49 protein-coding genes and 8 pseudogenes are annotated in these 57,481 nt (G+C 59.4%); 12 read left to right on the forward strand and 45 right to left on the reverse strand.

Features of this window, described 5'->3' with window-relative positions; all coding sequences use genetic code 11:
• From DTW90_RS37890 to DTW90_RS33160, 6 genes and pseudogenes are all read right to left on the reverse strand, one after another.
• Positions 1–339 (reverse strand): annotated as a pseudogene (locus tag DTW90_RS37890) (transposase); the annotation flags it as partial.
• Positions 242–1,933, reverse strand: a complete 1,692-nt coding sequence (locus DTW90_RS33140; RefSeq protein ID WP_149344019.1) for a ShlB/FhaC/HecB family hemolysin secretion/activation protein — start codon at positions 1,931–1,933, stop codon at positions 242–244. The pseudogene DTW90_RS37890 and the gene DTW90_RS33140, both read right to left, overlap by 98 nt.
• A gap of 21 nt (positions 1,934–1,954) precedes the next feature.
• Entirely contained in the window at positions 1,955–2,620 is a 666-nt protein-coding gene (locus DTW90_RS33145; protein ID WP_246665148.1) for an invasion associated locus B family protein, read from the reverse strand.
• 598 nt (positions 2,621–3,218) lie between these two features.
• Positions 3,219–3,518: a type II toxin-antitoxin system RelE/ParE family toxin gene (locus DTW90_RS33150; protein ID WP_348642679.1), complete on the reverse strand. Its 300-nt coding sequence runs from the start codon at positions 3,516–3,518 to the stop codon at positions 3,219–3,221.
• A complete protein-coding gene (locus DTW90_RS33155; RefSeq protein ID WP_149344021.1) occupies positions 3,515–3,793 on the reverse strand; it encodes a type II toxin-antitoxin system ParD family antitoxin in 279 nt (92 codons plus the stop codon). Before DTW90_RS33155 ends, DTW90_RS33150 begins: the two co-directional genes overlap by 4 nt.
• 332 nt (positions 3,794–4,125) lie before the next feature.
• Positions 4,126–4,497 carry a LysR substrate-binding domain-containing protein gene (locus DTW90_RS33160; protein WP_348642680.1) on the reverse strand — a complete coding sequence of 124 codons (372 nt, stop codon included), beginning with the start codon at positions 4,495–4,497 and terminating at the stop codon, positions 4,126–4,128.
• Positions 4,498–4,965: 468 nt separating this feature from the next.
• Here DTW90_RS33160 and ligD point away from each other — a divergent pair.
• Both ligD and DTW90_RS33170 read left to right on the forward strand, forming a co-directional pair.
• A pseudogene (ligD, locus tag DTW90_RS33165) lies at positions 4,966–5,853 on the forward strand (non-homologous end-joining DNA ligase); the annotation flags it as partial.
• A gap of 62 nt (positions 5,854–5,915) precedes the next feature.
• A pseudogene (locus DTW90_RS33170) lies at positions 5,916–6,684 on the forward strand (SOS response-associated peptidase).
• Positions 6,685–7,046: 362 nt separating this feature from the next.
• On the opposite strand, the pseudogene DTW90_RS38185 reads toward DTW90_RS33170, so the two are convergent.
• Both DTW90_RS38185 and DTW90_RS33180 read right to left on the reverse strand, forming a co-directional pair.
• Positions 7,047–7,457, reverse strand: a pseudogene (locus DTW90_RS38185) (biotin carboxylase N-terminal domain-containing protein); the annotation flags it as partial.
• Positions 7,458–8,684 (reverse strand): annotated as a pseudogene (locus DTW90_RS33180) (urea carboxylase); the annotation flags it as partial.
• On the opposite strand from DTW90_RS33180, the pseudogene DTW90_RS33185 reads away from it, so the two are divergent.
• Both DTW90_RS33185 and DTW90_RS33190 read left to right on the forward strand, forming a co-directional pair.
• A pseudogene (locus tag DTW90_RS33185) lies at positions 8,682–9,107 on the forward strand (isochorismatase family cysteine hydrolase); the annotation flags it as partial. The pseudogenes DTW90_RS33180 and DTW90_RS33185 overlap by 3 nt on opposite strands.
• A 56-nt stretch (positions 9,108–9,163) precedes the next feature.
• Entirely contained in the window at positions 9,164–9,514 is a 351-nt protein-coding gene (locus DTW90_RS33190) for a cupin domain-containing protein (protein ID WP_149344025.1), read from the forward strand.
• Between the two features lie 40 nt (positions 9,515–9,554).
• Here DTW90_RS33190 and DTW90_RS33195 read toward each other — a convergent pair whose 3' ends face one another.
• The 4 genes from DTW90_RS33195 to DTW90_RS33210 form a co-directional block, all read right to left on the reverse strand.
• Positions 9,555–10,748 (reverse strand): DUF3095 domain-containing protein, encoded by a 1,194-nt coding sequence (locus DTW90_RS33195; protein ID WP_149344027.1) that lies wholly within the window; start codon positions 10,746–10,748, stop codon positions 9,555–9,557.
• Between the two features lie 163 nt (positions 10,749–10,911).
• Positions 10,912–11,682, reverse strand: coding sequence for an alpha/beta hydrolase (locus DTW90_RS33200; protein ID WP_149344028.1), 771 nt, complete (start codon positions 11,680–11,682; stop codon positions 10,912–10,914).
• 218 nt (positions 11,683–11,900) lie between these two features.
• The gene (locus tag DTW90_RS33205; RefSeq protein WP_188080138.1) at positions 11,901–12,836 is read right to left on the reverse strand and encodes an SMP-30/gluconolactonase/LRE family protein; all 936 of its coding nucleotides are present in this window, start codon (positions 12,834–12,836) and stop codon (positions 11,901–11,903) included.
• 113 nt (positions 12,837–12,949) lie between these two features.
• Positions 12,950–13,738 carry an alpha/beta fold hydrolase gene (locus DTW90_RS33210; protein ID WP_149344032.1) on the reverse strand — a complete coding sequence of 263 codons (789 nt, stop codon included), beginning with the start codon at positions 13,736–13,738 and terminating at the stop codon, positions 12,950–12,952.
• 649 nt (positions 13,739–14,387) lie between these two features.
• Here DTW90_RS33210 and DTW90_RS33215 point away from each other — a divergent pair.
• Positions 14,388–15,089 (forward strand): hypothetical protein, encoded by a 702-nt coding sequence (locus tag DTW90_RS33215; RefSeq protein WP_149344034.1) that lies wholly within the window; start codon positions 14,388–14,390, stop codon positions 15,087–15,089.
• A 57-nt stretch (positions 15,090–15,146) separates the two neighbouring features.
• Here DTW90_RS33215 and DTW90_RS33220 read toward each other — a convergent pair whose 3' ends face one another.
• The 4 genes from DTW90_RS33220 to DTW90_RS33235 form a co-directional block, all read right to left on the reverse strand.
• Positions 15,147–15,857, reverse strand: coding sequence for a response regulator (locus tag DTW90_RS33220; protein WP_149344036.1), 711 nt, complete (start codon positions 15,855–15,857; stop codon positions 15,147–15,149).
• A gap of 324 nt (positions 15,858–16,181) precedes the next feature.
• Positions 16,182–16,622 carry a DUF302 domain-containing protein gene (locus DTW90_RS38190; RefSeq protein ID WP_149344038.1) on the reverse strand — a complete coding sequence of 147 codons (441 nt, stop codon included), beginning with the start codon at positions 16,620–16,622 and terminating at the stop codon, positions 16,182–16,184.
• Between the two features lie 82 nt (positions 16,623–16,704).
• Positions 16,705–17,229: a hypothetical protein gene (locus DTW90_RS33230; protein ID WP_149344093.1), complete on the reverse strand. Its 525-nt coding sequence runs from the start codon at positions 17,227–17,229 to the stop codon at positions 16,705–16,707.
• 81 nt (positions 17,230–17,310) lie between these two features.
• A complete protein-coding gene (locus DTW90_RS33235; RefSeq protein ID WP_149344039.1) occupies positions 17,311–18,099 on the reverse strand; it encodes an alpha/beta fold hydrolase in 789 nt (262 codons plus the stop codon).
• A gap of 403 nt (positions 18,100–18,502) precedes the next feature.
• Here DTW90_RS33235 and DTW90_RS33240 point away from each other — a divergent pair, with 403 nt between their 5' ends.
• Complete coding sequence (locus DTW90_RS33240) at positions 18,503–19,393, forward strand: AraC family transcriptional regulator (RefSeq protein ID WP_188080140.1); 891 nt, start codon at positions 18,503–18,505, stop codon at positions 19,391–19,393.
• 31 nt (positions 19,394–19,424) lie between these two features.
• On the opposite strand, the gene DTW90_RS33245 is transcribed toward DTW90_RS33240, so the two are convergent.
• The 3 genes from DTW90_RS33245 to DTW90_RS33255 all read right to left on the reverse strand — a co-directional run bounded on the left by DTW90_RS33245 (position 19,425) and on the right by DTW90_RS33255 (position 23,783).
• Positions 19,425–20,381: an ornithine cyclodeaminase family protein gene (locus DTW90_RS33245; protein ID WP_149344042.1), complete on the reverse strand. Its 957-nt coding sequence runs from the start codon at positions 20,379–20,381 to the stop codon at positions 19,425–19,427.
• Between the two features lie 60 nt (positions 20,382–20,441).
• Positions 20,442–20,855: a hypothetical protein gene (locus tag DTW90_RS33250; RefSeq protein WP_149344044.1), complete on the reverse strand. Its 414-nt coding sequence runs from the start codon at positions 20,853–20,855 to the stop codon at positions 20,442–20,444.
• Between the two features lie 66 nt (positions 20,856–20,921).
• Positions 20,922–23,783, reverse strand: coding sequence for a winged helix-turn-helix domain-containing protein (locus DTW90_RS33255; RefSeq protein WP_149344046.1), 2,862 nt, complete (start codon positions 23,781–23,783; stop codon positions 20,922–20,924).
• A 590-nt stretch (positions 23,784–24,373) separates the two neighbouring features.
• On the opposite strand from DTW90_RS33255, the gene DTW90_RS33260 reads away from it, so the two are divergent.
• On the forward strand, positions 24,374–24,952 hold the full coding sequence (locus tag DTW90_RS33260) for a TetR/AcrR family transcriptional regulator (RefSeq protein ID WP_149344047.1): 579 nt from the start codon (positions 24,374–24,376) through the stop codon (positions 24,950–24,952).
• Positions 24,953–25,345: 393 nt separating this feature from the next.
• On the opposite strand, the gene DTW90_RS33265 is transcribed toward DTW90_RS33260, so the two are convergent.
• On the reverse strand, positions 25,346–26,125 hold the full coding sequence (locus tag DTW90_RS33265; protein ID WP_149344049.1) for an alpha/beta fold hydrolase: 780 nt from the start codon (positions 26,123–26,125) through the stop codon (positions 25,346–25,348).
• A gap of 117 nt (positions 26,126–26,242) precedes the next feature.
• On the opposite strand from DTW90_RS33265, the gene DTW90_RS33270 reads away from it, so the two are divergent.
• Complete coding sequence (locus DTW90_RS33270; protein ID WP_210251449.1) at positions 26,243–27,184, forward strand: AraC family transcriptional regulator; 942 nt, start codon at positions 26,243–26,245, stop codon at positions 27,182–27,184.
• A gap of 229 nt (positions 27,185–27,413) precedes the next feature.
• On the opposite strand, the gene DTW90_RS33275 is transcribed toward DTW90_RS33270, so the two are convergent.
• The 7 genes from DTW90_RS33275 to DTW90_RS33305 all read right to left on the reverse strand — a co-directional run bounded on the left by DTW90_RS33275 (position 27,414) and on the right by DTW90_RS33305 (position 33,811).
• Complete coding sequence (locus DTW90_RS33275; RefSeq protein WP_149344051.1) at positions 27,414–28,736, reverse strand: Mur ligase family protein; 1,323 nt, start codon at positions 28,734–28,736, stop codon at positions 27,414–27,416.
• Positions 28,737–28,924: 188 nt separating this feature from the next.
• Positions 28,925–29,749, reverse strand: a complete 825-nt coding sequence (locus DTW90_RS33280) for an SDR family NAD(P)-dependent oxidoreductase (RefSeq protein WP_348642681.1) — start codon at positions 29,747–29,749, stop codon at positions 28,925–28,927.
• A 10-nt stretch (positions 29,750–29,759) separates the two neighbouring features.
• Complete coding sequence (locus tag DTW90_RS33285) at positions 29,760–30,050, reverse strand: hypothetical protein (protein WP_149344053.1); 291 nt, start codon at positions 30,048–30,050, stop codon at positions 29,760–29,762.
• A gap of 114 nt (positions 30,051–30,164) precedes the next feature.
• Complete coding sequence (locus tag DTW90_RS33290) at positions 30,165–31,280, reverse strand: FAD-dependent monooxygenase (protein WP_149344055.1); 1,116 nt, start codon at positions 31,278–31,280, stop codon at positions 30,165–30,167.
• Positions 31,281–31,684: 404 nt separating this feature from the next.
• Complete coding sequence (locus DTW90_RS33295; RefSeq protein ID WP_210251451.1) at positions 31,685–32,038, reverse strand: alpha/beta hydrolase; 354 nt, start codon at positions 32,036–32,038, stop codon at positions 31,685–31,687.
• 68 nt (positions 32,039–32,106) lie between these two features.
• Positions 32,107–32,970, reverse strand: a complete 864-nt coding sequence (locus tag DTW90_RS33300) for a dioxygenase (RefSeq protein WP_149344056.1) — start codon at positions 32,968–32,970, stop codon at positions 32,107–32,109.
• Positions 32,971–33,241: 271 nt separating this feature from the next.
• The gene (locus tag DTW90_RS33305; protein WP_188080141.1) at positions 33,242–33,811 is read right to left on the reverse strand and encodes a TetR/AcrR family transcriptional regulator; all 570 of its coding nucleotides are present in this window, start codon (positions 33,809–33,811) and stop codon (positions 33,242–33,244) included.
• Positions 33,812–33,941: 130 nt separating this feature from the next.
• Between DTW90_RS33305 and DTW90_RS33310 the strand changes: the two genes are divergently transcribed.
• Entirely contained in the window at positions 33,942–34,769 is an 828-nt protein-coding gene (locus DTW90_RS33310) for an alpha/beta hydrolase (protein ID WP_149344060.1), read from the forward strand.
• Between the two features lie 587 nt (positions 34,770–35,356).
• On the opposite strand, the gene DTW90_RS37895 is transcribed toward DTW90_RS33310, so the two are convergent.
• From DTW90_RS37895 to DTW90_RS33340, 6 genes and pseudogenes are all read right to left on the reverse strand, one after another.
• The gene (locus tag DTW90_RS37895; protein WP_348642682.1) at positions 35,357–35,980 is read right to left on the reverse strand and encodes a hypothetical protein; all 624 of its coding nucleotides are present in this window, start codon (positions 35,978–35,980) and stop codon (positions 35,357–35,359) included.
• Positions 35,977–36,384, reverse strand: a complete 408-nt coding sequence (locus tag DTW90_RS37900) for a hypothetical protein (RefSeq protein ID WP_246665149.1) — start codon at positions 36,382–36,384, stop codon at positions 35,977–35,979. The genes DTW90_RS37895 and DTW90_RS37900 overlap by 4 nt, the downstream gene beginning before the upstream one ends.
• Before the next feature lies 1 nt (position 36,385).
• Positions 36,386–37,860 (reverse strand): annotated as a pseudogene (locus DTW90_RS33325) (NAD-dependent succinate-semialdehyde dehydrogenase).
• A gap of 18 nt (positions 37,861–37,878) precedes the next feature.
• Positions 37,879–38,961: an ABC transporter ATP-binding protein gene (locus DTW90_RS33330; RefSeq protein WP_149344064.1), complete on the reverse strand. Its 1,083-nt coding sequence runs from the start codon at positions 38,959–38,961 to the stop codon at positions 37,879–37,881.
• A 23-nt stretch (positions 38,962–38,984) separates the two neighbouring features.
• Positions 38,985–40,421, reverse strand: a complete 1,437-nt coding sequence (locus DTW90_RS33335; RefSeq protein WP_149344065.1) for an amidase — start codon at positions 40,419–40,421, stop codon at positions 38,985–38,987.
• 8 nt (positions 40,422–40,429) lie between these two features.
• On the reverse strand, positions 40,430–41,794 hold the full coding sequence (locus DTW90_RS33340) for an aminotransferase (RefSeq protein WP_149344067.1): 1,365 nt from the start codon (positions 41,792–41,794) through the stop codon (positions 40,430–40,432).
• 187 nt (positions 41,795–41,981) lie between these two features.
• On the opposite strand from DTW90_RS33340, the gene DTW90_RS33345 reads away from it, so the two are divergent.
• Positions 41,982–42,659 carry a GntR family transcriptional regulator gene (locus tag DTW90_RS33345; RefSeq protein ID WP_149344069.1) on the forward strand — a complete coding sequence of 226 codons (678 nt, stop codon included), beginning with the start codon at positions 41,982–41,984 and terminating at the stop codon, positions 42,657–42,659.
• Positions 42,660–42,677: 18 nt separating this feature from the next.
• On the opposite strand, the gene DTW90_RS33350 is transcribed toward DTW90_RS33345, so the two are convergent.
• From DTW90_RS33350 to DTW90_RS33385, 8 genes are read right to left on the reverse strand one after another with little or no spacing between them, the layout of a single operon-like run.
• Complete coding sequence (locus DTW90_RS33350; RefSeq protein ID WP_149344071.1) at positions 42,678–43,430, reverse strand: SDR family oxidoreductase; 753 nt, start codon at positions 43,428–43,430, stop codon at positions 42,678–42,680.
• 14 nt (positions 43,431–43,444) lie between these two features.
• Complete coding sequence (locus tag DTW90_RS33355; RefSeq protein ID WP_116494690.1) at positions 43,445–44,245, reverse strand: ABC transporter permease; 801 nt, start codon at positions 44,243–44,245, stop codon at positions 43,445–43,447.
• A gap of 3 nt (positions 44,246–44,248) precedes the next feature.
• A complete protein-coding gene (locus tag DTW90_RS33360; RefSeq protein WP_246665151.1) occupies positions 44,249–45,523 on the reverse strand; it encodes an ABC transporter permease in 1,275 nt (424 codons plus the stop codon).
• Positions 45,520–46,566 (reverse strand): ABC transporter substrate-binding protein, encoded by a 1,047-nt coding sequence (locus tag DTW90_RS33365; protein ID WP_149344075.1) that lies wholly within the window; start codon positions 46,564–46,566, stop codon positions 45,520–45,522. Before DTW90_RS33365 ends, DTW90_RS33360 begins: the two co-directional genes overlap by 4 nt.
• A gap of 25 nt (positions 46,567–46,591) precedes the next feature.
• Positions 46,592–47,623, reverse strand: coding sequence for an ABC transporter substrate-binding protein (locus DTW90_RS33370; RefSeq protein ID WP_149344077.1), 1,032 nt, complete (start codon positions 47,621–47,623; stop codon positions 46,592–46,594).
• 35 nt (positions 47,624–47,658) lie between these two features.
• Positions 47,659–48,960: an aspartate aminotransferase family protein gene (locus DTW90_RS33375; RefSeq protein ID WP_149344079.1), complete on the reverse strand. Its 1,302-nt coding sequence runs from the start codon at positions 48,958–48,960 to the stop codon at positions 47,659–47,661.
• 11 nt (positions 48,961–48,971) lie between these two features.
• Complete coding sequence (locus DTW90_RS33380) at positions 48,972–49,946, reverse strand: transketolase C-terminal domain-containing protein (RefSeq protein ID WP_149344081.1); 975 nt, start codon at positions 49,944–49,946, stop codon at positions 48,972–48,974.
• Positions 49,943–50,806: a transketolase gene (locus DTW90_RS33385; RefSeq protein WP_149344097.1), complete on the reverse strand. Its 864-nt coding sequence runs from the start codon at positions 50,804–50,806 to the stop codon at positions 49,943–49,945. Before DTW90_RS33385 ends, DTW90_RS33380 begins: the two co-directional genes overlap by 4 nt.
• 853 nt (positions 50,807–51,659) lie before the next feature.
• Between DTW90_RS33385 and DTW90_RS33390 the strand changes: the two genes are divergently transcribed.
• Entirely contained in the window at positions 51,660–52,214 is a 555-nt protein-coding gene (locus DTW90_RS33390) for a sigma-70 family RNA polymerase sigma factor (protein ID WP_149344083.1), read from the forward strand.
• A 279-nt stretch (positions 52,215–52,493) separates the two neighbouring features.
• On the opposite strand, the gene DTW90_RS33395 is transcribed toward DTW90_RS33390, so the two are convergent.
• Together DTW90_RS33395 and DTW90_RS37905 are read right to left on the reverse strand one after the other, a co-directional pair.
• On the reverse strand, positions 52,494–53,012 hold the full coding sequence (locus DTW90_RS33395) for a DoxX family protein (protein WP_149344085.1): 519 nt from the start codon (positions 53,010–53,012) through the stop codon (positions 52,494–52,496).
• Entirely contained in the window at positions 53,012–53,620 is a 609-nt protein-coding gene (locus tag DTW90_RS37905) for a hypothetical protein (protein WP_246665152.1), read from the reverse strand. Before DTW90_RS37905 ends, DTW90_RS33395 begins: the two co-directional genes overlap by 1 nt.
• Positions 53,621–53,978: 358 nt before the next feature.
• Here DTW90_RS37905 and DTW90_RS33410 point away from each other — a divergent pair, with 358 nt between their 5' ends.
• On the forward strand, positions 53,979–55,028 hold the full coding sequence (locus tag DTW90_RS33410) for an IS110 family transposase (protein WP_149344087.1): 1,050 nt from the start codon (positions 53,979–53,981) through the stop codon (positions 55,026–55,028).
• 673 nt (positions 55,029–55,701) lie between these two features.
• On the opposite strand, the gene DTW90_RS33420 is transcribed toward DTW90_RS33410, so the two are convergent.
• Positions 55,702–56,826, reverse strand: a complete 1,125-nt coding sequence (locus DTW90_RS33420; RefSeq protein ID WP_149344089.1) for an IS5 family transposase — start codon at positions 56,824–56,826, stop codon at positions 55,702–55,704.
• A 347-nt stretch (positions 56,827–57,173) separates the two neighbouring features.
• Positions 57,174–57,293: pseudogene (locus DTW90_RS37910) on the reverse strand (IS110 family transposase); the annotation flags it as partial.
• Positions 57,294–57,481 lie beyond the last annotated feature (188 nt).

The following is a 57,481-nucleotide window of genomic DNA, read 5'->3' on the forward strand; positions in this document are numbered from 1 at the left end:
GGCCCGCACCGTAGATCTGCAACCCTGTGCTATCGACAAGGACGTGGACGGCTCCTTTCTCCGGGATGCGATCGCGATCATCTTGCCGCTTGTTCGGCAATCGTCGCTTGCTTGCCGGCGGCTTAGCATCGTGTGATCGGGAACAGCGAGATCCAGGCTCATCAGCTCCAGCACCGATACCAGAAGACCCTCCGTTTGCCGAAGCCCCAAGCCGAATACGAGGCCCAGCGTCAGCGCAGTCTCAATCGCAAGATCGGAGTAGCGCGGCTGGCCGCCACGCGTCGTCCGCTTCGGCGCCTGCCAGGACGACAGTGCCTCCGGCGTCATCCAAAGCGTCAAACTTCCGCGCCGACNCGCCCTCGAGATTGAAGCTCGGCTGCGAGGGAACCCAGCCATAGTCGAGCCCGACATAGGGCCGCAGCTCGCCGAAGGCCTTGACCAGCGTCGCGTTCTGCGCCCACGGCTGCGTGCGCCAGATGAAATCGTTGCGCGAGAAGAAGCCGTCATTGCCGAAGAGCATGGCTTCGCGGGTTCCGCGCACATTCGAATAGCTGCCGATGGAGATCTGTTCGGAGCCGAAGACATTGTCCGGTGAATACTGCCCGGTCATGACCGAGCTGAGTTCGAAGTGACGGCCATCGATCTCGATCGGCTGCGTTACGCTGAGCGTTGCGGTGAATTTGGAGAAGCGCGGATCGGCGTCGCCCGCGCCGATATCGCCGGCACTGACCGCATCAAACAGGTTCAGCCCCTGGTCGTAGGACAGATCGAAGACCCAGACGCCGCCCAGCATGTGGCGCGAATGGGTAATCGAAAGGCTGCCGACCGTGTATCTGCGGCTGCCAACCTCGATCTTGCTGCCGAGCAGGAAGTTGTTCGTTTCCTTGTATGTCAGCCCGCCGCTCACCGTGGTGATGGAATCCTTGTCGCGCAGGATGACGCGATCGACCGAGATGCCTGCCTGCCGTGAATTGCCGGAGGTTTCAAGCGGACCGAAACTGCCCGGCACGCTGCTGTCGTAGTCATAAAGCGAGCCGTTGGCGGACAGGGTCCAATAGCCATAGTGAATGCTGACATTAGCGGAATAGCTGTTGCTCCTGCCGTCGCCGTCGCCGCGCCAGGGATAGTCCGGTCCGGTGCGGCCATAGGAAAAGTCGATCTCGTCATTGTGGCCGAGCAAACCGTCGTAGCCGAGCGACAGCGTGGAGCTGGAATAGCCGGTCTCCTCCTGGCCGAGATTGTTGTTGGCGAAGGATGCGTGCCAAGCGTGTTCGGGAACATTCTGGATGTTAAGAATGGGTGTGCCTTCGTCCTTTCCAGGCAACATCGCCGTCTTCGCCTTGTTCGATTGCAGCCGATTGATCTGATCCAGGCCCTGCTCGATGTCGCGCAGATTGGCGATATGGTCCTTCATGCCGGGAAAGGCCGTCTCCAGCATGGCGGAATCCAGGGCCGGCTTGCCGTTGATGTAGATGTCGGAAAGCTTCCCCTCGACCGCGACGAGTTTCAGCACCTTGCTGCCCGCGATATCCTGTGCCGGCACGAAGATGCGCGAGGTTACGTAGCCCTTGTCTAGATAAAGAGTGGTGATATCCCGCATCAGGATATTGATCTGGGCGACGCCGATGCACTTGTTGCGATAGGCGGAAATGATCCTGTCGGTTGCGGACGTTGGAAGCCGTGTCACGCCGGCGAGCTCGACGTGCGAGATCGCAAAACAGGCGCCTGGGGCAGGCTGCTGTGCCGGTTCGCCACCTCTCGCCGCCGGTTGCTGCTGCGGCGTGATCTTCTTCAGATCGTCGAGCCGCTGCTGGTCGTTCCGTTCGGCCTGGCGACGCGCGAAATCGTCGGCAGGCGACTGCCTTGCGGCGGCTGGATTGCCCGAGGCTGCGGTCAGAAGCAGAAAAATGAGAGCGGAAGTCCGGGGAGGCATGGGGGAAATGGGATCGCGAGCTTACTTCGCGGCCGGTTTGTTCATGGCATCGAGAGCGGGCCACAGTCCCTTCAGGGAAAACTTGATGTTGACCTTTCGGCCGTCCATCAGCTGCAGATGTCCGACGCCGTCCGCACTCTTCTGTAAGGTGGCCAAGGTCTTGGTGGTCATTTCCTGCTGGGCCCAGCAGCCGGTCTGATTGCAGTTCCGATAGGCCAACTGCACCACCTGCTTGTCGCCGGCGTCGATCGAAAGTCCGGCGGGCAGATATACATTGAGCGGAACAAGCGTTGTCAGTAGCGGTCCGGGTGCGGCGGGCTTTACGCCCTTCTGTCCGGTGTCCACGGCCTTGGCGAAGGCCAGAGTCAGAACGTTGACCGTCTGGTCTCCTTGCTTGACCGTGGCGATCTGTGCCACCTCGCAGCTTGACTTCACCGCGCTGTCGGCCGCCTTGCCATCGACGCAGCGATAGTACCAGTCGTCGAATTTGGTGACATTGGCTTGCTGCTGTGAGCCCGCGGCCTGACCGTCTTGCGGAGGCATCATAGGGGCGGCCTGTTTCGGGCTGCTGCCGGTTTGAGCGGCTACAGGCGCCTTTGCGGCATCCTCGGCAAATCCGGCCGGAGCGAATGCCATGCACGACAGCAGCGCCATTGCCGATATGCCCGCTTTCAGGTGGGTGCGCATCATAGGTTCAAGCGTCACGGCTATTCCTCCAATGGCGGGCAAACCCCGATCTGGCCGGAGAACTGGCGCCTGATGGTTGCAATTTGTCGCGCTCGCGGATCCGCGATGCTGCGGAGGTCGCGATTGACCTTCGCTCGGATCGGCGCAGAGACGACATCGATGTCCGGGATGCGAGAATGCGCGTTGTCGGGAGGATCAGTCCGAAGGAAGCGAGCAATTATCCATTATAAAATCGCAAAAACAGCTTTAGTACAATGGGTCAGCTCATCTGACTGCAATTCGAAGCGGAGACTCCCGACTTCGATCGTCGCGTATCCCAATCGCGGGTAATTGTTCATCCTCTTCGATTCGAGACACGCAAAACGTTTAATCCTCGTCGCAGTTTACTAAAATTCGAACCAAGGCCGTTCTCGTTGAAGCCGCATTTGAAATGCTTTCTTGCGAATTTCTAGATCACTGTGCTGCGGGGTTAAAGTTCGGCCGGCGATTTGGTGACCGAGTTGACTGGCCTGACGCGCTGAATGCGAGTTTGCCGGATGTTTGTAAATCGGACGTAAGACCACGATTTCGGCTGTAGAGTTGTGGATTGACGAGGCCGTTAGTTGATCTCGTCTTGATCAACTTTTCGACGCCCATGAACGACACGAACGATTTCTACACTATGGTCGTTGAGCCGATAGAGTGTCAGGTACTGTCCCGCGATCAGATGGCGGATACCCGGCATAATGTCGTCGCGAGCGACACCGGAGTAGGGGTGCTGGGCAAGCTGTTGCCAGCGCGCTTCGATTGCATCGAGAACGCGATCGGCCGCCGTCGGATTTTCTGCGGCGATGTATGTCCAGATTTCGATGAGGTCTTCGTCGGCGCGATTGCTCCGAACAATCGTGATCAACGTCACTCCGAACGACTTGAGGCTTCAAGACGGCGGCGCGCTTCGGCTTTGACGTCCGCCATCGTTTCAAGAGGGCTTGGGCCGCTGTCGATGCCTTCCTGCACCAGAACGCGCAGGTCTTCGACAGTGTAACCCAGCAGATCGCGGCGTTCCTTCCATTCACGCACAGCGTCACGAATAACTTCGCTGGTCGAAGCGTATTCGCCGGCTTCAACAGCATTTCGTACAAAGCCAGCCATTTCGGATGTCAGCGCAATCGTTATTTTCTCGACGGTCGCCATATGAAACCTCCATTGCTCACTATATGGTATGCGATTAGCATACCGATGGCAAGGCTGACGATGCGAGTTGCCACGTTCACAGTCGGGCACTGGCGGTTCGAATCCCTTCACATCAACAGATCTGACCTCGTAGAATGTCGTCTGCAGTTGGAAAGAAATATCGAAGCGAAGCCTGGGTGGTAACTGCTTTGCCCTCATACCCGTCATAAACGCCATTGTGGCATGCACCGCGCAACAGACATTGCTTGCGTCGTCACACTGCCTCTGTGCCATAGGGCGGCGGTCGCCATTGCGCACGGCTTGAACACATCTCAAGCTGTGTCCACGCTATGTCAGCCCCATGTGTCGGTCATCGTCTCGACGAGATGATCTATCAAGGCGCGGACCCTTGTCGCCACCTGTTGCTGCGATGGGTAGACGATCTGAACTGGCAGACTTCCCGCGTCGCGCCCATCGAAGATCTGGATCAAGCTTCCGTCAGATAGCGCCTGGCGCGCATAAAGTGCCGGGGTCTGGGCAATGCCGATTCCGGCTATGGCGGCGTCAATCATGGCCTCGCCATTGGTGAACGTGGCCACAGCGTTGCGGGTGTCCAGTTTGATCTCACGTCGTCCCGAACTATACGCGATAGGGCGCGTGCGACCATTACCGGTCACGAAGGCCAGAAGACGATGATCCTTCAGATCTTCGATTTGAGTAGGCATACCGGTGAATGGACAAATGCGAACGCAAGAATGGGTTTTGGCAAAGTAGGGCGCGCATCGGCAAGGTGTGGGTGCGCATAACACGACGACTGTCGCATCTCTAACTGGCCTATGTGTCGCATCTCTAAAATGCCATTACACACAAAGATCGCATAAGGTGTATTATGGAACCAGGGGGTCATTTTCCAACTGTTGCTTTTTGCTCTGTAATGACCTTTTAGGCAACGATGTGGAAACAGTGTAAAAGGTCATTACGACCGTTGCTTTTTTTCTTGCTGCGTTTGAGTCTGCCGCTTCCGTACGCCAGCGAGAAGTCATGCCCGTCAACCTGAATTCTTCATTCCTTCCCCCATCGATGCGTGGCCTTGCTGCCGTCGGCTCTTATGGAGCGCCACGGTTCTGGGCAACGATCTGGATCGACGTGTGCAAGACCAAGCTGGAGCCGTCTACACGCCGTAACCAACTGTCAGCTGGGAGCTGAAATGGGATGGCTATCGCCTTGCCGTTCATATCGAGCCGCAAGGGATCCGGATCCTCACCCGTGGCGGCCATGACTGGACGCATCGGTTTCCAGCCATAGAGGAGGCTGCCCGAGCACTCGGACCGGCGACGATGATCATCGATGGCGAGGCCGTAGTGCTCGACGAAGAGGGTCGGCCGGATTTCGGGTTGCTGCAGCAATCGCTGGGCGCATCCGGCAAACAAGCTGGCAACCGGGCCTCCGACGCGATCCTCTACGCGTTCGATCTTATCTACCTTGATGGCCACGATTTGCGCGGCGTCGAATACCGTTCGCGACGACACCTTCTCGAGGACACGTTAAACGGCCTAAAGAATGATCAAGTCGGCGCCATCAGGCTATCGGAAACACTCGATGGCGAACCAACTGTCCTGCTTGAGCATGTCTGCCGCCTCGGCCTGGAGGGCATCGTCGGCAAGCGCCTCGATCAGCCATATCGTTCTGGCCGGACCGGGGATTGGGTGAAAGTCAAATGCGTCCACAGCGAGGCCTTCTTCATCGTCGGCTATGAGAGGTCGACGGCATCCCCTGCCGGCTTCGGCTCGTTGGTGCTTGCCGCCTACCGCAATGGCGATCTCGTCGATGTCGGAAGCGTCGGCACCGGATTCAAGGAAGCCGAGGCGATCCGATTGCGGAAGATGCTGGACACGCTGCGGTGGAAGCGAAAGCAGCCGCCCCTGCCCTATTCCGGACGTGCCGACATTGTCTGGGTCGAGCCGACACTGATCGCCGAGATCGAGTTTCGCGCCTGGACGACAGACGGTAAACTCCGCCATCCGTCCTACAAAGGCTTGCGAGAACGCCAGGATAATGCCGAGGTCTTCCGGCTCGACTAGCGAAACCAGCGCCATCCGCTAGATTGGTCACCATTCGAGCTCAGCGGAGTGGATGGCCTGCAATGTGCAATCTTTATCGCATGGAAGACAAGGACTGGGTCGCGAAGTGGGCGCAGGACGCTGAAAGCCTGAACAACCTGATGCCGGCCTACCAGATGAACCCCGATCAGATGGGGCCGATCGTCCGCAACACCGCCGACGGAAAGAAGCAACTGGTCCATGCGCGCTGGGGAATGCCCTCGCCGCGCCCTTGAGAAGGCAGCCAACGCCAAGGCCGAGAAACTTGCGGCCAAGGGCAAGCCATTCGATCTTGAAGAACTGATCCGCATGGAGGCCGACCGCGGCACGACGAACGTGCGCAAGCTCAATTTTCCGCACTGGAAGCGGTGGTTCGGGGTCGAAAACAGATGCCTCGTCCCGGTCACCAGTTTCGCGGAACCGGATCCAGCTAGCCAAGTGGTTGGCGGAAACGTGCCGAATGTCTGGTTCGCTCGCGATGAGCAGAAGTCGCTAATCTTCTTTGCCGGTCTTCATGTGCCGCAATGGCAGGGTGTCCGAAAGGTCAGGGACGGCGTGACCACCGATGATCTCTACGGGTTTTTGACCACGGATCCTAACGACCTAGTGAAGCCGATCCATGAGAAGGCCATGCCGGTCCTGTTGCTGACGAAGGAAGAGACGGACTCTTGGATGCGGGCGCCCTGGGATGAGGCCAAGGATCTGGCCCGTCCACTACCCAACGACGCGCTGATCATCTCGTCCCGTGAACCGTACGGATCGACGATCGTGTCGAAATCCGGCGAGCCTGTCGAACAAGGCAGCCTGCTTTGACGCCTGAACTCAGAGCTTGAATGTATTGAAAACGAAAAAGCCTGCCGCGGGAGGAGGTGCGGCAGGCTTTTTTTAAAGAATTGAACAACGGCTGGGAGGAGGATTGCCGCTGTTCCGTCAGGCTCGCCTTGGGAGGAGGAGCGGGTCGCCTGAAACACGAAGCTCTGCGGGAGGAGGTGCATTGCTTCGTTGTCCAGAAGATATCAGAGGTTGCCTCGACCGCCAGTGCTCAGATCGCAGTGCAGTCATGCATTTGTTGCAATGCAATATTTTCCCTGTGCTCATTTTTCCGCCATTAACGTCGAGACGTGGCTTTCGCTCTACTGGGCACGAAACCGCGAACGAATTCGATCACCCTAGCGCTCGATATAGACGCGGGCGTCGCCGAAGCTTGCCCGCGCCGTGCGCTGCACGCTTTCGAAAGACGCCTTGAGAATATCCGCATCGGCGCAAAGCTGCATGCCGATGCCGCCGCCACCGGCCGTACTTTTCAGCATCACTGGATAGCCGATATCGTCAGCCGCCGAGAGCGCTTCGTCGCTGTTCGACAAAAGACCGGTACCCGGAAGCAGCGGCACGCCGCTCGCCTTGGCAAGTTCGCGCGCCGTGTGTTTCAGCCCGAAGGCTGCGAGATGTTGCGGCCGCGGGCCGATGAAGGCGATGCCTTCGGCAGCGAGGCGCTCGGCGAAGGCGATGTTTTCCGAGAGGAAGCCATAGCCGGGGTGAACCGCTTCGGCGCCAGTCGCCTTGCAGGCGGCAATAACGGCATCGACGATATCGTCGTCCTGAAAAAAGTCAGGCGCGCCATGCGGACCGTAGAGAACGCCAACCTGCCATTCGCGCGTGAGTTCTGCGGGCTCGGTTGCCGGTTTCGGCGATTCTACGGCGTGGCGAGCAAGATGCAACACATGTCCGGTCTTCAAGGTGCCGGTAGCATTGCCGCCGAACTGGCCGAGACCGAAGGTGGCCCGTGAGCCAAGCACGACGGGAGCCGCAAAGCCGCCGGCCACGGCAAGATAGGCGCGCTGACCAGCCCCGTCGATGCTGCCGATCGACAGCGTCTGGCCGGCGCGGATCGTCACCGCTTCATCATGCGGCAGCTTCGTGCCGTCGATGCTCATCGGCATGTTTGCACCGGCAAGAGCGACCACCGTGTCGGTATGGAATTTCAGTATCGGTTCGGAGACCGTCAACTCCAGAGCCGCGATGAGGTCGCCGTTGCCGACGAGACGGTTGGCATGGCGGAAGGAGCGTTCATCCATCGGGCCGCTCGGCGGCACGCCGACATGCCAGAGCCCGAGACGGCCCGGCAGCTCCTGAATGCTGGATTGTGCGCCCGGTGTGATCACTTCGATCACGTCGGGGACGAAAGCGAAGTCCCGCAGCGCCGTCGTCGCAACCTTGCCGTTGGAAAGCAGCTCGGAATCGGCGATCGCACGCAGATAGTCGAGGTTGGTTTCGATCCCCGATATCGATGTCTTCGACAGCGCGGCCTTCAGCTCTTCGATCGCGGCGGGACGGTCGTCGGCGGAGACGATGACCTTGGCAAGCATCGGATCGTAGAAGGGCGTAACTTCCGTCCCGGTCTTGATCCAGCCATCGACACGAACATTCCCTGGAAAGACAACTTCCGTCAGCAGCCCAGCACTCGGCCGGAAATCCGCATGCGGCATCTCGGCATAGACACGGACCTCGATAGCCGCGCCCTTGGGCTGCAACGTATCAGCACCCGAGAGCACCTCTTCACCGGCAGCCTGACGGATCATCCATTCTACAAGGTCGATGCCGAACACGGCTTCGGTGACAGGATGCTCGACCTGCAGGCGCGTATTGACCTCGAGGAAATAGAACTCTTCCCGGACAGGATCATAGATGAACTCGACCGTACCGGCGGATTCGTAGGAGACGGCCGTACCGAGATCGACGGCGGCCTTGTGCAGGCGGGCGCGAGTGGCGGCTGAAAGGCCAGGTGCGGGGGTCTCCTCGACCACCTTCTGGTTCCCGCCAACAAGCGCTGGCGTTCGCGCCGGATCCATGCAGGCATCGGCGATACCGGTCCCTGCGGCCGGATGCTAATTCGCGGCGAGCCGGGCTGGGACATCATCGACGATCTCTATCCGATCGATGGCGAAGTGATCATCGACAAGCCGGGCAAGGGCTCGTTCTGTGCCACGGACCTGGAGCTGATCCTGCATCAGAAGCGCATCGAGAACCTCATCCTGACAGGCATCACCACCGATGTCTGCGTCTCCACCACAATGCGCGAGGCCAACGACCGAGGCTTCGAGTGCTTGCTGCTGGAAGACTGCTGCGGCGCCACCGATCTGGGCAACCACCTTGCCGCTATCAACATGGTGAAGATGCAGGGTGGCGTTTTCTGGTCCGTATCCAATTCGAAGACATTTATCCAAGCCCTTCCCTGAGGCCGTCAAGGCGGGATCGGCCGCCGGCGGAAACCATACTTTGGAGATGACAGGCAATGCCGGAAGCAATACGCGAAGGTCTGACCTTTGATGGCTGGGAGCAGCTGCCATTCGGACCATTCCGAGAGAATGTCACAATCCACTGGATCCGGCCGTTCGAAGATGATCAGCCTGGCGTTGCCCTGCTGAAATACGAAGCCGGTGCCAGCGTGCCGCGTCATCGGCATGAGGGTCTCGAGACCATACTCGTGCTTGATGGCATCCAGTCGGACGAGCTCGGCAATTACGCCAAGGGAAGCTACGTCGTCAACGTGGCCGGAACCGAGCACTCAGTCTGGACCAGAACCGGCTGTGTTGTCCTCATCCAATGGGACCGGCCTGTGACAATCCTCGACGCCCACGACTAGCGTCCAGCGCATTGAACCTGTCGATCGCGGCCTCCGAGTTTCATTGGCGGTTCACGTCGGCAAGGGCACAGCGCGTGCCGACAGCCTGCTTGCCTGCGATCTGGCTTGCGGCGACTGCATAGCCCCCGGCCGCGCCGTCGATGAAGTGAATATGATCGCGAGATAGCGGAGACGGCACGAAGCAGGTCATCAGCGCCGAGGATTGCCTGTGCAGGCCGTAGCGCACCACACCTTCGTCCTGCGCCTGCTTCAGCAACGCTTCGATACGGGCGACACGGGCAGCATCGATATCAACCGTCATCTTCAGCCCGTCATCGAATTTGCGGAAATCCGAATTGCGTGCGACGTCTTTCCTGAAGCGCCGGGCGTCGAACTGCCCGAAGGTGATGCCGAACGTGTTCAGGAAAACGGCGAGGCCGATCTGCAGGAAGATGAAGAGCTTTTCCCGCAGGCGCCGGCCCTTTGGCGCAGCGGCGGCGGCCTCAAGGCTCACGGCCTTCATGGAGAAGGCAAATGTCGGTCCATCTTCCGGCGCCGGATGGCCATTTCGGTTCCGCTCGGCGGCTATGGACACGACAGCCGCAACAAGCGCCTGGAACTCCGCGCCCAGACCGGCGTCTCCCGGTACGGCGATGATCGAGACGATCTCGCCATTCCGGGCTTCCATGGGCCTCCAGCGGCAGGAAAGACCGTTCAGATCCGGACAGGCGCCAGGCGCGGCCTTTTCGACGCCGAAGCGCCCCATCTTCATGGCTTTCTCCGCCCAGCTTGTGCCGCCGCCGGAGAACATCGCGTAGGTGACGAAAGGGCTGGCGGAATAGCGGGCGACACGCACATCGAGGCCCGCGGCGCGGATATCGCCGATCGGCACGACGGCAATGCGAAGGTCGAGGTCCAGCTCCTCCTTGACCCAGACGTGAGTCGCTGCCAGCGCCTCACGCGCAACTTTTTCCAGCGAGCCGGGCAGCGCGATCACCGCGCCGTCGCCGGCGAAAACGAAGGGATAGTCGCCCTTGCCGACGGCGTTCAGCACTGCGGAAATGACGCTGACGCCGGCCATGTTGACGTCCTTGTAGCGCCCGTCGACGATCGCCTGTGTCGAGCCGACGATATCGGCCGTTGCCAGCACCCAGCCTTCGGGAAGCGGCTGGTAATTGCTTTCATCGGTCACGCGTTCGAAATCGGTAAAGACCGGCAGGCCGGCAAAGAATGCGTCACTGGACATCTTGTTCATGCCGGACAGTCTATCACCGACCGATACGGCCGCTGCAACCGCAATTTGCGCTCCGAGTTATCGTCTTGCACAGCAAGCAGCGGCAAGGTGACACGGATGCTTCGACGGGGCATGTGTTGTAGCGCGTCGCCGTCGGTCATCGACGGCGACGCATTGCGATGGATTACTTAGCGGCGGCAGCGGATTCGATAACCGCAGCGACTTCTGCGGCATGGGAAGCCAGCGAAGAGTGGCTGCCAGCAACAGTCGTCACCTTGGCCTTTATACGATCGGCAAAGAAGGTCTGTGCGTGCGGGTCGAGCAGCATGTCCTTCGAGCTGAGGACATACCAGCTTGGCTTGGTGTGCCATGCAGCGACCTCTGCCGGTGCGTCAAAGGCAGTGTGGTTGATCGGCATCTGGTGGGCGGCAAGGTGCTCGCCGATTTCCTTGGGGAGGTCACCCGCTACGGCGCTCGGGAATACCGCCGGATCAATCGTCAGGTAGCCCTTGGCGTCGGGGTGAATGGCCTTGACGCCCTCGGTGGCCGGTCCGCTCTTGGACAGGGCCGTGATGCTTTCGCCCTTGTCAGGTGCGAAGGCCGAAACGTAGACAAGTGCCGATACCTTGGCGTTGTCACCGGCTTCGCCGATGACCACGCCGCCCCAAGAGTGACCGACGAGAACAGCAGGTCCGTCCTGCGCATCGAGCACGGCCTTCGTGGCGGCGACGTCGTCGGCAAGCGAGGTAAGCGGGTTCTTGACCGCCGTGACCGTGTAGCCCTTGGCCGTCAGGATAGTTGCGACACCGTTCCAGCTGGTTTCGTCGACGAAGGCGCCGTGGACTAGAACGATGTTCTTGACTGTACCGGCCGGAAGGGCCGACTGCGCGGAAGCTGGGGCTGCGCCGAAGGCGGCAGCGGACAGCAGAAGGGCGGAACGAAGAATATTTTTCATGACAGGCTCCATTTGAGTTGGTGTCCAAGACGCCATTGTCTTCGGACAATCTGCAATTCTGTTTCTTGGCGAAATTTTGCGCCAAGGCTTTTTGGTCTCGTCTCGCAGGCTACTGATAGTTAGAAGTTTTGTTTGCTGAACACGGCTAGAATCTAACCGGGCGTAGAAAAATCCGCCATATCCGGAACGCCGCAAGGCATGATACATCGTCCGGAATGCTAGCGAGCGATCGGGTTGGATACTTGGATGATCTTCCCCGGGAAGCTGATGGCGGGATTGTCATCGACGGCGGCGACATAGAGGCTGGCGCCGTCGGGACTTATTGCGACATTGGTATGGTGATCGGCCGGCACAGCGAGAACGCTGATCAGCTTTCCGTCAGGCGAGACAATTGCCAGGCCTCCTCCATCGTAGAGAGCGATGAACAGGTTTCCGTGCCCATCGACTTTGAAGGAATCGGGCTTTGCATTCGGGATCGTGTCCCGAAGCCGAATGAAATCGCGCCTTGATCCGAGCGAGCCATCCGGGGCAATCGAAAACGCAACGATCCGGCCCGTCGCGGAGTCTGCGACATAAAACGTGGCTCCGTCGGGAGAGAGCCCCACTCCATTCGCAAAACCGAGATCAGTTTCTACTTCGACGGCAACGCGGTTCGGCTTAAGGAAGAAGACCTTCCCCGGATTTCCGGAATTGCCGGAAGCCGAGAAATAGACATTGCCATCCTTGGCCGCGGCAAGGTCGTTCGGTGCCTCGAAAAATTGCCCGTTTTGATCCTGGTCGACTTCAGTGACCGTCTTGCCGTCGAGTGAGATGACGACAAGCGTGCCGCTGTCGAAACAGGCGACGATCAGTCCACCCGCCGTCTGGACCAAGCCGTTTGCCCCGCACCCTTGTCGATGCCAGATGACCTTCGACCTGCCGTCGACCAGACGCAGGACATTGGAGCGCAGATAGTCGACAAAGTAGATCTGTTTCCCGACGAAAATCGTTCCCTCCGGGAAGCCGATATCTTTCGCAACGGTTGCCTCGATTCCTTCTGCCGCGCTTGCGGCAACAGGATTTCCGGCGCCACAGGCAATCGATAGGAGCAGCGCCGCGAAACATCGCAGATACGCTCTCGATTCCGAGGGGCTTATGAAGAGGAACGCTTTCATGACACACTTTCGAATTGTCGCAGTGAGTGAGCGAGGATAGGCCTGCCGCGAGGCAAATTTCCGCTTCCGGGGGCAGACCTTGGCGGCCTGTCCCCGGACGGATTGGCCTGCCATTACTTGCCGGCCTTTTCGATATCGGTTGCCAGGTCGTCCGGATCGGTCAGGAACGGCGTGTGGCCGGTCTGAAGGTCGTACTCGGCGCGCACCGGAGTACCGGCGACCATCTGCGCCTGGTAGGCGGGGCTGATGACCTGGTCTAGGGTGGTATGGATATAGGCCTTGTCGACCTTGCCGAACCTGGCGGCAGTCAGCTTGACCGGGGTAGCAAGCGGCGCCAGCGGCTCGTCAATGATCTCATTCGGGATCGCCTTGCGCAGGGCTTCAGGTCCACCATTGGCGAAGAGATCGGCGCGTGCCGAATACTCGATCGAGGCAATACCCTTGTCCTTCTGGATCTGGAGATGCGGGCCGATCTTTGCATCCTTGTCCTGCTGGGCCATCGAGACCAGCGAGTCGCCGTTCTTGGGAAGGTAGGCTGCGAGATAGATCAGCGTCTTGATCTTCTTCGGCGCCTTTTCGGCTGCTGCGGAGATGACGATGCCGCCAAAGCTGTGGCCAACGACGACGGCGGGCTGTTTGGTGGTGCCCAGGGCCTTGACGACGACATCCCGATAGAGATCGAGGCTAACCTTGTTAGGAGCGGCCGGATTGCCCGGGCGGCCCGGCAGATCGACGGTGACGACCTTGTAGCCATCTTTCTGCAGCTTGGCGGCGACGTGACCCCAGACCTGGGAGTTTTCGAATGCACCGTGAACGAGCACGATTGGCGGCTTTTCTGCAGCGATGGCATTTGCGCCAAAGGCGACTGCAGAAGCGGTAAGAGCAGCGATGAAGAGCTTCATTTTCGTGGTTCCTTGTGAGATTTCGAAGAAGTTGACGTGATATGATGTGACCAAAATAGAAGATCGGCACCGATTTAGGCCATGCCGCGCGCTCCCATTGTTATGATCGATCGTCCGGATCTCAGCGATTGAGCTAGACGACACCCGAGGCTTCAGAAAATGCGGTGGCATCGCGATGGATCGTGACTTGGCCTCTTACCGGCAACCCGGCCTGAAAGAGCCAACAGCCGCCCCTCTGGAGAGGGTAGGCAACGCAGCTTCTATAGTCTCGGGATCGGGCTTGGCCTCCTCCGGCTTGGACAACCGCTCCTTGTTTAGCGGCATCCAAAAGGTGCCATGGCAGGCTCGGAATTGCCTGTTATGAAGTGAAAGAGGGCGTCAGCTCGTGTTAATTCGATGTGTCCGCGACGTTGTACGCCGTTAGCGAAAGTGCCGCCAAATCGACCGTGAATGTGGCGGCTGCCCGGCCAAATCTCCACCAGCGCCTGGATGAGCGGGAGCCCCAAGCTCACCGGCTGAGTTCCAATTGTAACGTGCATCGGCAAATCTGAAATTGCGGAGCAATCGGCGTCTCCTATTGGATCGGTGCACTTCTAGACGCTTGCTTGTTCAAAGCGTCACGGATCATCCAGCATCCCGGGGCAACGCCATGGCCCTCATGTCGATCAAGAAAATAGCCTCCCGCCTAACCCTCTCATCAACAATTCTATCCCGCCAGTACTGGGACCCTGGCCGCCTCTACAATCTCGGAAACCTCGTCGGATTCTTTGGTGGTGCCGGCGCTACCATCGCTACCGCGCGCAGCGACGCGTCCGGCTTGAGCGCTCTAGGCCGGTTGGAAATCTACGCCTTCGGCAACACGTCGGCGCTGATGCTATCGCTTGCAACGCTCATTTTCTTCGTGGCTGGACTGGCCTACACACGCGCATGGCGGGATGGTGCCGTTCCCGATCGGACAATGAGCCAGGTGGGAGACGGGCTTTCGGGCGTAGCCGCGATTGCCTTCGGCGCCGGCGTGGCGCTTTTGGGCAATTCCATTCTCGCGGCCTCGGGAGGCGCCATGCATGCGATTGGAAAGTTCGGCAGCGCGTGCTCCGGCGAGAGCAAATCAGCGGGAATGCCCCGCCTTGGTTCCTTCTTCAAGGAGCTGGTCCTGCTGAGCAGGATCCCGGCCATCTGTGCTGCTGCGGCCGGTGTTTTCAGAGCAGAGCACGGTACTGTCGTTCAAATCATTCTAAGCTTGAATGTCATATTCTGCTGCCTTGTCTGGGCCGCGGCGGATATCAGACTGCTGCCGGCAAACGCGGCAGTCACAAGAATGATCTCCAGTATCGTCGCCGGGAGACGTTGACCGGCGACGGGCATGCGCGAATTCAACGCGATAGCTACCGATGGCGATCAGGCCTGATCATGCATAGGCCACATCGACATCGACGCCGAAGAAGTAGCCGACACCACGCTCGGTTTTGACCAATTTCGGCTTGGAAGGGTCATCTTCCAGCTTGCGCCTGAGGCGCAGGATCAGAACGTCGACGCTTCTATCAAAAACCTCTTCGTTGTGCATGCGCGTTGCGGCGATCAATTGGTCACGCGAGAGTATTTCGTGTGGTGTTCTCACAAGCGCCACCAGCAGGTTGAACTCTGCCGACGTGAGCTTAACCTCCGATCCGCTCGGGGATGTCAGGCGTCGCCGTCTGATATTCAGAGTCCACCCAGCAAAGTGATATGTACGCTTGTCCAAAGCAACTGGTCTGAAGTTTCTGATGCGAAGGGCTGCCTTGATGCGTGCGATAAGCTCCCGCATCCCGAACGGCTTGGTAATGTAGTCAACCGCTCCCAGTTCAAGCCCCACGACCTTGTCGGCTTCTTCAAGGCGCTCGCCGCTCACGATAATGACGGCAATGTCGTCGCGCGCGGTCAGTTTGCGGACTATGTCCAATCCATCTTCGTGTCCGAGATTAAGGTCGACGAGAACCAAATCGACAGGATCCGACGCAAGAATCTTGTTCAAGTGCTGACTGTCCGCAACCGCGCTAACCTTGAAGGCATGATGAGAAAGGAGTTCGACCAGAATGGCTCTGATGGTGCTGTCGTCGTCTACGATCGCCACGTGTTTCAATATACCACCTAATGTTGGCAACTCTTATATTTGACGGTCCGCCCCGGGGGGATCAGGATCCCCGGATGACCGGCGAAAACCGGGGGAGAGCAGCGAGCGCCGATGGGGTCTACCGGCGTCTCGATTAGCGGAAGGAAGGCGACCTGCCGTCCGCTATGGTGAATGGAAAATCAAACATTTTTCACCCGCAGAAGAGGTCATCGACATAGCTGGGAGCTCTGCGCTGAGGCTTTGCGCTCGATGAGCGGCTACGTCGGCACCAGGCGAGATGCCCAGCTACTGCGCGGCGGTTTCCAAAGCGGCTTGCAAATCGATGTGGAGCTGTTAAGCAGTTGCAATAAGATCTGGGTCGGCAAACTGGCCAAAGGTGGTCATCGGTCGATCGTATTCAAACGCGACCCCATCACTGTCCTCGCGCAACAGCACCCGAACTGGCGCGTAGAGATCTGCGGAAATCCGGTGTCGCGTCATCTTCGACGCAGTGAGAGGATTGCCGATGTCGTATTGTATCGCCCGACGCCCAAGACCTGCGACCTGGAGCAGAACGCCATAATCCCTGAAGCTGGAAATGGAAAGCGCCGGGAGGGCCTCCAGTTCGCGAAGGGCACGCGAGGTTTCGCGATAGCGAAGCAGGGTAAATATCCCGTCATCGATCCGCAGGATCATGCTTTCAAGCTTTGATTTGACAGCGCCAAAATCCTTGCTTGAGCGGATCGTGACATGATCGATACCAATCGTCTGAACGTCGATCGCTTTGGCTACCATCGAGGTGTTCCTTTTGTGAGGTGGAAAGGTATGGCGCGCGGCTTTATTGATCCGGCAGGTCCTCGCTGCTGGTTTTCTGCACTCAGGCCGGGTGCGATTTCGCCGGTACCGGAAGGATGATTTCGGAAGCGACCTTCCAGTCTCCTGAAATTTTCTTCCACGTCATGATCATCAGAAATGGCTTTGGGGTTCCGTCTTGCCCGGCGTAGGAGACGGTAATCTCCAGCGGATCGTAGGATTCCGCAATGTCGGCGCTCAATTTCACGACCTTCAGCCTGGAGAGGTCCGGCGTAAGGACCACAGGACCGGAATCTGCGATCGCGTGGAGCTTCTGATCGATCGCGTCGTTGCCCCAAAATCCGGCCCATTCGCCTTCGGATGGGACCGCACTTTTTGCCACCAGGAGCGCCGAGGGAGACTGCCAGAACATCGCGTGGATTCCCGTGATGTCGTGCTTGTTGGCGAGATCAAGCAGCGTCTTGAACCGGAGTTCGATCGTTTTGACGTCGCGCGTGCTTTCGGCTGCCTTTTCCCCGGCAGACACGTCTGACGAGGCTGCGCCCAGAACGGCAATCAGAACGACGGCAGAGGCAAGGGTCTTCTTCACAATTTCCATCCTGTTCAATCCTTTAGATTGCCTGCGGCCGGTGAGATCGCGTGTGGTTCGGCGCCTTGCCAGGGCGGGCATTTACTGCGCCGACTGTTCAATGTCCTCTGCCAGGTCGCCAGGATCCGTCAGGAAGGGAGTGTGGCCGGTCGGAAGCGTGAACTCGGCACGCACCGGCGTGCTTGCGACCATCCGGCTTTGAAACGCCGGGCTGATCACTTGGTCGATGGCGGTATGAATGTATACCTTGTCGACCTTGCCGAAATTTTCGGTGGTGACCGTCACAGGCGTTGCCAGCGGAACAAGCGGCTCGTCCATGATCAGATCAGGAATGGCCCTGCGAAGCCCGTCGGGGCCACCGTTCGCAAACAGGTCGGCACGCGCAGAATATTCGATCGAAGCAATGCCCTTTTCCTGCCGGATCTCAAGATGCTGACCAATCTTCGCATCCCGGTCCTGCTGGGCCATCGACACCAGCGAGTCACCGTCCTCAGGCAGGTAGGCAGCGAGATAGACGAGGGTCTTCACCTGTTGGGGAGCTTGTTCGGCTGCAGCGGAAATGATGATCCCGCCGAAGCTGTGACCGACCACTACCGCTGGCGTTCCAGCGTCGTCCAAGGCTTTGAGAACGGAATCACGATAAAGGTCGAGGCTCACCTTGTCAGGCGACATCGGATTTCCCGGGCGGCCAGGCAGATTGACGGTTGTTACCTTGTATCCGTCGGCTTCCAGCTTTGCGGCCACGTGCCCCCAGACCTGACCGTTTTCGAAAGCGCCGTGAACCAGGACGATCGGCGGCTTTTCTGCTGCCATGGCATCGACTGATAGGCCGAAGGCGGCAGCTGCCAAGGCAGCGAGAAACACTTTCATCTCTTTGATCCTTATAAGGTTAGGCGTCATCGATGATGCGGGCGAAGGAGTTGGACGGTCTCCGGGTGACGGCGCAGCCTTTGCGCGTTCAATCCTGTCCACTTGTCGGTTCCGATCGATGCTGTCGTCGCTCGGTGGCGACCTGTTGAAGATGGAGAAAAGAAGCAAATCAGGATTTCGAAAATTGAATCGTTTTTTCGAAATCGGCCGATTTGGGCTCTCTTGTTGCAAACGAGAACTCGAAATAACGGCGTCTAACGCCGCGATTTTCAGATTATTCGAAATAATGGATCTTCACGCCGCATCATGCCCGTCGTTGCACACCGCTTGATAAGCTCGCTTCGAACTGTCGCAGATGCCGGCAAGGCTGCCGGCGATCAGACGCGGCCAACGGACGACCGACATGATCACTTTGATTTCAGCGGAAGCCTCGCCAAAAGTTTTCGAGCCGATGCCAATTTCCTGCGGTCCGGGAACCGACCCTCACGCGTTGCAGGATGGAACCGAGCCTCGGAGTTTCGTACGGCGGTGGTTCTCCACCTGCAGCGACAGGCAGCATCATGTCCTGTCGGCAGGTGATGACGAAACGATACTCCTGGTGGCGCTTGAAGCAGCCAGCTTGCGTTTGAGCATCGACGACAATGCTGTGATCTACGATGGCGTCATGATGCCAGGCATGACCTGCATATGCATGCCGAACCGGAACGTCATGGCTGAGGTGCCAGGTCCGGTGGATTTCCTTCAGCTTCACATCAGGAAATCCGACGTCAGGCGTAAGCTCCGTGCCGCGTCAGGGGCCAGCGTCGAAATGATCCCCCGCGACAGTCTCGTATACCAGCTCGCACGGGCGATCTTGACGCCGCCGGAGGCAATCGATGAGAGCTCTGCGGAAACGCTGGCGGAAGCGATCGCCCTACGAAGCACGCAGATCATAAGACCGAACAAACGGGTTGCACCGCTCGCCAAGTGGCGTCTGCGGCAGGTGTTCGACTTCGTTGCCTCAAACCTCGCTAGAACAATACTCATCGACGATATGGCAGCGGCGGCGGGATTGTCGAGAAGTCAGTTTGCAGCCCAATTCCGCCTGTCTACAGGGTGCACGCCACACGAATACATACTGCTTCAACGTGTCGAGGCTGCAAAGCAAATGCTGCTCGATCCTTCGACAAGCCTGATCGAAGTCGCGCTTGCGGTCGGGTTCCAGAACCAGGCTCACTTCTCGACGGTGTTCAAACAGTTCGTGAATGAAACGCCGGGCCGGTGGCGCAAGGACATCGCCTTGCATTTCCGTTGACGCGCGGTTCCAACGGACGCTTCGTTGAGATCTAGAAGTCTCGAACGGCGTGCGCGTATGTGCGATGAAGAAAGGCCGCACAGGCGAGATCCTGGACAATGGATCCGAGCGATTTGTAGACTGTGACATCCGCATTACCCACCCTGCCCTCGGCCGCGCCTGCAAACACCGTTCCTATTTCGGCAAGAACGTCTTCTTCCGAGACAAACCCGGCCGCCTTCGCCCTCAGGAATTCAGCACCTTGCGCAAGGACGGCTTCCCGATGATCAGGGAAGAAGCGTGCCCGCTTCACCAGCGCTTCGTCAATCTCGGCCGGTCCTGCATAGCTGGATCCGACGACATTGACATGCGTCCCATCCCGAACGTCTGCCGAGAAGAGGATCGGATCCCGGGCCGATGTCGTCGTACAGATTATGTCGGCGGTTTGTGCCGCAGCCGTGAGACTTGCTGCAACTTCCACGGATATGGCGAGTTCCTGTTGCAGACGCTCGCAAAGATGCCGCGCCTTTTCCGCCGATCGGCCCCATATCGCAATATGTTCGATCTGGCGCACATAGGGGATTGCGAGCGCGTGCTGCCATGCCTGTTCCCCGGTGCCGAGGATCGCAAGCCGTTTGGCGTCTGCGTGAGCCAATGTGTCGGTTGCCGCGGCAGACGCGCAGGCTGTTCTTATGGCGGTAACTGCACCCGCATCGACAACGCAGACGGGCGCTCCGGAGCCTCGATCGAAAAGCAGGATCGCACCTTGATGCGATCGGCCGTGGATTGCGGCGGAAGGGAAGACGCTGACGAGTTTCGCGCCGAATCCTGCGCCCTCAACCACGCCAGGCATGACGCCGAACAGTTCGCCGTTGCCGAGATCGATAACGTTTCGAAGAGGTTGTCTCGACGTTCCAGCCGACAATCCGATCATGGCCTCGCGCATCAGCGCGATGCATTTTTCGCGTCCCAACCTGTTTGTCACGTCTTCGGCGCCGATCACGATCATGTCAGTTTCCTTTCTTCCAAACCGCGGTCTACACGACGGCTGACAGTGGCATTCAGCCGATCAGATTCCGGCGTGGTTGCGCAAAATTATGAGCTGAACGATCTTTTCCCCTTGGGAAGAGAAATAAAACGCCAGCACCAGAGGATCGGGAAGGCCGCGCTTGTCGAATATTCCATCGACATGCGCCGTGACGATCGAGTGGCCGTAGTGCTGGACAACACCGACAATCTTCAGTCTCAGGCCCTGCGCGAGGACGTCCCGCAAGGCCCAGGTCGATATTTCGCGACGGCCCCAATAATCGTGGAGTTGATCATTGACCAAAGCGTCTTCAACGAATGTTTCAAGCAGTAGGTGAAGATCTCCCGCATTCGTCGCATGGACGAATTTCGCGATAACCGGTGGCAAGTCGGCTACAAATCGATCTTCAGTGTCAATCCTCGGAGGATCGCCAGGAGAAAATGTGCGTTCGGCCAAAATTCTGTCCTCTATATCGGTAAGGAATTTTGGCGCAGTTTTCTCAATGTGGCACGTTATCTCACGTTAAGTAGCGTTATTCCGAGCCTCGCTGGTCGAAAAGCTCTGTTTCTTGAGCTCCGAGAGCAGATTTTCGGCAATAACCATGTCGGGCGTGTCGAACCCTTCGGTGAAGCGCCCTACGATCGAGTCCAGCAAATTGATCGCTTCCCGGCTGTTCTGGCGATCCGACCAGAGCCGCGCAAGTTCATTGGCGGCTTGCAACTCCAGGCTTAATGCGGACTGGCGTCTCGCATGTTCGATGGAGAGCATGTAGTCCTGCTCGGCAGCCGACCGGTCCAGGTGGCAGTTGATCTTGCCACGCAGGCACAAGAGTTCAGCCACCCCAAGTTCCTCGCCAAGGGCTTTGCACCGCTGAAGGGCTTCATCCACCACCTCTCCGGCGCTTCGAAGGTCGCCGGAAATCATCAGTCCCTCGGCCAATGCTTTTTGGAACAGCGTCGTCAGCGTGTAATAGTGTTGCGAGCCCAGTGTGCCCAGGGCGGTTCTGAGAGTGAGGATCCCGGATTCCACGTCTCCGCGGGCAACGGCCAGCGTGCCCGTCAGCGCCGAACCCACCGCCTGATAAGGCGCAAGAAAATGCCGCGCCGCGTAGACTTGCAGTTTCCGGATGAGGCTCTCTGCTTCGTCAAAATCCGAGCGCCACAGAAATACGGTCGCGGAGTAGATCATCGAAATGCACATGTTTACGGGATGGATCCCATCCGCTGCGCCGTCTACCGCAAGCCGTGCGGTAACCGCGGCGCGGTCAGGAAATCCCGCCAGCCATTCACTGCGGGCAAGTGCGACAAGCGCGCGAAGACGATGGTCGTAGCCAAAATAGACAATTCTTTCAGGCGCGCGCGCTGAAATTTCGTTGAAACCCGCTTCGCAATGAACAAGGGCCGCAGCCTGGTCGCCCGCCAGATGCAGAGCAACGCCCAGCATCCACTCGGCGACGGCGATCGCTTTTGGTGACCCGATCACCTGGGCGATGGGCAGGCCCTTGCGAGCCACCTCCACCGCCGTCAAAAACTCGCCCGACCTTGTCAGGGCGATACTCAGTCCGGAAAGCAGATGGAATTGGTAGGACGTCTCGCCAAGAGCGACAGCCTGTTCAAACGAGACTTCGAGGAGGTGCCTGATCTCGTCACTATTGCCTCGCGTGAACATCAGGCATGCGGCGCGGGTGGACTGGAGCGCCAACTGTGCCCGCTCGTTGCCGGTTTCCGTGGCAAAAGCGCTCAAGCCGAGTTCACATATCCGGTTGCATTCCTGGAAAAGCGACAGCGCAAAGAAGATTGGTGCCGATGACGCGGCCAATGCAAGGCCGATCGTCTTGTCTCCGGTTTCGCCGAAGCACCATTCCAGCGCTGCGCGAATATTGCCGACCTGCGGTCCGAAGGCTGCAAAATCAGCTTCGATATCTTTCGGCAACCAGGATGCAAAGAATTCGGCGTGCCTTTGGGAAACGGCGTTTGCGCCGGCGGCCTGCGCAAGCTTTTCGGCCGCGTAGGCAAGGGTGACATCCAGCAATCTGTAGTGTGGAATGCCGTCGCTGATGACAATCCAAATGAGAGACTTGTCGACAAGGCTGGTTATGGCCTCGGCAACTTCCGTCGAGCTTATGTCGTCGTCGACGAGCACCTTCTCGGCGGCCTCCAGGGTAAACGCACCAACGAAGACCGATAGCCGGACGAGAACCAGTCTCTCTTTTGCGGAGAGGAGATTGTAGCTCCAGTCCACCATGGCGGCGAGGGTCTGCTGCCGCGGCGGAGCGCTTCGCCGTCCCTGCCAAAGCAGCCTGAAGCGGTTGCTGAGAAGGTCGCAGGTCGGCTGCAGCCCGTAAGCCGCAACCCGACTGGCCGCAAGTTCAATGGCGAAAGCGATCCCATCAAGCCTACGGCAGATGCCGGCGACCAGCGGCGCGTCGTCATCGGTCAATTCAACCCTGTATCCGGCAGCATAGGCCCGCTCCATGAAGAGCTGGACCGAGGAGCATTTAAGAGCCTCGATAGCTGTGAGATTGTCGACGATGAGCGGGCATTGGAGCGGAGCGAGTATATGGACATGCTCTCCCTCCACACGGAGCGCTTCCCGGCTCGTCGTCAGGATGTACACGTCACCGGCTTCGCCATAAAGACGCTCGGACAGGCCGGCGACAGCCTCGATGACGTGCTCGCAATTGTCGAGTATCAGCATGATCCTGCGATCACGGCAGAATGCGAGGATATTCGGGGTTGGATCCTGCGTGGGGGCGACAACGCCGAGAGCCGCAGCAACGGTGCTCGAGACGAGAGACCGGTCGCTGATGGCGCTCAAGTCGACAAAATAGACCGCGTCATCAAAGACGTCACGCATGGCATGGGCGGTCGAAACGGCCACCGTGGTTTTGCCCATGCCACCGGTCCCGACGATGCTGACGAAACGTCGCGACAGCAATAGGAGAGAGACCGTCTCCAATTCGGCATCGCGACCCACCATTCGCGTCAACCGGGACGGCAACAGCCCCGCGGTGTGTTGAATCCGCGCCGATTGACCTGTTGTGCCAAGCGCAGGAGGCATATTGTCTTCACGCGTCACCTCCGCCACGAAGCAATAGCCTCGGCCGGTGACGTTTTGGATGTACCGGGCGCCGTCTATTCCTTCTCCAAGAATCTTCCTGAGCGCCGCGATGGTGACCCTGAGACTGCCTTCGGCGACGACGTTCGACCAGGCTCGCTCCAGAAGTTCGCGTTGACCGACGAGTTCGCCGGCCACTTCGGTCAGAGCAAGAAGCACATCGAAAGCGCGGCTTCCCACTTCGATCTTTTCCTTGTCCTTGAACAGCAGCCGTTGGGCTGGAAACAGCCTGTAGGGACCAAAGCAGTAAGCGCTCTCTATAGCCATGGGATCAGGCCTGATAACCCGGTGAAAAGTTTGAACGAAGATCTTTGATTGAGGCCAGCAAACCGAACGCCCTCCAAGGCCTACAAACCCGAACTGGAGACATCCGGACGACCGTCCGGGTGGCTTAAGGGCCAGAGAAATCTGCGCGCGGATTCCTTGACGGCAAGCTCTCCCACAGAATTCCGACCGTCTTCTGCAAGGCGGAGATTGCGGCTGGTGGTCTCAAGGGTCAATGACGGGAGAAGGACTGGCAGGGGTGACTCCTATCGGCTGGTGCTGCTGGGGGTGTTTGGCCTACAACTTCGTTGTCTGGTTATCGCTCAGTCACTAACCCACGTTTTGGTGAGTCGTTTCGCGGTTTGGTCGAGCGCCGCTTTCGCGAGACCGCATCCAAACCATGCCCGCATTTCTCCATCGTAACAGCATTGCTTTGTCGTTGCGTTCGACGTGGTTGCCTTGGATCGGCGGTAGGTATACAGACAGATCTGTATCTGTAAAATGATTTTTTCGTTTTTGCCCTGCCGGTTCCGTGATTGATTTTGCCTCGGAGATTACGTGAACAAAACCAAACCTACCTTTGAGAGAGCATGATGGTTGAGCCGAGAAGCGAACACCTTGTAAATGTCGCATTGCGGCTTTTCTACACCCACGGGTTCCACGCAACCGGAATTGACAGGATCCTCGATGAGGCCGGCGTTGCGAAGATGACGCTCTACAAACATTTCCGCTCAAAGGACCAGCTCATTCTGGCGGCACTCAAGAAGCGCGACGAAGTATTTCGGGAATGGCTTACCACTGCCATGGAACAGGCGGGGAAGGATCCGAAAGCGAAAATGCTGGCGATGTTCGACGCGTTGGACGACTGGTTTCATGGACGAGCGCTTGGTACGCTCGGGTTTCATGGATGCGCCTTCATCAAGGCCGCGGGTGAGTTCGATAGCTTCGATCACCCTGCTCACATCGCTTCGGCGGAGCACAAGCAGCTGATCGTCGACTATCTTTCTGGTCTGGCGAGGGCGGCCGGAGCGCGCGATCCGGAAACGCTTGCCGAGCAGTTTGCTCTCCTGAAAGAAGGCGCGATCGTCACAGCCCAGATTCGCGGCATCGATGGCGTCGCGCAGCAGGCCAAGCAGATCGCCAAGCAAATCATCGACGCTGCGGTGCGATGACAGGTTCAGGCCGCGAAGCGAACTGACCAGCAGCTCACGGATAGCATTGCCGGTTGCGCCGGATGCCTTGCCCGTTTCGCGAGGATAGAGCCCCATGACCTTCAATCTAAAATCCTCGCAGCACAGACGTAGTAGATACGTTTCCTTATATCTTATAAGTCAACCGGTCTATCCTGGCAGCGAGGGAAAAAGGAGCTTCACTACAATTTTACCGCTCGTAATATAATATCCAATTTGTAATTCCAGATACGGCCATCGATTGATGGCACGCAGCCACGGGACTTTTCCTTGCAAACGGGCGATGCCGCGAAGACGTCTAGCGATATATTCGCTGCAGAGACGTTGGGGGCGAATGTCATCCGCCCCCGCGCAGAACCGCGTTTCGCCTCGGCCTTATTCGGCAGCACTCCCAATAGCCGAAGCAAGACCTTCCGCGTCGGTGAGGAACGGGAGGTGTCCCGTAGCGAGCGTCACCGTCTTCCGCACCGGTCTGCGCTCGACCATCGTCGCCTGGAAGGCCGGGCTGATCACCTGATCGAAGCTGGTGTGCACATAGATCCTGTCAACTTCACCAAACCGGGCGTCGGTGACGTGGACGGGGGTGACCAATGGCACCACTGGCTCATCCTGGATAAGGGAGGGAAGCTTTGCCTTCAGAGGCTCCGGACCATCGTTGGCAAAGAGCTCGGCGCGCGCTGCATATTCGACAACCGCGATCCCCTTGTCCTTATCGATCTGCAAACGCGGGCCGATCTTGGAGTCGTGATCCTGCTGGGCCAATGAGAGGAGCGAGTCGCCGTCATCAGGCAGGCAGGCGGCGACGAATACCAGCGTCTTGATCTTCTCCGGGAGCTTCTCGGCGGCTGCCGCGATGACGATGCCGGCAAAGCTGTGGCCGACGACGATCGCAGGACGCTGTGTGTTATCGAGCGCGGTGACCACCGTATCGCGATACAGTTCGAGACTGACCTTGTCGGGCTTCATCGGGTTTGCCGGCCGGCCCGGCAAGTCGATCGTCACTACCTCGTGGCCAGCAGCCTGCAGCTTGGCAGCAACGTGACCCCAAACAAAGCCGCTTGCGAAAGCGCCGTGAACGAGGATGACGGGCGGCTTTTCTGCAGCCATGCTGGAGTTGCCCATAGAGGAGGAAGAAGTTTGATTTTCAGCGTTCATTTCATTGTTCCTTCGTGATTTGCTTGTAATTTGCGGTGGGCCGATGGGCAAAAACTAATCTGACGGAGAGTTTGGGGATATGCCGCAGCCTCCGGAATTCATGATGGATCATCCGAAATGACACAGGACTTTGGAATGTCGGCGGCGCGCAACGACGTGCTGTCGGAGGTGTTGACGCTGATCCGTCTGCGAGGCGAGCTGGTCTACACTGCGTTTCTCGGCGAGCCTTGGGGGCTTCAGTTTCAACCCGGACCCGCGCACTTCCATTTCATCGAGACCGGCGCGGCCTGGGTGACGCCGGCAGGCGAAAAGCCGACGCGGGTCAATCAGGGCGACCTTGTCCTGCTGCCGTTGGGAAAAGGCCACGTCATGGCCGATGCCTTGGGTTCGCCGGTGGAAAACATCGGTATCGTTGCCGCCAATCATTTCGATCGCGACGAACTCGTGTTGCGGCACGGCGGAGACGGACCGGTTACCAGATTGGTCGGAGGCTTTTTCAGTTTCGAGGGGAGCCCGCTTCCGGCGGTGATGTCGGCGCTTCCATCACTGATTCATATTCCCCGGGGCGACACTGGAGCGCCCCCTTGGCTGGCTGCGATATCGCACTTCCTGGTCGCGGAAGCCCAGGAACCGAATCCTGGTTCGTCGCTGATGATATCCCGGCTCATCGACCTTCTGGTCATCCGGACGCTGCGCAGCTGGGCAGCGAGCGAAGCCAACCGCATGGGCTGGCTTGGCGGACTGGGCGAAGAGCGCATCGGCCGGGTCCTCAGCGCCATGCACGCCGATCCCTTCCGGCGCTGGACCGTGCAATCGCTTGCCGAGGTCGCCAGAATGTCCCGGTCGATCTTCGCCGAGCGGTTCACGGCCGCGGTTGGAGAGCCGCCGCTACGCTATCTGTCGCGGTGGCGCCTGACCATCGCCGCGGATTTGCTCCGCAGCGGCGGCTTGAAAGTGACGGAAGCAGCGTATCGAAGCGGCTACGCGTCTGACGCCGCCTTCAGCCGCGCCTTCAAGGCGCATTTCGGCTATGCGCCAAGCGAGGCGAGAGCACAGTAACGGGTCTATCTCAACTGAACCGGCGGCGGCTCAGGAGCACCCGGCATATCCATGCCCTCATGCGTGCCAGCAGCGGCGGCCGCCTTTCCTGCCAGCCTGCCAGAAGGTCAAACGGTCCAGCCCGTCATACCCCGTCACTTGCCAGCCGCTCGCAGATCTTGGTGCTTTGTCGTCTCGTCATCCGAAAACCAGCTTTGTTGGCCTAGCCATCTGCAACGTTTCCATCGCATCAGCGCCGATGCGGAACTTTCGCGATGACGCTCTGCCGAAGCAAACCCACGAGGTGAAACGAGCCGGTTATCAAAATCCACGAGCTTGATTCCACGGCCTGCTTGAAGGCGTGTTCCAATGCCTCGAGAGGATCGGCCGTCACTTCGCTCTGCATGCCGAAACCAATCGCCAGCTGCTGAAGCGTCTCGGGATCGTGGAACCGGCCGACAGAACCCGGCAAGGTGAAAATAGCCGAATGGCGCTGCATCACCTCGATGAAGCCAGGGCCATCCTTGTCGGCGGCAAGCGATACGACGGATACGCAAGGACCGCGCAAGTCTTCTTGGGCGGCAAGGTCATCCAACACGGCCCGCAGGTTAAATGGCACATGCGCCCCGTCAAGAATAACAGGGACATCATGATCCGTCCCATCCTCGGACGGAATTTTGACGTCAAATCGCTCCAGCCTGCCCGGCAACCTGGCCTTGCCACGTGTGTTCTCATCCAGTAGCCAAGCACCGAGCGGCATCTGACCGGTGGACGGAGATCGGGCACGAAAATCGTGCGCGCCCAGCAGACCGAGCGCGAGGCCGGCCATTGCGGCATTCCGGTCCTCGATCGTTGCTTCGCGGGACAAAACGGGGCGGAAGACCTGGCAACCCAGTACGCTGGCTCGCTCTTCCACAACCCGGCCAGCTTCGTCCTCCGGAGCAAGCGACGTGACGACAAGCTTTCCCGGCTTGATGATCCCGGCTTTTTCCCGTGCAATCGCTGCCCGGGAATTCCCGAGGACTTCGGTGTGCTCCAATTCGATATTGGTGATGATCGCAATCTCACCCGTAACGACATTCGTCGAGTCCAACCGCCCGCCAAGCCCGGTCTCGATCACCGCCCATTCGACGTCAGCAGTCCTGAAAATGATGAGTGCTGCGGCCGTGAGGACATCGAACCAGGTCGCCGCCTGTGCCGCCGTTCCCTCTTGGGTCGCATCCCTGAAGGCCGCGAGACAGTCCTGAAGAGCGTCCGCGAGAACGTCGTCGTCGACGGCGGTACCGTTCAAGCTTATCCGCTCAGAGATATGTTCCACATGCGGCGATGCATAACGGCCAACCCGATATCCGGCCGTTTCCAATGCGGCGGCAAGGAGAGAACAGGTCGAGCCCTTCCCTTTCGTACCCGCGACTTGGATCGAACGAAAAGCCTGCTGAGGATCGCCAAGCCGCCTGACGAGATCGCTTATTGGTTCAAGCCCGACACGCATCGCGTCGCGTGACTTCTGCTCCCAGTTGGTCAGGCGATCGAGCTCGGCAAGGGCGGCTGAAAGTTTGCTGTGTTGGGTCATAATGGTATCCGCAACCTATCGGAACGTTCGGCCGGCGCATTGCCGCGCAGGCCGGTAAGCCGAACCTGATCGAAGTACAGCAGGCCCGGCAAGCTGTTTCATGGCCAATGTTTCAGATGTAGTCACTCAAGTTCGGTTGGCATCCTATCTGTAATATTAGCCGCCGGGATTCGATGCCGCATGTCCTGCTATCCCAACGTGGACGCGACGACGTCTTCGAGGCGGCGGCCTTCGTTTTCGCAGAGCTGCTGCATCTGGAGGGCGGTGGGATCAGGGAAGATATGAGTTTCGCCATCGGCGATGCCCTTGATAATGTTCGCGGCGACGTGGTCGGGGCTGGCTTTCGCGAGCGGAATGTCCTTTGCCATCTCAGTGGCCACCGGGCCGGGATAGACACCGATCACATCGATTCCCGATTTCTTCAGCGTCATGCGGAGCGCCTGCGTCAGCGAGTGCAGCGCTGCTTTCGACGCAGCGTAGGCAGAAAGCGGCGGGGTGGCGACGAGACCGGAAAGGCTGACGACGTTGACGATCGTACCCGAACCCCTGGAAAGCAGTGCAGGCGTGAACGCGCGAATGACACGCAGCGTATCGTGGAAATTCGTCCGCATGTCGGCGTCAAGTTCGTCGAGCGGCTTGGTGATAAAGTCTGTCACTCCAAGAGTGGCTGCATTGTTGACGAGGATATCGACGTCTCCTGCTATAGCGGCAGCCTGCTCGACGGAGGCCTGGTCGGTGAGGTCAAGCTGCAGCGGGACGGCGCGCGTGTCGCCGAAATCTGGTAGCGAGGCGATCCTGCGCGCCGCGGCGTAGATCTTCGCAACGTCGGCTTTCAGCAATTCCTTGACGATTGCCAGGCGATGCCACGGTTTGCTCCGGACATTAGGACAACTTTGTTCTTGACTGACATGGCTTGCCTTTCGGGCTTCCGTGGAACGGGGGTGCTGAATGATCTCGGCGCAGTCGGCCAGCCGGAGCCGGGGACAATGCCCGGTGAGCGGCGGGGCAGGAATTCTCGACGTTCTATTGCTCCAGCATGATCCGCACTGCCTCGTTCAGGAGATTGGGAATTGGCTCGACTGACGTTCCCGTCAGCGTCATGCGTCCATCGAGATTGATGATGGAAATCTTCTGCCCGCCGGCGTGGCTTGTCAGATTGCCCGATGAGGCGTTGACCAGCCTGAAGGCGTCGTGACCGGTGCTGAAAGGGTCTTTTCCATAATTGTTGACGGATATGTCAGTCGCCGCCGCAGAGGCTCTGAGCTGCCTGATGACATCGGCGGGCTGTTGCTCGCGCACGAAAGCGGCGCGCATCTGTTCCGCTTACCATGCATTTAGACTGCCCTTTGCACCACCGGATGCCGCAAGCAGGCTTGCAAAGCCTTGAGAATATTTCGTTTTCGAGAGGATTCCGCGTCGACCGGCGCTCTAGCCAAAAGGCTCGACAAGCGGAAGGGCGAGCGGTGAGTAGGCGTTCTTGTAGAGCTTTGTTCCAAAAGTGCGAATGACGGCGTTGCGAACGAGCGACGAGGCGTTTCTCAGGCTGTCGCGGCGCCTCGCCTGTTGCTGAACCCAGGCTATCCTTTGGGCTCGGCGTTCTTGGAATCGCCTTGCGATCACTTGGGAATAGGGTCGCGAGGCGATGATATCGGCCAGCACCACGGCATCCTCCAGAGCCATTCCGGCGCCTTGCGCCATGCTGGGGGAACTGGCATGGGCGGCATCACCAATAAGGACGAGGTTGGGCAGGTTCGACCAGGTCGCCGGAACCTCTTTCAGGAGCATGCTCTCAATGGATGTCGTCTGGGGAAGGTCCCTGACAATCGAACCCACGGGTCCCTTGAAGTCGACAAAAATCGCCTTCATTGCAAACACGCTATCGTCCGTGAACAGATGGGCACGGCAATCGCCGTATATGTAGAGCCCGGAAGGGCCTATCGGGATGCCGAGCAGGGTCCGGCTCCGGCCGAGAGCCGCCGTCCATGCCTTGATATCCCGCGTGTTCTCAGTGACGAGCCGCCAGCAGACGATATCAAGCGATACGGGGCGGCTTTGCGTGATGAAGCGCCGCAGCGCCGAACCCGTACCGTCAGCCGCGATGACCAGGTCGTAATTCAGGCTGTTGCCATCGGAGAAGCGGACCGCGGCATGGGAATCGGAAAACGTCACGTCCTCTATGCGCCGGTCAAATCCGACGCTCTTGCTTTCGAGCGATTGATAGAGAACATTGACGAGGTCCTTGCGGGCCAGTGCCAGGCATGGCCCGCTTTCACCCCAGACATCCCGCGTCGATACCTCGTTCAACAGCCATCCGCCCTGCGAGAAAATCCGCTGCTGGAGGATCTGGCTTGCGAAGGGCGTGATCCGCTCAAGCAGCCCGAGTTCGCTCAGGGCCCGCGTGGCATTTCCAAGAAGGAAGATCCCAGCGCCGCCCTTCGGAAGTTCGGGGCGTGTTTCGATGATATCGAAGCTGATTCTCTTTAACTGCAGCGCTCTGGCAGTGGCCAAACCTGCTATACCCGCTCCGACGATAAGCACTCGCATCGATTGATTTCCTTGTCCGTTCCACAGTGCCCCGGCGCGTGCCGGGCCACGCAATTCAAGGGACAGCCTTCACGCGGCAAGCGCGCCGAGGCAGGGTCGTCATGCATGTCAGCGTGCCCTGTCGGAAGGGTTTCAATGTTCCACGCATCGTCCTCACGAACCGACATCATGAACGCCTCGAAAGGACTGTGGCTCCATCCGGTGGCCAGGATGTAATGCTTTCCGCGAACCGATCGATACTTTCCGCTGAGCTTGACGGGTTCAAAGAACGTTGCCACGGGTTGGGGCGTACAGAGCCTGGTCAACATCGCTAAGTCCGACTCATTGAAATTGAAAAGTTCGAACGGCATTGGAGACATGGCGAGCCCCCCCATGTTCACTGGCGCTCCCGACGACATCGATCATTATCGGACCGGTAAGGCTTGCCATGCTGTCACCATCACTTGGCAGGAAGGCATCGAGATAGACGAGGGATACGATTTTTCAGGTATCGCGTCGGCAACGGCGGTGATGATCATGCCGCCGTAAGAGTGGCCGCAGAGGAGCACATCGGTCAGTTGTTCAAACTTGATAAGATTGAGGACATCCTGAATGTGCGTCGAGAGGTTGATGGAGGAGCTTATCAGGTGGCTCCGTTCTCCGAGACCGGTCCGCGTCGGCATATAGACTTGGTGACCTTCGGCGCGGAGCAGGGAAGCGCATCTTTCCCAAATCCAGCCACCACACCATGCACCATGCACAAGTACAAAATTAGCCATGTGGATATCCTCATTGGCTGGCGAAGGATCGCGGATCCGATCCTTCCACCGGCGGCGATTCAAGCAATTCAGACGATGGGAGCCAGGATGAAGTCGAATGCCGAGCGCCACTCACCTCGCCTGCCTGCAGGCTCGAGCGTCGCCACGAGGGACTTCTTGACGCCGAAAACCGTGTCGGATTTCAGGTAGGGGTCGCCGCTGAAAAATGTGTGGGTTATCAGCTTCTGGAAGCCCGATGCCCGGATCATGAAATGCATGTGCGCCGGGCGATAGGGATCGCGTCCGATCGCCGCAAGCATGCGGCCGACCGGGCCGTCCTCGGGGACCGGATAGGGAACCGGCCTTATGCCCTTGAAGCTGTATTTGCCGTCCGGGCCCGTAACGAAGACACCCCTGTTGTTCCATTTCGGCTGAATGCCGGGCTGCTGGACGTCATAGTAACCGTCGGCATTGTCGGACCACACGTCGATATGGGCATCCGCAATCGGACTGCCATCGATGCTCAGCACATGACCTTCGAAAAGACAGGGGTCTCCCTTGCCATCCAGGCAAATGTTGGAGCCCATCTCCAGCACCGGGGCGCACTCTATGTGGAAGGGTCCGAACACAGTTGTCTCGGTGGCCCCGGCCGGGCGGTGATTGTTGATCGCATCCACGAGCATCGACAGTCCGAGCGTGTCGGAGAGAAGAATGAACTCCTGCCGCTGGGGCGAGCTCATTTGTCCGACCTCGGTCAGGAATTCTATCGCAACGTCCCACTCATCCTGCGTCAACCCGACCTCGCGAGCAAAACCGTGCAGGTGGCCGACGAGGCTAGCCATCAAAAGAGCCAGTCGCGGATTGATCGCTTTGCCCATCCGGGCGTTTACAACTTCCGCGGACCTGTCCGGCGTATAGTATCCAATCGAATCACTGCTGTTTCGTGTATCCATGACAACCATTCCGTTGAAATCCAAAGAGAAGAAGACCGTGCGTGTCCTGTTCGGACGGTTTCTGCCGGAGGAGCGCTACAGCTGGATTTCAGGCATGATGCGATTGGCTACATCTGTAATGTTCACGCGACTGGCATCGTTCGTGAGGTAACGGCCTCCGAACAGGCATGGCCATCTGCGCTGGGAATCGGTTCGATCTCCCGGCAGTTGCCGGACGGCGGTCCGGCATTCCTTGGATGCTGCCGCCGTTGATCGCCGGCCATCTCAAGAGCTAGCCGATGAGCGAGATCGCGGCCTCGAGGGCATGCGCCATGGCACTGTGGGCCTCGTCGCCATCGGGCATGGCGCGTGCGATCTCGATTGCCCCGACCATCAGGGCAACGATGTTCCAGGCGCGGCGCTCGCGGGTCCCCTCGGGGCCGCCGAGAACCGCCGTGATCTTCTCGATCAGGTCCATCATCGTGAGCTTATAGGTTTCCTGAACTGCCGGGCTGGCGCGTGCGACGTCGGCGCTCAGCGTCGGCATGACGCAGCCGATGGCGGGGTTCTCCCGGTGATAGGCGCTGATATATTCATTGAGCCATTGCTTGAGAGCCGCCCTGCGTTCCGCCACGCTTCCGGTGGAATCAACGAATGGCTTTCCCAGAAAAGCCTCGATGACGCCCTCCAGGAGCGACTCCTTGTTCGAAAAGTTCGAATAGAACGCACCGGACGTCACGCCGGCAGCGGCGGCGAGGCCGTCGACACCGATGCCGTTGAATCCGTTCACTCTGAGGGCCTGCGCTCCAGCGCGCAGAATTGCTTCCTTGGCCTTTGCCTTTTGGTCGGGCGGGTATCGCATTTCAAATCTCCAAATATTTCGCCGGTCAGGGTCTTGCATCATAGCATCACGTTCGTTATATAACGATCGTTATCATAAACCGCCAGTGCCTAATCGCTGATCCCGCAATTCAATCGAAAGGAATAAAATCATGAGCTTCGAAACCGCACCGACAAAGACAATCGAAGTCAACGGAACGTCGTTCGCCTACCGTGAAGCCGGCGAGAAGAGCGGCGTTCCCGTTATCTTCCTTCATCACCTGACAGCAGTGCTCGACGACTGGGATCCGCGGGTCGTGGATGGCTTCGCGGCCAAGCATCACGTCATCGCATTTGACAACCGCGGTGTCGGCGCATCGGGTGGCGCAACACCTGCCACAGTCGAGGAAATGGCCCGCGATGCGGTTGCCTTCATCCGCGCCCTCGGCTTGAGCAAGGTCGATCTGCTGGGCTTCTCGCTCGGCGGGTTCGTGGCTCAGGCCATCGTCCAGGAGCAGCCTGATCTCGTCCGCAAGCTGATCATCGCCGGCTCGGGTCCAGCAGGCGGCGAAGGCATCTCGAATATGGGCGCCGTCCTGCAGGATGCACTTGCCAAGGCTGGCGCCGCAGGCAAACACCCCAAGAACTTCCTGTTCTTCTCGCAGACCGGCAACGGTCAGGCCGCAGCCAATGCCTTCCTCGCCCGTCTGAACGAGCGCAAGAATGACCGCGATGCCGCCATCAGCAATGCCACGATCGGCGCTCAGCTGACCGCCATTCATGCCTGGGGACAGGCAGAGCCGTCCAAGCTGAGCGCGATCCATCACCCCGTGCTCGTCGTCAACGGCGACGATGACGTGATGGCACCGACCATCAATTCGTTCGAGCTGGCGCGCCTGCTCCCGAATGCCCAGCTCAGCATTTTCCCGGATGCCGGCCATGGCGGTATTTTCCAGTACCACGACGTATTCGTTCAGCAGGCTCTCGATTTCCTGCGCTGAAAACCTCGGCGAGTCGGGCTATCGGCCACCACGCTCCCACGCCCCGAAACTGAAAGAGGCAGACGTCACCGGCGTCTGCCTCTTGGCGCGCTACAAGCCGGCGTATCCAGAGGCGACCAAAAATTTGTCTTGATCTTTCAAAGTGTAATCGCAAGCTCTGCTTGAAAATCCGCCTTCTTGGACCGGGTCCTGGATCGACATCTAGCTGCCACTGAAGTCCGGCAGATATTGAATTTTTTCTTAACTTTTAATACGGGCTACACAACTTCGTTGAATGGTCGCCGCGGTGAGGCGTGCCACGAATTACGCTCGTTTTATGTTACTCAGCCGGCATCGAACCGATTTCCCATCAGGGCGAAGAGTTGGGTTATGTGCTAGAAGGGGAAATCACGCTGACCGTCGACGGCAAGACCTATCAGGTCCCGGTCGGAGCATCGTTTCATTTTCGCTCCAAGGAGGCCCATGGCTTTCGCAACCTGACACAGCATCCGGCGAAAATTCTTTGGGTCAGCACCCCGCCTACATTCTAGGCGCTCTTAGCCCGGCAGTGATGCCGGCTAAATAGCACTGCCCTCCCCGCAAACTGGTCAGAGCGAGACCGCCAACCCGCGCATGAACTTCTCACACGCATCCTGCAGGTTCGAAAGATCATACCCGCCTTCCTGAACCAGCAGGATTGGCATGTCGAGTGCGTCGAAGAGGTGTCCAAGCGTCTCGAGAGCGTTCGCTGAAACCGAGAGCCCGCGAGCCGGATCTGTTGCAAGCGCGTCGAAGCCCAGGGAGACGACGAGTACGGCAGGATCGTGCCCCAGCAGACCTGCAAGGCAGGTCCTAACGCCTTCGAACAAAGCGGCGTCTCCCGCCTGTGCGGGCAATGGCACGTTTAAAATGCCATTCGGCGCCAAAGGCCCGCCGGTTTCGTCTTCATAGCCGGTGAAATGCGGATAATAGGCTTCCGGGCTTCGATGCACGGACGCGAAGAAGACATCAGGATCGTCCCAGAAGACTTGCTGGGTTCCGTTTCCGTGATGAACATCGACATCAATGACCGCGACCCGGCCGAAATGCCGGGCAAGGAAGCGTGCGGCGATCGCCGCATTGTTGAGATAGGTGGCCCCACCGCCGAAGTCGGGACCGGCGTGATGTCCTGATGGCCGGCAGAGCGCATAGGCCCGGCGCTCGCCCTCCTTGATCAGAGCGGCTGCCGTCAGCGCCGTCTGTGCCGCCTAATAGGCGGCGCTCCAGGTTCCCTCGCCGACAGGGGTGATCTGATCGCGAAGATGGAAGCCGGACTTTGCGATCGGCGACCAGTCGGCGCGGTAGGTTTCCGGTCTCCTATCGAACGCTGCCGGCACCACGCGCCCGGTGAGGCCGTGTGACGCTGCCAGTCGCGATAAGCCGTTGCCAAAAATACGAGATAGGCCTTGGAGTGTACCGCCGCCAGTGGCGATGTGCCATGGTCATCTACGCCGACGACGTCGTGGCCCAGCGAATGGATGGCGCGCAGCAGCGCATCCAGCCTTTCCGGAACATCGCGCCTTGGACGGGCAAGCCCGTTCTCGACGACGTCGCCCGGAATATGGGCCCGATGCCTGTCGGTGTAGACCACCTTCATCCTATGAAGGACCTATTCCGCCAAGGCAGACATATTTGATGTCGAGGTATTCGGCGATCCCGTATTTCGACCCTTCGCGCCTGAGACCTGATTGCTTGACCCCACCGAAGGGAGCCGCCTCGCTGCCGATCAGACCGGTGTTGATGCCGATCATTCCGGATTCCAGGGCCTCCGCGACCCGCCAGATGCGAGTGTAATCGCGCGTGAAGACGTAGGATGCCAGGCCATATTCCGTGTCGTTGGCCATCGCGATCACCTCGGCTTCGGTGCTGAAGGCAATCAGCGGCGCGAGCGGCGCAAACGTCTCCTCCCTGGCAACCTTCATGCGCTGCGTCACGCCGGTCATCACAGTCGGCTCGAAGAAATTGCCGCCGAGCTGGCTCTTGCGCCCGCCCATGATCACCTTCGCTCCCTTGGATATGGCGTCGGCAATATGCTCCTCGATTTTTGCCACGGCCTTCTGATCGATGAGCGGCCCCTGGCTTGTCTCGGGATCGCCGCCATCGCCCAGTCTGAGCTCGGCTACGCGTTTTGAAAGCGCCGCTGCGAAGTCTGCGTATATCCCGTCCTGGACATACAGCCGGTTGGCACAGACGCAGGTCTGCCCGGCATTCCGGAACTTCGATGCAATCGCGCCTTCGACGGCAGTGTCGATATCGGCATCGTCGAAAACGATGAACGGGGCGTTGCCGCCAAGCTCCAGCGACAGCCGCTTGATCTGCGGCGTCCCGCGCTCCATGAGCCAGCGCCCGACCTCCGTCGATCCTGTGAAGCTGACCTTGGCGATCTTGGGGTTGGTGCAGAACTCCTCGCCGATCGCCTGCGCGGGGCCAGTCACGACAGAGAACAACCCATCGGGGATACCGGCTTCCTGTGCGAGAAACGCGAGCGCCAGGGCCGAAAGCGGCGTCTGGGAGGCGGGTTTCAACACCATGCTGCAACCGGCGGCAAGGGCGGGACCGGCTTTTCTGGTGATCATGCCGTTCGGGAAATTCCACGGCGTGATCGCAGCGCAGGTGCCGACCGGCTGCTTCAGCACCATCAGCCGCTGGTCGCCTGATGGCGCCGGGATGATATCCCCATCGACCCGCTTCGCCTCTTCGGCGAACCATTCGATATAGCGGGCGTTGGCGAGGATTTCGCCGCGCGCCTCGGCCAAGGGCTTGCCCTGCTCGCGCGTCAGGATGACGGCGAGATCCTCGCAATTCGCAATGATGAGATCGTACCAGCGGTTTAGCACCGCCGACCGCTCGCGGGCAGGCCTGCCCAGGCTTTTTGCGTGTCGTTGGCAACGTCGGTTGCCGACCGCACCGCCTCAATCCCGAGGCTCGGCAGATCGACAATCGGTGACCCGTCGAATGGGTCGGTCACGGTGATGCGTGAGGAAGATGGAGCCTCGACCCATGTGCCGCCTACGAAGGCGCGATCACGCAACAGGTCAGGGTTCCGGAGATTGAGGTCTCGGAATATCGTCATCGTGAATGTTTCCTTGTGTCAGGCGGGAATGAGAACAGCGTCCTTGCTGTCCCAGCCGAGTGAAAGCGATTGCGACGGCTTGATATCGATGCTGGTGCCCGCATTCGGCACCTTCGCCACCAGCATGGATGAGTCGGCGAGCTTGACGTGGATGCGCTTGTGATCGCCGAGATAGATGACCTCCTCGACCGTGCCTCCGAACCGGTTGAGGCCGCCCGCCTCTTGCTCAATGCGGATCCGCTCCGGACGCACCGAGACAATGACGCGCTGCCGGTCGGCGAATGCCGTATCGCTGCGAACGACCATGCGGTGCCCCGTATCGGTGTGGACAGCATATTCATTGCCGTCCCGCCCCGAGATTTCTCCGGTCAGCCGGTTGTTCTCACCGATGAAGCCGGCGACGAAATGCGTGGCGGGATGCTCGTACAATTCGCTGGGCGGCGCCAGCTGTTCGATCTTTCCGGCGTTGAAGACGGCCACGCGATCCGACATGGTCAGGGCCTCTGACTGGTCATGGGTTACATACACGACCGTGATCCCCAGCCGCTCGTGAAGGTGCTTGATCTCGAGCTGCAGGTGTTCGCGGAGGTTCTTGTCGAGCGCGCCGAGCGGCTCATCCATCAACACCACGTCGGGTTCGAAGACGATCGCCCGGGCAAGCGCGATGCGCTGCTGCTGCCCACCGGAAAGCTGCGAGGGCTTCCTGTCGGCGAACGCCTGCATCTGCACGACGTCGAGGATTTTTCGAACCCGCTCATTCCGCTCCGCCTTGCCGATCTTGCGGATGCGCAAGGGATAGTCGAGGTTTTCGCCGACCGTCATATGCGGAAACAGCGCATAGTTCTGGAAGACCATGCCGATGTTACGGCGATGCGGCGCAACGGAGCCCAGCGAGCGCCCGGCAATGCGGATGTGGCCGGCGCTCGGCGCCTCGAAGCCTGCAAGCATCATCAGGCTCGTCGTCTTGCCGGAGCCGGATGGCCCCAGCATGGTCAGGAATTCCCCCTGCGCGATGGCGAGATTGAGATTGTCGACGACAAGGTTGCGACCGTCATAGCTCTTGTCTACATTGGTGAATTCTACATATTGCGATGTGGACATAGCGGTTCCCCTTTGTTGTCTGCTTATGCCGCCGCGTGGATTGGAGGACGTCTCCGGCTCCACGGCAAAGCCTCCTCAAGCTGACCGGCCAGCTGAAACAGCGTGCCTTCGTCGTTGAAGCGTCCGGTAAACTGGGTGCCGACAGGCAGACCACCTGGCGTCCAGTAGAGTGGCACGCTCATCGACGGCAGGCCTGCCATGTTGGCGAATGTCGTGAAGGACAGAAACTGCAGAAAGCGCTCCATCACTTCCTCGCCGCCGTGCGTCGCGGCGTCGAAATGGCCGAGTGCGGGAGGTGGCGAGCCGAGCGTCGGCGTCAGCCAGAGATCGAAACCTCCAAGGAAATTCGCGATGTCGCGTCCGATGCCGTGGAACCAGTTGAGATCGATAAGGTAGTCAGCCGCCGTTATCTTTGCGCCAACGCCGAAGAGATACTGGTTGAAGGGCTCGACGTCGGAAACCAGGCTGTCAGGCTTCACGCCCCGGCCGCGAGCGAGCGCCGTGATCGCACGGGTCGCCGTCATCGCCCAGAACCGCTTGTAGTATTTGCGGTAGGTTTCGCCGTCGATTTGCGGCGCCGCCTCGATGACCTCGTGCCCCAGGCTTTCGCACAGTCTGGCAGCTTCAAGCGTCGCTTGCACGCATTCGGGATCGACGAATGTGCCGAGCAGCGAGCCGGTCGAATAGGCGATCCGCAACTTGCGGGGTTTCCCCCTCAACACCGACAGGTAGGACTGCTCAGGCGTTGGCGCCGTATAGGGATCGCCGGGCATCGAGCCCCGTGTGGCATCTAGAAGAGCCGCGCTGTCGCGAACGGTCAGCGACAGGACATGTTCGTTGACGATGCCGCCGGTGCTGTCACCAAGGTCCGGGCCCATGGTGATGCGGCCGCGCGAAGGCTTGAGGCCGAAGACGCCGCAGCAGGACGCCGGAATCCGGATCGAACCGGCACCATCACCCCCATGCGCAGCCGGCACGATCCCGGCTGCGACGGCAGCGCCCGCGCCGCCGCTAGAACCGCCACTGGAGCGCGTCTCGTCCCAGGGATTGCGTGTCGGGCCGAACAATTTCGGTTCCGTCGTACCGAGAGTTCCGAACTCGCAAAGATTGGTTTTCCCGAACGTGCTCAATCCGGCGCGCCGATAGCGCTTCATGAGTTCGCTGTCGTGATCGGGAACGAAGTCTTTCGTCAGCGCGGAAGCCCTGGTCGTCGGAACACCCGCCATATGGCAATAGAGGTCCTTCACCAGAAAAGGCGCACCGGCAAACGCGCTGTCTTTCGTGGCAGCACGCGCCTCGGTCCTTGCTTCGTCATGAAGCGACCTGATGATCGCGTTCAGCCGGGGGTTCACTTTCTCGGCGCGGGCGATTGCGCCCTGAAGCAGTTCCTCGGCGCTCGCCTCCCCTGCCTTGACCAGCCCAGCCTGGCCAACAAGGTCGAATCCGGAAAAATCGTTCATGACGGCTATCACCTCCCCAGTTGAGAAAGAGCGTCGTCAAGTGCCGCGGCGATGCCGGCGACGAGCTGATCGACCTCATTCTCCGTCATGACGAAGGGCGGGCAGATGGAGATCACATCCCCCATGTTGCGGATCATCACGCCATGGGCGCGGCAGCGCCGCTCGACGAGTGCGCCAACCTTGAGGGCGGGATCGAACGGCATTCGCGTCGCCTTGTCGGCCACGAGTTCGACACCGGCGAGGAAGCCAGCACCGCGGATTTCGCCGACCATTTCATGGCCTGCAAGGGAGGTCTCAAGCGCGCCGAACAGGCGCCTGCCGAGAGCCTGGGCGCGAGCGGGAATATCCATCTCGCGATAGGTGCGCAGGACCTCGGCGGCGACCGCTGCCGTAACCGGATGACCGGAATAGGTGAAGCCATGCCCGAAGACGCCGATCCGGTCAGCTTCGTCGGCAATCGTCTGGTAGAGATCGTCGCTGATCACCGCGGCGGCGATCGGCATATATCCTGAAGACAGACCCTTGGCGATCGACATCATATCGGGAACGAAGCCATAGGCCTGCGATCCGAACCAATGTCCGCTGCGCCCGAAGCCGCAGACGACCTCGTCGGAAAGCAGCAGGATATCGTGCCTTGTAAGAACTTCGCGGACACGCTGGAAATAGCCGGCTGGTGGCGTCACGACCCCGCCGGCCCCCATGATCGGCTCGGCGATCATCGCTGCGATCGTATCGGCACCTTCCGCCTCAATGAGACTTTCGAGATCGGCAATCAGTCTGTTGCAATAGGCTTCCTCATCCTCGCCGGCCTCGGCGTTACGATAGAAGTGCGGCTTTTCGGCATAAATCACATTCAATCCCGGAAGATTGAAGCTCTCATGCATGTGGGGAAGTCCGCTAAGCGCCGCGCCCATGACGGTGCTGCCGTGAAAGGCGCCCTTGCGGCTGATGATCTTGCGTTTTGCCGGCTTGCCGCGGGCAACGTTGTAATACCAGGCGAACTTGACCATCGTGTCATTCGCCTCCGAACCCGAATTGACAAGAAACACCTTGCTGCCGGGGATCGGCGAGAGTTCGGCGACCTGCTCGGCGACGTCGGCGCAAGGATCGTTCGAGCGATGATTGAAGGTATGATAGGTGGCAAGCTTCTTCATCTGGGCGGCAGCAACATCCGCCAGCCGCTCGTTTTCGAACCCCAGCGACGCGCACCAGAGACCACCCATTCCCTCTAGGTAGCGATTGCCCACTTCGTCGATGACGTAGCAGCCTTCACCCTTGGTGATCATCAGTGGACCATCGACTTCCTGACGGCGCGGATTGGTCTGGGAATGGAAATGGTGCGTCATGTCACGCGACCTCAGCGAATTCAGCAAAGGGAGCCCTCCGATTTGTCTTTGTAATTTATAACTTATAAGTTATCAGAAGATTGCTGCAAGTGAATTTGCGTGCGGCGCTCGATTTTTACGGCGCGGGCGGGATGGCCGTCCGGATTACAAGATATAAGTATTTGGCGGCAGCACGGCTTTTCGGTATGGCTGCAAGGAAGACCAGGAGAATTTGATGACCGTCATGGAAATGCAACCGGGCGAAATTGGCAGTCTGTCCGCCCGGATCTACAACAAGGTCCGCCAAGGGCTGATCGTAGGCAACTTTGCTCCCGGCGAACGGCTGCTGATGCAGGATCTTGCCGAACAGCTCGGAACCAGCGTCACCCCGGTTCGCGAGGCCTGCCTCCGGCTTGTCAGCGAACAGGCGCTGGAGCTGCGTTCCGGAAGATTTGTCAGCGTTCCCGGTCTCAGCCGTTCAAGATATGTCCAGATCAAGCTGATCCGCATGGCGCTTGAGGGGCTGGCGGCTGAACTGGCGGCCGAGAATGTGACGAACCCAGAGATCGACCAACTGGCCGGCTTCCATTCCGCCTTCGTGGCAAGCGAAAAGGCCGGTGATTTCGGCGCGGCGCGGGCGGCAAACAGATCGTTTCACTTCGGTGTTTACCGGCTATCGAAAATGCCGATGCTCATCGGGCAGATCGAAAGCATGTGGGTCTCAATGGGACCAATCCTCAACGTCTACTACCGCGAGATCCCGCACGAGTATGTCGGAGCCGAGGAGCACAACCATATTCTGGATGCACTCCGATCCGGTAACAAGGCGAAGGCACGCGAAGGTGTCGAGAACGACATCAAGCGCGCCGCGACGAGCCTTCTCCGATATTTCGAGGAACGGGATCTGGCGTAGCTCCCGCCGGGTATGTGGTCAGCCGCCTGAGATGTCTGCGACCCGTGGCGTTCGCAAGCCGGCAGTCTCGCCTCCGTCGACAGTGATGACAGTGCCGTTGACGTAGCTCGAATGGTTCGAGAGCAGCCAGGCGACGACGTCAGCCACTTCCTCCGGCGTGCCGAAGCGATTGGCGGGGATGCGCAGCTCCAGCTGCTTTTTCCGGAGCGGATCTGCGATGATCTTTTCCATCATCCGCGTGGCGATCTGGCCTGGGCAGACCGCGTTGAAACGCACTTCCTCGCCGAACTCAAGCGCCAGAGCCTCCGTCATGCCGATGACCGCAGCCTTGGACGCACAATAAACGGCCAGCCCCTCCTCGCCGGTTTTCCCGGCGATGCTGGCGATGTTCACGACCGAGCCCCTGCCCTTGCGCAGGCCATCCAGAGCATGACGCGTGAACAGGAAAGCGCTGCGTGCATTGACGGCGAGCACCTCATCCCAGTCCGCCTGGGTGGCGGATGCAAAGGATATCCGCTTCGACATCCCGGCATTGTTGACGAGACCCGACAGGCGTCCCTCGCCGAGTTCGAGAGCGTGTTCGACGACCTTCCTGCAGTCGTTCTCCAGACTGACATCTCCGGCGATGAAGCTGATGTTTGCGTGACTGGCTGCAAGCTCCGCGCCCGCGCCCGCATCCCTGCCGGTCGCCAGCACCTTCTTCCCTGCTGCCGCAAGCGTCTCCACGCAGGCTCGTCCTATTCCGTGCGTGGAACCCGTGACGATGATCATACAGTTTTCTCCAATTATCTGGCCGGCGCTCTGTTGGCCGCAGCTTGCCTTTGAACGAGAGCCCCGCCGCCCATCAGGACGATCGAGATGATGACGAGCAGCGTCGACATTGCAAGGATCGACGGATCGATATTATCCCTCAAGCCATCGAACATCTGCCGCGGCAGCGTTCGCTGGCCTGGCCCGCTGATGAACAATGCCACAACCACCTCGTCGAAGGAAAAGACGAAAGCGAAAAGTGCACCCGAGACGACACCCGGCGCGATCAGCGGCAGGGTGACGGTTCGAAAGGCGTGAATTGGTGATGCACCGAGGCTGGCTGCGGCGCGCACCAGGTTGGTGTCGAAGTTTTTCAGCGTTGCCGTCACCGTGATCACCACGAAAGGAACCCCGAGGACGGCATGGGCAAGGATCAGCCCCTGAAGCGAAGCGACCAGCCCGAGCTTGGCAAAGAAGAAATACATGCCGACGCCGCTGATAACGACGGGAACGATCATCGGCGAGATCACCACGGCCAATATTGTCGAGCGCGCGGGAAGATGCCCCCTTGTCAGGCCGAGTGCTGCAAGCGTTCCGATGACGGTCGCCACAGCGGTAGCGCCGAGGCCGATGATGAGGCTGTTCAGCAGGGCGTTCATCCACGGCTGCGGCTGCAGGATCTTCTCATACCACTGCAGGGAAAAACCCGGCAGCGGATAGGACAGGAAGCTCGCCGAACTGAAGGAGAGCGGAATGATCGCGAAGGTCGGCCCGATCAGAAAGACCATCATGAGCAGGCAAAAGGTGATCTGGACGCGTCTGATGTTGGAAGGCATCGCTCACTCCATTCCCATGATGCGGTCTATGCCGACGATCCGGCCAACGATAGCGTAAAGCGCCAAGATGCAGCTCAGAAGCAGGACGCCGAGCGCTGCAGACATGCCCCAGTTGATCGTCGTGTTGGCGTAGAATGCGATGAAATAGCTCAACATCTGGTCGGACGCACCGCCGACCAGCGTCGGGGTGACATAGTATCCAGCCGAGATGATGAAGGTCAGAAGGCAGCCGGCACCCACCCCCGGAAGTGTCAGAGGCAGGTAGACCCGCAGGAAAGTGGTCACCGGGCCTGCTCCAAGCGACAGGGAGGCTTTGACATAGGACGGCGATATCCCCTTCATGACGCTGATCAACGGCAGGACCATGAAGGGCAGCAGGATATGCACCATGGCGATGTATAAGCCTGTTCTGTTGAAGATGAGTTCCAACGGTGCATCCGTCAGGCCAACAGCCTGAAGCGCCCGGTTGACGATGCCTTCCTTCTGAAGGATGACGATCCAGGCGCTGGTTCTGACCAGCAGCGAGGTCCAGAACGGCAGAAGCACGCAGGCCAGCATGATCGCCGAGAAACGACCGCCGATGGAGACGATCGCGTTGGCGATCGGATAGGCTAGAAGGACGCAGATCAAGGTCACACAGGCGCTGATCGTCAATGTCCGCAGCAAGGTCGATATGAAGAGGCGTTCATCGGCCGGCGCGACCGTCACGCCTCCGTCCTCGCCCGGGCGCAGATCGACTGCCGACAACAGATAGAAGGCGGTCAGCGGAGAGGCATTGCGCTTGATCACTCTCCAATAGGATGGGTCGCTCCATTGTGCATCGATCGAGACGAGTTGCTGCTCGGCAGGCTGGACCGGAGCGTTGCGCACAGTGCGGACGGTCTTGGCGAGCAGGCTGCGGAAGCCGGTGATTTCATAGTTCATCCGCCGCCCGGCTTCGGCAAGCACGTTCGGCGCGACGTCAGACTTGATGTCCGCCACCAGCGAGTCATAGGCGGAAGACGGGAGAGCTGAATGGCCATCCCATGTTTCAAGCGCGACCAGCGTCTTCGGAAGCGCGTTGCGGACTTCCGGATTGTTGATGGCGTAAAAAAGCATCGTTGCAAGCGGCAGGACGAAAGCGAAGACAATGAACGCGACAAGCGGACCGATCAGGGCGATCGAAATGATGGTCTGTCTTCGCTTGTCGGCACGAAAACCTGCTGCCAGCGCGGAGATCCGCGCCGGGCGGGCAACGGCAGCCCCGGAGGGCTGCCGCATTGGGAGGTCGGATGTCATTGCGCGCGCCATGTGGCAAACCTCGCCTCGAGCGCTTCGCCATTGTCGGCCCAGAACTCGGTGTTCAGACCGACCGCCGATGCCAGGTTGGCCTCCGTGGTCGGAAGATCCTTGGCCAGTTCCGGCTTGATGGTGCGGATCGCCTTCAGGTTGGTAACGCCATAGGCAATCGATTCAGGAAAGACCGACTGGGCAGCCTCGGAAGCGGCAAAGGCAATGAACTTCTCGGCATTCGCCTTGTTCGGCGAACCTTTGACGATGCCCCAATAGTCGATCCCGTAGACTTGGCCATTCCATATCAGGGCAAAGTTCTTGCCCGTGGCGTTGGCCGCCGACACCCGGCCGTTGAAGGTCGCCGTCGCCGCGACGTCACCGGCTGCCAGAAGCTCAAGCGATTCCGCCCCCGATGTCCACCAGATGATATCAGGCTTGATCTGGTCGAGCTTTGCAAAGGCCCTGTCCTGTCCGGGTTTGGTGGCAAGGACCTTGTAGACATCACCGGGTTGGACGCCGTCTGCGAGAAGCGCGATCTCCAGCGTCATCTTCGCAGTCTGGCGGAAGCCGCGTTTGCCCGGCCACGTCTTGGTATCCCAGAAATCAGCCCAGGTCGCCGGCCCGTTCGACAGCTTCGATTTGTCGTAGCTCGGCACCATCGACCAGACGAATGCGCCGACACCGCATTCGTTATAGGCTTCGGTAATGAAGTCCTCCTTCTTGCCGACCTTGCTCCAGTCGAGCGGCTCGAACAGTCCCTCGGCGCAGCCTGACAGCAACGTGTTCTGCTCGACCTGCATGACGTCCCAGGAGACGCCGCCGCTGGAGACCATGGCACGGACCTTGGCCATCTGGCCCGAGTAGGAATCTTCGGTCAGCGCGACACCCGATGCCTTCGCAAAGGGTTCGAAAAATGCCTTCCGCTCGGCATCCTGCAGGACGCCACCGGCGCCGACGACCGTCAGCTTGCCGGCGTCGGCCGCCCAGACCGTTGCCGCCACGAGGGTAGCGGCAACGGCGATGCCGCTGAATAGGTTTCGCTTCTTCATCTTGTGCCTCCTCCGTTTCTCGGCCTTATTGAGCGACCCAGCGATTGAAGCGCTGCTGGATTTCCTCCTCATGATCCACCCAGAACGGTGTGCTGAGCGCCAGAGCGCCGGCCATGTTCTGCTCGGCCGTCGGAAGCTGAGGCGCGATCTCTGCCGAGATATCCGCGGTCGCTTTCGCATTGGTCACGCCGTAGACGATCTTCTCGGCAAAGGCCTTTTGCGGCGCCGGGCTGGTCATGTAATTGACGAGGTCGAAGGCCTTTTCGGTGTTCCCGCCTTTCGGGATGGCCCAGAAGTCCATTGCGTAAAGCTGGTTCGTCCAGGACATCTTGAAGTTCTTGCCCTCATGATTGGCGGCAATGACGCGTCCGTTATAGGTGGACGTCATGACGACTTCGCCGGAGGCCAGCCATTCGGTCGGCTGCGCGCCGCTTTCCCACCACTGGATGTAGGGCTTGATCTCGTCGAGCTTGGCGAAGGCCCGGTCCTGCCCTTCCTTCGTGGCGAGCACCTTGTAGATCTCCTCCGGCTTGACGCCGTCGGCGAGCAGCCCGATTTCGAGCGTCATGCGCGCCTGCTTGCGAAGTCCCCGCTTGCCCGGCCATTTCTTCACGTCCCAGAAATCGGCCCACGAGGTCACGCCGGATGTCTTGTCGCCGTCATAGGCCAGGATCTCAGACCAGACGAAGGCACCCACGCCGCAATCGGACTTTGCCGGTGCGATGATGTCGGCGGCGTTGGGCAAGGTCTTCCAATCGAAGGGCTCGAGCAGGCCCTGGTCGCAGGCCAGGATCATTTCGTTCTCGTCCATCTGCACGACGTCCCAGGTCGTGGTGCCCGTTTCGACCATTGCCTTCACCTTGGCGATTCCGCCGGTGTAGGACTCTTCCAGAAGCTTGGCGCCGGCCTTCTTTTCGTAAGGCTTGAAGAGCGTTTCGCGCATCGCATCCTGCGTTGCTCCGCCGAAGCCCACGACCGTCAGGTCCCTGGCAAGCGCCGGAGTAGCAGCCGCGATGGAAGCGACCGTAGCCATCATTGCAATAAACCGAGTTCTCATTTTGGTTCCCCTTTTTTCGAGAGCAGGTTAGATTGTTAGGCAGCGACCGACCTCGCGAGGTCGGCCATCGTGGTGTCGATGAGTTCGAGCGTGTCGTTGAGCACGCTCTTGTCATGACTGAGAGAGAGGTAGAGACGCTTGAGCTGCAGCGGCTGGAAGATCTGACGGCCTGCGATCAGCGCGCGCCGGAAGCGCATGTCGAGCTCATTGTCGTTACGCAGCAGGTCGGCATAGTCCTTGAACTCGCCGTCGAAGAAATAGACGAGCCATACCGATCCGAAGCCGGCCGCCTGCGCCTTCAGACCATGACGGGCGATGATCCCGTCGATCTCCCCGCGCAGATAATCTCCAAGCTCGAAGAGGCGCTCGTAGACACCAGGCCTGGAGAGTTCCTGGACCGTCGCCTTCACGGCGGCCATCGAAGACGGAGTGCCGTTGAAGGTCCCGCCCATGAAGACGGCGCCCTCGCCGGTGCGTCCTACGCGCTCCATGATATCGCGCCGTCCAGCAACAAGGCCGATCGGGTAACCGCTCGTCGCCGCCTTGCCGAAGGTCGCAAGATCGGGCGTGATCCCGACGATCGACTGATAGCCGCCGAGCGCGTGACGGAAGCCGGTGATGACTTCGTCGAAGATCAGGATGACGCCGTTATCGGTCGCGATCCTTCTGAGATCGCGGAGGAACTGGTCGCGGCCGATGACCGCTCCCATGTTGTGGGCGATCGGTTCGACGATGATGGCGGCGACTTCGCCGGGATTGGCCTTGATGTAGTCCTCGACGGCCGTGGCATCGTTGTAGGGCAATATCTTCGTGTAGCGTGCCGCATCGAAAAGGATGCCGTCCGACATCGGATCGAAGGAACCGAGCATCTGGCGGCTGGACTGGCCGTTCATCGCCACATAGTCGTGCCAGCCGTGATATCCGCCCTGGAACTTGATGATCTGCTCTCGCCCGGTATAGGCGCGGGCAAGGCGGAGGGCGTGATAGGTTGCTTCCGATCCGCTGCTGCAGAAAGCCACCTGGTCGGCACAGGGGATCGCCTTGACGAGAAGTTCGGCGACCTCGACCTCCAGTTCGAGCACGCCGGCGCCGACAAGATCGAGATTTTCCCCGACTTCGTTGATCGCTGCGGCGATGGCAGGATGGCGATGGCCAAGGACATTGGCCCCGAATGCACAATGGTAGTCCGTATAGCGGGCGCCATCTGCGTCGTAGAGATAGGGCCCGGCGGCACGCGAAAAGGCAATCGGCGATCCCAAGCGACGGCTGGGGCTGAGCAGCCCACCCGGAATGACGGCTTCGGCGCGGCTGGCGATGGCTTCGTTCTTCGTGGTCACGGTCTGCCCCCTCAAATGGCGTCGAGGACGACGGCACGGATACCGTCAGCATCGAGCCGGTAGTGGCGATAGAGATGCGTGGGCGGCGCGATCAGGCTGTATTCGTCCCGGATGCCGTGGCGGACGAGACGCGCGCCCTTGCCCTTCTCCGCAAGCACTTCGGCGACAGCGCCACCGAGGCCACCCAGTATGTTATGTTCCTCGACAGTGAGGATGATCTTCGAGCGTGCGGACGCTTCGATGATCGCCTCCTCGTCGAGTGGCTTGATCGAGTGCATGTCAATGAGACCGACGGAATGCCCCGCAGCATTAAGCTCTTCCATCGCCTTCTTGGCACCGTGGACGGGATAGCCGGCCGCGATGATCGTGACGCCCTTGCCGATGCCGTGGACAACAGCTTTTCCGAGTTCGAAATCGACGCCGTTTTCGTAGACAACCGGATCGTGGCCGCGGTGAATGCGGAAGTAGATCGGCAGCGGGTAATCGACGGTCGCCTTGATTGCGGCGGCGAGCGCCGGGCCATCGGCCGTCGACACCACCGCAAGATTGGCAATGCTCCTCATGATCGCGATATCCTCGGTCGCGTGGTGCGAGGTCCCGTAGAAGCCGAGAGAAATGCCCGTGTGGTGGCCGATCAGGCGCAGCGGCAGCTTGCAGTAGGCGGCATCCATACGGATCTGCTCGCAGCAGAGCAGCGCCAGAAACGAGGCGAATGTTGCGACATAGGGAATGACGCCCGTGGTCGCCATCCCGGCCGCTGCCGAGACCATGTTCTGCTCGGAGATGCCGAACTGCACGAAGCGCTCGGGATATCGTTGTGCGAAAGCGACCAGACCGTTCGAATATTGCAGGTCGGCGGTCCCCGCCATCACGGAGTGACCGGCTTCGGCGAGCTCGATCAGAGCGGTCGACAGGGTCGGCAGCGACGGGGCGCGGCGATTGACCTCGCGGTACTGCCAGGAATCTTTCGAAATCAGCCGGTTCATTGCGCAATCACCGTGTTGAGGATCGTTTCACGGGCGGCGGCTTCGTCTTCCGCGCCGAGGTACCCAAGATGCCAACCGGGCTCGGTTTCCATGTAGTCGATACCCTTGCCCTTCAGCGTTTGGGCGATGATGCAGCAGGGCTTCGTGCGGGTCTTGTCGGCCTTGACCTCACGAAGAAGGGTGGTGAGGGCGTGGATGTCGTGCCCGTTGACGACATGGACCTCCCAGCCGAAGGCGCGCCATTTCTCGTCCAGCGGCTCGATGGCGATAATGTCGTCGACCTTGCCGTCCAGCTGATAGCCGTTGCGATCGACGATCGCGATGAGGTTCGAAAGGTCTTGGCTTGAAGCGCAGAGCGCTGCCTCCCAGACCTGCCCTTCCTGCATTTCGCCATCGCCGAGCAGAACGAATGCGGTGAAATTGCGCTTCTGGAAGCGTGCGCCAAGCAGCATGCCGATGCCGTTGGACAACGCGTGGCCGATCGAGCCGGAGCTGAAATCGATGCCCGGTACTTTCGTCATGTCGGGGTGGTCGCCGAGCGGGCTTCCGAGGCGCGTGTAGGTGTCTAGCCAAGCGGGATCGAAGAAGCCGAGGTCCGCAAGAATGGGGAACAGCCCAACGGCGGCGTGACCCTTGCCCATCAGGAAGCGGTCACGATCGGGCCAGGCCGGTTCACCCTTTCTGATCTGCATGACATCGTAATAGAGAGCCGCGAAAATCTCCGCACAGGAGAACACGGATGTGTAGTGACCGACCTTGGCGATCGAGATCAGCCTGATCGTCTCGAGCCGCACGAAACGCGCACGTTCGCGCAGGCGCTCCACCTGATTATCAGACAATGGGTCATTGTTGCGCGCCACCGTCTGATGGCCGCTTGAAGTATGTAACGCTGACAAGGATTTGCTCCCGCTTTCTCCAACTTATAAGTTATAAGATATACGGAAATGGCCGATGCGCAAGATGTTTTTGCGCCGGTACGTCAAGACACCACTGCATCAGGATACAGCTACAGATGTGCTGCCCACGGTGCCTTTGCACCCCGGTTAACGAGCGGGCGAGAGGGTTGTCATGCCCACCGGTAGTCGCGGGGATCGGCTTATTTGCCTAACGTTATTGTCTGTGATCCCCCTCGCTCCACCACCAGAAGCCAGCCAGCAGCGCTGGCAGTCCGTACCAAGCCCCGGTGAAAAGGACGACATCATGTCGCTTGCTGCGCAAATTTAAGAATCGTGTCACGACAGGGTCGACACCCGCTAGATGCTCGACGCCAAAACGCGATTGTAAACTGCAGCTTAAGCGCGGTTATTTAATGGGCTTTAGAATTAACGCCAGTTAACGCTCGATAACATGCCTCAAAAAGAGAAATGCTGCAGAGTTACTCAATGAAACAGGGGCTAAAGTTTTGACCGAGTATATTCTTGCATCAGATAGACCAACCAGGATGTGGGCCCATGATCGACCTACCACCGATCTTCCGCCCATAGTTGCTAAATTCGTTAGGGCGCTGGCACTGAAAACGCAAAGGCTCCGCTTTTCGAAGGGATTGATCACGCCCGTCCCGTGCCTTCGTGAGCCGGAAACGCGACAACAGCGAGGCCACCCGATTGCTCGACCCGTTGATCAAACTACTCCACCAACTCGGTCCCGACCGGCAAGTCACAGATCTGTTTTGTGCAATAGTCGTCGCCGACTATCGGAATAGGGTAACATTGGATGAAAAACCCGGCGCGCGAGAAAGAATGGGTTTCCTGGATGCGGTCCGCGAACGACGGCAACAGTCGAGACTACCACAAGCTGCTCACTGCTATCACCCCGCATCTGCGGGTCATTGTTCGGAGACGCTGTGATCAGTTCGGCACGCCAACGAACGAGGCCGAGGACGTGGTGCAGGAAGTACTGCTGGCTATACATCTCAAGCGAGGAACCTGGGATCCCGCCCGACCCGTTGGCCCCTGGGTTGCGGCGCTCGTGCGAAACAAGCTGGTCGACAGTCTGCGTCGACGAGGGCGAAGAATCGACATCCCATTGGAGGATGTCGAGGCGACGTTAGAGAGCGATGAGGGAAATGCGTCCGATCGAATGGATGTCACGCGGATACTGGCGACGCTCAGGGACCCGCAACGAACGATTGTTCAGTCGATTTCGATCGAGGGAGCGAGCGTGCGGGAAACGGCTCACCGCCTGAAGATGACCGAGGTTGCAGTCCGCGTATCGCTGCACCGGGCGCTAAATGCATTGACTGCAGTCTATTCGGAGCGTGTGTCATGACAAATGATGATCCCGGTTTCGCCCACCTGGTGGCCTAAGGGGCGATCTCGCCGCAATCGATCTCGCGCTGATCGAGAACCGCTGGCGTGTGCTCTCCGGGAACACCATTGCACTTTTTCAAAAACTAAAACGCACGCGTCTTGAACTTCGGCTCGACCCGCCATTACAAAGTCGAGAGTCCGGCCTGCTCAACAATCGCGTCCGCATCATTAAGAATCACGCGAAAAGATCGTGCTCGTTGAGGTCAGTCCTTCGCTTTGGCCGCCCGCAACCGCGGCATCAAACGGCGCGAGTGCCATACCAACGCCCAAACAAATGGTCGAGTGAGAGTTTGCCCGGACCCCATGCCATCAGCGATAAAGCCATGGCAGCCCAGGTGATATGGATCGGCCATCCGTCGGGTACGGTCAGTTCGACGATCAGCGTCATGAACAGCAGGCCTGTCGCGGCAAAGCGGGTGGCGAAGCCAACCACCAGCAGGACAGGAAAGGTGATTTCGGCAACGCCTGACAGAAAAGCCATGACTTCCGGTGCCGGATAGGGATAGGGACCACCCGGCAGATGCAGCATGAACTCGTCGGTAAAGAGCGTGATCGCCGTATCGTTGAGTTGCAGGAAGCCGTCCCATTTCAGGATGCCCGATTTCCAGAAGGGCACCGCGAGTGCGAGGCGAACGACGGCTTGCACGAGGATCGGTTGGGCAATCGCGCGGACGACGGTCTGTGCCACTTCGACAAGCGTGACGAGCGGCTGCAGGCGGTCCTTAATCGAAGGCTGTTGTGTGGTGGTCGATATCATCATGCGTCTCCAAGAGTGATGGCGGAAAACACGCCGGCTTCGATCAAGCCCGCGACATTGGCGGCGATGTCGAAAGAGGGGCTGGCCTCGATCGCCCTGGCTGCGGCCACACCAAGCGGGTCGCCGGATATCAATGCGACAAGAAACTCCGCGGCATCAGGCGAAAGATAGCACACGATGACCTCCATGCCGGGCCGGGTGATCAGCGCATCCTCAGGCTCGGTCGCCTTGATTGGATGAGGAGGATCCTCGCTGCGGTTCGCGGCAAAGATTGTCAGTGCCGGATAGTCCGAGCGGACGAATCTCGTTGCCGGATGCGGGACAAACACGAGGTCGCCAAGCCGGCAGGGCGGTACCGCCGCGAGCGCATCGGCGGCCAGGGGCTCGTGAGCGGCAACGGCGGCATCGCCTTCACCGATCAAGTCCTCGATCGCGACTTGGGCAATGCCTATGTGAACGGCTCCATGACCAAGCGCGATCAAATGTGCGGGGTGGCGGTACAGCGGTGCGTTAACTGAGAGCTCTCCGGGACCTAACGTCAGGACGTGGTCGGCGACGAACGCATTTTCAATCGAAATATGATGACTTCCGGTTCCACGCAATCCCATTACCCTCCACGTGTCTTCGATTGTGTATTTCGACGCAGGAAGAAGCATATGCTTGGTATCCGGATTTCTTTTACTGGGATCGGCGTCGCCATCCGTGAAGCCGGCGATTATCCAGCTTGCCGACGTGCAGCCACTAGCGTAGGGCCAGCGTCCACTTACCATCCATCCGCCTGGTACTCTCTTCCCGATGCCCTGAGGCTGAGCAGACCCGGCGATAATCTGATCAGGTCCCCTTTTGTAGATGGTGTAACGGGCGGAGCCCAGCCAGCCGAGTTTGAAGGTTTGGTGGTCGTCCCTCACAATGATGGTGTCGCGGAGTCAGGAGTGGCCTGCTCCATAGCATCACGGAGAGACGACCATGAAGCAGTATGCCGGCATCGACGTATCATTGGAATACTCGAGTGTGTGCGTGGTGGATGCGGATGGCCGCATCGTGCGGGAAGCGAAGGTCCTCAGCGAGCCCGATGCGCTGACCGCCTGGTTTGCCGAGCACGGCGTGGCCATGGAGCGGATCGGCCTTGAGGCTGGCCCCCTGTCGCAATGGCTTTATGCCGGGATGGCGAAGACGGGTCTGGCGGTCGAGCTGATCGAGACGCGGCACGTGCGTGCGGCCTTCAAGACGATGCCGGTGAAGACCGACAAGAAGGATGCGCGGGGCATTGCGCAGTTGATGCGGCTTGGTTGGTTCAGGCCGGTCCACTGCAAATCTCTTGCCGCCCAAGAGGTGCGCGCGCTGCTGACAGCCCGCAAACTGATCCAGGGGAAACTTCATGACATCGAGATGAGCATCCGCGGCATTCTACGCGGCTTCGGCCTTAAGGTGGGACCGACGACGCGACGCACCTATGCGGCACGGATCTGCGAACTGATCGAAGGTCATCCGACCTTGGAGGCGATTGCCGCGTCGCTGTTGAAAGCGCGCGAGGCGCTTGCGGACGAATTTGCCTGTTTCGAACGCAAGTTGCGTGTCATCGCCCGTCAGGACGACAAAGCCCGTCGGTTGATGACGACGCCGGGCGTCGGCGTCCTGGTGGCACTAACATTCGCGGCGGCCGTCGACGCGCCTGAGCGTTTCCGAACATCACGAGCGGTGGGGCCGCATTTCGGATTGACACCGAAGAAGTATCAATCGGGCGAGACCGACTACAGTGGTCGCATCTCGAAGATCGGCGATGTGGGTGTGCGAACCGCGCTCTACGAGGCGGCCAACGTCATCCTGACCCGGCCGGTCAAAGGCTCGGATCTTAAGACTTGGGCGCTGGCGGTCGCAAGACGGGCGGGACCCAGAAAGGCGCGCGTTGCACTGGCCCGCAAGCTGGCGGTGGTGTTGCACCGCATGCTCAGGGACGGAACCAACTTCCTTCCTCGCAAGGCAGCGCCAGCCATGGCCGGAGGAGGAAGGATGTAACAACACAGGCTTTCGGGCGGGCCATACCATCAGCCCCCCGGAGCAAGGTCCCTTCGCCGGGACGATGGATGGGTTAGGCCGCAGTGAGGTAAGCAGCCCCAGTGGACTGCGCGTTTCTAGATTGGCCAACCGGTCCTCAGCAGACCCCATAAAGCAGCGACCCCGCGTCGACTGCGGACAGAAGCAAGCACTCGGCGAGGGATTAGGCTCAAAAGGGATTGACTCGCTAAAGCCCGTTACAGAAGACCTCACTCAGGGCAGCTAGAGGCAATTTCGGAAGCACGAGACCAGCACCGCCGTTTACGGCTGCAATCCAACCGATAGATCCGTCTACGGCCGAGATTCTTTTAATCAGTTCCAACGCGATCGGAAAATCCAGCTCGAACCCGCCCATCTGTTTCGGCGCAAGCATGCGGAAAACGCCGATATCACTCAAGCATTCGACAACGCCCGCCGGAAGCTGCCGATCGACTTCTATCTGGCCCAGATAAGGAGCAAACTTTTTTCGAAGTTCATCAACGCTTGGTAGCTTTAGCAGGGTGCGGAAATAGCGCTAATTTTTCCGCCGATCCTCGATAGCTGGGGTGTAGACGGGCCGCGGTGCTACTCTTTCAGCGGCCTTGTCGGCCCATTTTGTCGTAATCCGCCCTCTCTCGGCGGATTACGGGCGCGATTATGCTGTTGTCAGCAGCTTTGGCAGCCTTACCAGGTTATAAGCGGTGGCTGTCAGGATGAACATCCAGCCGACGCGATCCTTTCCACGATGGCGGGTCTTGCGCATTCCGCCGCTGGTCTTGGCCCAGCCGAACACTTCTTCGATGCGCTTGTGAATGCGCTGACTGACACCGTAGCCGGGATGATGGGTGGTCCGACCGTCTATGGCCGAGCGTCGGTTCGTCGTGTTCTGGGCGACGTGTGGTGTCACCTTGATGTCCCGCAAGGCGGCAACGAAGTCGGCTGTATCGTAGGCTTTGTCTGCAGCCAATGTGATGCGATGACGACCATCCATGCGGCCCACCATATCCAATGCTGCCTCGCGCTCGGCGGGGCCGGTCGCATGGGTCAGCGTGGCGTCGACAACCAAGCCGTTGCGGTTTTCCATGGTGACGTGGCCCATATGGCAAAGCCTGGCCGCCTGACCACGGGCCTTCTTATAAAGCCTGGCGTCCGGGTCGGTGGTCGATGCGTGGGTTGCGTTGCTGCGCTTCTCGCCGTGGAAATCGCGCTCGGAGTTGCGGCCTTTGGCTTCTGGCTGCTGTTTCCCTTCAGCGCCAGAGCCGCTGCCGTCGGCGTCGCCACCATCTGTGTCGTCCTTAGGCTTGAAGCTCTTCATGCTAGCCCAGGCTTCGATCAAGGTGCCGTCCACCGAGAAGTGCTCGTCCGACAGCAGCGCTTTCACCCTCGGCTGGCCCAGCAAGGCCGCCAGGAACTTGGCGGCGATGTCGCCCGCCAAGAGGCGCTCACGGTTCTTGGTAAACACCGTGACGTCCCAGATCGGCGCGTCCATCGACAAGCCGACGAACCATCGAAACAGTAGATTGTAGTCCATCTGCTCCATCAGCTGACGCTCCGAGCGGATCGTGTAGAAGGCCTGCAACAACAGGGCGCGCAGCAGCTTCTCCGGCGGAATTGACGGACGGCCGATCGATGAATACATCGTCTCGAAATCCGGCGACAGAACTTCCAGTGCCTCGTCTACAATGGCTCGGATTGCCCGCAGCGGGTGGCTGCTTGGAACGCGGGCTTCGCAGCTCACATAAGAAAACAGTCCCCCCGTCTGGGGATCATTGCCGCGCATGTCATGCTCCTGCCGACCAATCACTCAGCATTGGAATCACGGCAGCACGCTCGCAGCAAGCGCCTTTTTCCGCAGCCTTCTCTATTCGGCGTGTTGAGGTCAAGCACTTCGAGTTCTTTTTTCTGCCGTAGCGTTCAGTCTTTCGCGGTCCACGCTTCTCTCCGGGATCGGCCCATCGGCCCTCCCACCATAGGATTAGAAGAACAAGGCGGTTCAATCTGTTAAGCGCTCTTCCTGCGATATGCTGCAGTTGAAGCAAGGCTGCGGCCGAACTCACCTTGTCCACCGTCCGCGAAGGACATCTTTCCACCGGCTGGCAGAACTTTATTGTCTCCCGTTGTTTCCGATCATGCGGCTTTCGCCACGTCGTTGTCGCGGGTCCACCGGAACTCGGTGCCATCGCCCCACATCCGATGCATGATCACCGCAAGTCTCCGAGCAAGAGCGACAATGGCCTTTCGAAGACCGAGGCAGCGCCTCTTCATCAAACCTGTGATGTCGAGGCAGGGACTCAAGCCGAATATCCTATCTGTTAGAGCCTGACCGAAAAAGAGTTGAGTGATTTCAGTAGGATGTGATTCCGTCGGATTTGTTCAAGATTCGAAGGAGTTCACGATGGCCTGGACCGAAACCACTCGGCGGCAATATGTTCGTA

The organism is Neorhizobium sp. P12A, assembly GCF_008365395.1.
GTDB lineage: Bacteria > Pseudomonadota > Alphaproteobacteria > Rhizobiales > Rhizobiaceae > Rhizobium.

Coding starts and splice junctions, on each gene's coding strand:
- DTW90_RS33145 (WP_246665148.1), bottom strand. CDS start 2,620: ATGCGCACCCACCTGAAAGCGGGCATATCGGCAATGGCGCTGCTGTCG.
- DTW90_RS33155 (WP_149344021.1), bottom strand. CDS start 3,793: ATGGCGACCGTCGAGAAAATAACGATTGCGCTGACATCCGAAATGGCT.
- DTW90_RS33160 (WP_348642680.1), bottom strand. CDS start 4,497: ATGCCTACTCAAATCGAAGATCTGAAGGATCATCGTCTTCTGGCCTTC.
- DTW90_RS33190 (WP_149344025.1), top strand. CDS start 9,164: ATGCCGGAAGCAATACGCGAAGGTCTGACCTTTGATGGCTGGGAGCAG.
- DTW90_RS33195 (WP_149344027.1), bottom strand. CDS start 10,748: ATGAACAAGATGTCCAGTGACGCATTCTTTGCCGGCCTGCCGGTCTTT.
- DTW90_RS33200 (WP_149344028.1), bottom strand. CDS start 11,682: ATGAAAAATATTCTTCGTTCCGCCCTTCTGCTGTCCGCTGCCGCCTTC.
- DTW90_RS33205 (WP_188080138.1), bottom strand. CDS start 12,836: ATGAAAGCGTTCCTCTTCATAAGCCCCTCGGAATCGAGAGCGTATCTG.
- DTW90_RS33210 (WP_149344032.1), bottom strand. CDS start 13,738: ATGAAGCTCTTCATCGCTGCTCTTACCGCTTCTGCAGTCGCCTTTGGC.
- DTW90_RS33215 (WP_149344034.1), top strand. CDS start 14,388: ATGGCCCTCATGTCGATCAAGAAAATAGCCTCCCGCCTAACCCTCTCA.
- DTW90_RS38190 (WP_149344038.1), bottom strand. CDS start 16,622: ATGGTAGCCAAAGCGATCGACGTTCAGACGATTGGTATCGATCATGTC.
- DTW90_RS33235 (WP_149344039.1), bottom strand. CDS start 18,099: ATGAAAGTGTTTCTCGCTGCCTTGGCAGCTGCCGCCTTCGGCCTATCA.
- DTW90_RS33240 (WP_188080140.1), top strand. CDS start 18,503: ATGATCACTTTGATTTCAGCGGAAGCCTCGCCAAAAGTTTTCGAGCCG.
- DTW90_RS33245 (WP_149344042.1), bottom strand. CDS start 20,381: ATGATCGTGATCGGCGCCGAAGACGTGACAAACAGGTTGGGACGCGAA.
- DTW90_RS33255 (WP_149344046.1), bottom strand. CDS start 23,783: ATGGCTATAGAGAGCGCTTACTGCTTTGGTCCCTACAGGCTGTTTCCA.
- DTW90_RS33260 (WP_149344047.1), top strand. CDS start 24,374: ATGGTTGAGCCGAGAAGCGAACACCTTGTAAATGTCGCATTGCGGCTT.
- DTW90_RS33265 (WP_149344049.1), bottom strand. CDS start 26,125: ATGAACGCTGAAAATCAAACTTCTTCCTCCTCTATGGGCAACTCCAGC.
- DTW90_RS33270 (WP_210251449.1), top strand. CDS start 26,243: ATGACACAGGACTTTGGAATGTCGGCGGCGCGCAACGACGTGCTGTCG.
- DTW90_RS33275 (WP_149344051.1), bottom strand. CDS start 28,736: ATGACCCAACACAGCAAACTTTCAGCCGCCCTTGCCGAGCTCGATCGC.
- DTW90_RS33285 (WP_149344053.1), bottom strand. CDS start 30,050: ATGCGCGCCGCTTTCGTGCGCGAGCAACAGCCCGCCGATGTCATCAGG.
- DTW90_RS33290 (WP_149344055.1), bottom strand. CDS start 31,280: ATGCGAGTGCTTATCGTCGGAGCGGGTATAGCAGGTTTGGCCACTGCC.
- DTW90_RS33295 (WP_210251451.1), bottom strand. CDS start 32,038: ATGGCTAATTTTGTACTTGTGCATGGTGCATGGTGTGGTGGCTGGATT.
- DTW90_RS33300 (WP_149344056.1), bottom strand. CDS start 32,970: ATGGATACACGAAACAGCAGTGATTCGATTGGATACTATACGCCGGAC.
- DTW90_RS33305 (WP_188080141.1), bottom strand. CDS start 33,811: ATGCGATACCCGCCCGACCAAAAGGCAAAGGCCAAGGAAGCAATTCTG.
- DTW90_RS33310 (WP_149344060.1), top strand. CDS start 33,942: ATGAGCTTCGAAACCGCACCGACAAAGACAATCGAAGTCAACGGAACG.
- DTW90_RS37900 (WP_246665149.1), bottom strand. CDS start 36,384: ATGAAGGTGGTCTACACCGACAGGCATCGGGCCCATATTCCGGGCGAC.
- DTW90_RS33330 (WP_149344064.1), bottom strand. CDS start 38,961: ATGTCCACATCGCAATATGTAGAATTCACCAATGTAGACAAGAGCTAT.
- DTW90_RS33335 (WP_149344065.1), bottom strand. CDS start 40,421: ATGAACGATTTTTCCGGATTCGACCTTGTTGGCCAGGCTGGGCTGGTC.
- DTW90_RS33345 (WP_149344069.1), top strand. CDS start 41,982: ATGACCGTCATGGAAATGCAACCGGGCGAAATTGGCAGTCTGTCCGCC.
- DTW90_RS33350 (WP_149344071.1), bottom strand. CDS start 43,430: ATGATCATCGTCACGGGTTCCACGCACGGAATAGGACGAGCCTGCGTG.
- DTW90_RS33355 (WP_116494690.1), bottom strand. CDS start 44,245: ATGCCTTCCAACATCAGACGCGTCCAGATCACCTTTTGCCTGCTCATG.
- DTW90_RS33360 (WP_246665151.1), bottom strand. CDS start 45,523: ATGACATCCGACCTCCCAATGCGGCAGCCCTCCGGGGCTGCCGTTGCC.
- DTW90_RS33365 (WP_149344075.1), bottom strand. CDS start 46,566: ATGAAGAAGCGAAACCTATTCAGCGGCATCGCCGTTGCCGCTACCCTC.
- DTW90_RS33370 (WP_149344077.1), bottom strand. CDS start 47,623: ATGAGAACTCGGTTTATTGCAATGATGGCTACGGTCGCTTCCATCGCG.
- DTW90_RS33380 (WP_149344081.1), bottom strand. CDS start 49,946: ATGAACCGGCTGATTTCGAAAGATTCCTGGCAGTACCGCGAGGTCAAT.
- DTW90_RS33390 (WP_149344083.1), top strand. CDS start 51,660: ATGAAAAACCCGGCGCGCGAGAAAGAATGGGTTTCCTGGATGCGGTCC.
- DTW90_RS33395 (WP_149344085.1), bottom strand. CDS start 53,012: ATGATATCGACCACCACACAACAGCCTTCGATTAAGGACCGCCTGCAG.
- DTW90_RS37905 (WP_246665152.1), bottom strand. CDS start 53,620: ATGGGATTGCGTGGAACCGGAAGTCATCATATTTCGATTGAAAATGCG.
- DTW90_RS33410 (WP_149344087.1), top strand. CDS start 53,979: ATGAAGCAGTATGCCGGCATCGACGTATCATTGGAATACTCGAGTGTG.
- DTW90_RS33420 (WP_149344089.1), bottom strand. CDS start 56,826: ATGCGCGGCAATGATCCCCAGACGGGGGGACTGTTTTCTTATGTGAGC.